This window comes from Salinimicrobium oceani, from assembly GCF_012037645.1.
Window position 1 is genome coordinate 288358 of sequence record NZ_JAAVJR010000002.1, and the last position, 57671, is coordinate 346028.

53 protein-coding genes (1 of these 53 running past the window's edge) are annotated in these 57671 nt (G+C 43.1%); 27 read left to right on the forward strand and 26 right to left on the reverse strand.

What is annotated here, in order from left to right; genetic code table 11:
* The 5 genes from HC175_RS04820 to pdeM form a co-directional block, all read left to right on the forward strand.
* A protein-coding gene (locus HC175_RS04820; protein ID WP_168137338.1) for a ligase-associated DNA damage response exonuclease crosses the window boundary here: on the forward strand, window positions 1-964 show its 3' portion. 89 nt of this gene lie to the left of the window's left edge; only the last 964 of its 1053 coding nucleotides appear in the window; its start codon lies off the left edge, out of view; the stop codon is at window positions 962-964.
* Window positions 965-1184: 220 nt separating this feature from the next.
* Window positions 1185-2774 carry an ATP-dependent DNA ligase gene (locus HC175_RS04825; RefSeq protein WP_168137339.1) on the forward strand — a complete coding sequence of 530 codons (1590 nt, stop codon included), beginning with the start codon at window positions 1185-1187 and terminating at the stop codon, window positions 2772-2774.
* Window positions 2775-3029: 255 nt separating this feature from the next.
* Window positions 3030-3431 carry an endonuclease domain-containing protein gene (locus tag HC175_RS04830; protein WP_168137340.1) on the forward strand — a complete coding sequence of 134 codons (402 nt, stop codon included), beginning with the start codon at window positions 3030-3032 and terminating at the stop codon, window positions 3429-3431.
* A gap of 291 nt (window positions 3432-3722) precedes the next feature.
* Window positions 3723-6239 carry a ligase-associated DNA damage response DEXH box helicase gene (locus HC175_RS04835; RefSeq protein ID WP_168137341.1) on the forward strand — a complete coding sequence of 839 codons (2517 nt, stop codon included), beginning with the start codon at window positions 3723-3725 and terminating at the stop codon, window positions 6237-6239.
* Window positions 6224-6886: a ligase-associated DNA damage response endonuclease PdeM gene (pdeM, locus tag HC175_RS04840; protein ID WP_438865916.1), complete on the forward strand. Its 663-nt coding sequence runs from the start codon at window positions 6224-6226 to the stop codon at window positions 6884-6886. Before HC175_RS04835 ends, pdeM begins: the two co-directional genes overlap by 16 nt.
* Before the next feature lie 901 nt (window positions 6887-7787).
* On the opposite strand, the gene tnpA is transcribed toward pdeM, so the two are convergent.
* The gene (gene tnpA, locus HC175_RS04845) at window positions 7788-8225 is read right to left on the reverse strand and encodes an IS200/IS605 family transposase (RefSeq protein ID WP_168137342.1); all 438 of its coding nucleotides are present in this window, start codon (window positions 8223-8225) and stop codon (window positions 7788-7790) included.
* Between the two features lie 726 nt (window positions 8226-8951).
* On the opposite strand from tnpA, the gene mfd reads away from it, so the two are divergent.
* Window positions 8952-12332, forward strand: a complete 3381-nt coding sequence (gene mfd / locus HC175_RS04850) for a transcription-repair coupling factor (RefSeq protein ID WP_168137343.1) — start codon at window positions 8952-8954, stop codon at window positions 12330-12332.
* A 107-nt stretch (window positions 12333-12439) separates the two neighbouring features.
* Here the strand turns inward: mfd and HC175_RS04855 are convergent, their stop codons facing one another.
* Both HC175_RS04855 and HC175_RS04860 read right to left on the reverse strand, forming a co-directional pair.
* Entirely contained in the window at window positions 12440-12844 is a 405-nt protein-coding gene (locus HC175_RS04855) for a hypothetical protein (RefSeq protein ID WP_168137344.1), read from the reverse strand.
* 102 nt (window positions 12845-12946) lie between these two features.
* Entirely contained in the window at window positions 12947-14194 is a 1248-nt protein-coding gene (locus HC175_RS04860) for a cation:proton antiporter (protein WP_209309926.1), read from the reverse strand.
* Window positions 14195-14423: 229 nt separating this feature from the next.
* On the opposite strand from HC175_RS04860, the gene HC175_RS04865 reads away from it, so the two are divergent.
* The gene (locus HC175_RS04865; RefSeq protein WP_168137346.1) at window positions 14424-15683 is read left to right on the forward strand and encodes a DUF389 domain-containing protein; all 1260 of its coding nucleotides are present in this window, start codon (window positions 14424-14426) and stop codon (window positions 15681-15683) included.
* An 18-nt stretch (window positions 15684-15701) separates the two neighbouring features.
* On the forward strand, window positions 15702-16235 hold the full coding sequence (locus HC175_RS04870) for a DUF421 domain-containing protein (RefSeq protein ID WP_168137347.1): 534 nt from the start codon (window positions 15702-15704) through the stop codon (window positions 16233-16235).
* Between the two features lie 6 nt (window positions 16236-16241).
* Here the strand turns inward: HC175_RS04870 and HC175_RS04875 are convergent, their stop codons facing one another.
* Window positions 16242-16601, reverse strand: coding sequence for a YraN family protein (locus HC175_RS04875; RefSeq protein WP_168137348.1), 360 nt, complete (start codon window positions 16599-16601; stop codon window positions 16242-16244).
* A 17-nt stretch (window positions 16602-16618) separates the two neighbouring features.
* Window positions 16619-17200, reverse strand: a complete 582-nt coding sequence (locus tag HC175_RS04880) for a hypothetical protein (RefSeq protein WP_168137349.1) — start codon at window positions 17198-17200, stop codon at window positions 16619-16621.
* A gap of 112 nt (window positions 17201-17312) precedes the next feature.
* Between HC175_RS04880 and metG the strand changes: the two genes are divergently transcribed.
* From metG to HC175_RS04895, 3 genes are all read left to right on the forward strand, one after another.
* On the forward strand, window positions 17313-19427 hold the full coding sequence (gene metG, locus HC175_RS04885) for a methionine--tRNA ligase (RefSeq protein ID WP_168137350.1): 2115 nt from the start codon (window positions 17313-17315) through the stop codon (window positions 19425-19427).
* Window positions 19428-19543: 116 nt separating this feature from the next.
* Window positions 19544-19864 (forward strand): GIY-YIG nuclease family protein, encoded by a 321-nt coding sequence (locus HC175_RS04890; protein WP_168137351.1) that lies wholly within the window; start codon window positions 19544-19546, stop codon window positions 19862-19864.
* Window positions 19865-20106: 242 nt separating this feature from the next.
* Window positions 20107-21009 carry a histone deacetylase family protein gene (locus HC175_RS04895; protein ID WP_168137352.1) on the forward strand — a complete coding sequence of 301 codons (903 nt, stop codon included), beginning with the start codon at window positions 20107-20109 and terminating at the stop codon, window positions 21007-21009.
* A gap of 58 nt (window positions 21010-21067) precedes the next feature.
* Here the strand turns inward: HC175_RS04895 and HC175_RS04900 are convergent, their stop codons facing one another.
* Complete coding sequence (locus HC175_RS04900; RefSeq protein WP_168137353.1) at window positions 21068-21400, reverse strand: single-stranded DNA-binding protein; 333 nt, start codon at window positions 21398-21400, stop codon at window positions 21068-21070.
* A 28-nt stretch (window positions 21401-21428) separates the two neighbouring features.
* Window positions 21429-21761, reverse strand: a complete 333-nt coding sequence (locus tag HC175_RS04905; protein ID WP_168137354.1) for a single-stranded DNA-binding protein — start codon at window positions 21759-21761, stop codon at window positions 21429-21431.
* A 206-nt stretch (window positions 21762-21967) separates the two neighbouring features.
* Here HC175_RS04905 and HC175_RS04910 point away from each other — a divergent pair, with 206 nt between their 5' ends.
* The 5 genes from HC175_RS04910 to HC175_RS04930 are packed head-to-tail and all read left to right on the forward strand — an operon-like array spanning window position 21968 to window position 24386.
* Window positions 21968-22249: a hypothetical protein gene (locus tag HC175_RS04910; protein ID WP_168137355.1), complete on the forward strand. Its 282-nt coding sequence runs from the start codon at window positions 21968-21970 to the stop codon at window positions 22247-22249.
* Window positions 22249-22920 carry an ATP-binding cassette domain-containing protein gene (locus HC175_RS04915; protein WP_168137356.1) on the forward strand — a complete coding sequence of 224 codons (672 nt, stop codon included), beginning with the start codon at window positions 22249-22251 and terminating at the stop codon, window positions 22918-22920. The genes HC175_RS04910 and HC175_RS04915 overlap by 1 nt, the downstream gene beginning before the upstream one ends.
* Window positions 22917-23396, forward strand: coding sequence for a hypothetical protein (locus HC175_RS04920; RefSeq protein WP_168137357.1), 480 nt, complete (start codon window positions 22917-22919; stop codon window positions 23394-23396). Before HC175_RS04915 ends, HC175_RS04920 begins: the two co-directional genes overlap by 4 nt.
* A gap of 51 nt (window positions 23397-23447) precedes the next feature.
* Window positions 23448-23990, forward strand: coding sequence for a GNAT family N-acetyltransferase (locus HC175_RS04925; RefSeq protein ID WP_317172093.1), 543 nt, complete (start codon window positions 23448-23450; stop codon window positions 23988-23990).
* 48 nt (window positions 23991-24038) lie between these two features.
* Complete coding sequence (locus tag HC175_RS04930; RefSeq protein ID WP_168137358.1) at window positions 24039-24386, forward strand: hypothetical protein; 348 nt, start codon at window positions 24039-24041, stop codon at window positions 24384-24386.
* Window positions 24387-24431: 45 nt separating this feature from the next.
* Here HC175_RS04930 and HC175_RS04935 read toward each other — a convergent pair whose 3' ends face one another.
* On the reverse strand, window positions 24432-24899 hold the full coding sequence (locus tag HC175_RS04935; RefSeq protein ID WP_168137359.1) for a CBS domain-containing protein: 468 nt from the start codon (window positions 24897-24899) through the stop codon (window positions 24432-24434).
* A gap of 138 nt (window positions 24900-25037) precedes the next feature.
* Between HC175_RS04935 and HC175_RS04940 the strand changes: the two genes are divergently transcribed.
* The 3 genes from HC175_RS04940 to HC175_RS04950 all read left to right on the forward strand — a co-directional run bounded on the left by HC175_RS04940 (window position 25038) and on the right by HC175_RS04950 (window position 28889).
* Window positions 25038-27353 (forward strand): M20/M25/M40 family metallo-hydrolase, encoded by a 2316-nt coding sequence (locus HC175_RS04940; protein WP_168137360.1) that lies wholly within the window; start codon window positions 25038-25040, stop codon window positions 27351-27353.
* Window positions 27354-27459: 106 nt separating this feature from the next.
* Window positions 27460-28233, forward strand: coding sequence for an NAD(P)H-binding protein (locus HC175_RS04945; protein WP_262887219.1), 774 nt, complete (start codon window positions 27460-27462; stop codon window positions 28231-28233).
* Between the two features lie 80 nt (window positions 28234-28313).
* Window positions 28314-28889, forward strand: a complete 576-nt coding sequence (locus HC175_RS04950) for a hypothetical protein (RefSeq protein ID WP_168137362.1) — start codon at window positions 28314-28316, stop codon at window positions 28887-28889.
* Window positions 28890-28945: 56 nt separating this feature from the next.
* Here HC175_RS04950 and HC175_RS04955 read toward each other — a convergent pair whose 3' ends face one another.
* The gene (locus HC175_RS04955) at window positions 28946-29104 is read right to left on the reverse strand and encodes a hypothetical protein (RefSeq protein WP_168137363.1); all 159 of its coding nucleotides are present in this window, start codon (window positions 29102-29104) and stop codon (window positions 28946-28948) included.
* A 47-nt stretch (window positions 29105-29151) separates the two neighbouring features.
* Here HC175_RS04955 and HC175_RS04960 point away from each other — a divergent pair, with 47 nt between their 5' ends.
* Window positions 29152-29514 carry a DUF1508 domain-containing protein gene (locus tag HC175_RS04960; RefSeq protein ID WP_168137364.1) on the forward strand — a complete coding sequence of 121 codons (363 nt, stop codon included), beginning with the start codon at window positions 29152-29154 and terminating at the stop codon, window positions 29512-29514.
* A gap of 217 nt (window positions 29515-29731) precedes the next feature.
* Here HC175_RS04960 and HC175_RS04965 read toward each other — a convergent pair whose 3' ends face one another.
* The 5 genes from HC175_RS04965 to HC175_RS04985 form a co-directional block, all read right to left on the reverse strand.
* Entirely contained in the window at window positions 29732-30295 is a 564-nt protein-coding gene (locus tag HC175_RS04965; protein ID WP_168137365.1) for a hypothetical protein, read from the reverse strand.
* Between the two features lie 199 nt (window positions 30296-30494).
* A complete protein-coding gene (locus tag HC175_RS04970) occupies window positions 30495-31076 on the reverse strand; it encodes a class I SAM-dependent methyltransferase (RefSeq protein WP_168137366.1) in 582 nt (193 codons plus the stop codon).
* A gap of 43 nt (window positions 31077-31119) precedes the next feature.
* The gene (locus HC175_RS04975) at window positions 31120-32367 is read right to left on the reverse strand and encodes an MFS transporter (protein WP_168137367.1); all 1248 of its coding nucleotides are present in this window, start codon (window positions 32365-32367) and stop codon (window positions 31120-31122) included.
* Window positions 32368-32496: 129 nt separating this feature from the next.
* Window positions 32497-34560, reverse strand: coding sequence for a M13 family metallopeptidase (locus HC175_RS04980; RefSeq protein WP_168137368.1), 2064 nt, complete (start codon window positions 34558-34560; stop codon window positions 32497-32499).
* A 71-nt stretch (window positions 34561-34631) separates the two neighbouring features.
* Window positions 34632-35123, reverse strand: a complete 492-nt coding sequence (locus tag HC175_RS04985; RefSeq protein ID WP_168137549.1) for a nuclear transport factor 2 family protein — start codon at window positions 35121-35123, stop codon at window positions 34632-34634.
* Window positions 35124-35306: 183 nt separating this feature from the next.
* On the opposite strand from HC175_RS04985, the gene HC175_RS04990 reads away from it, so the two are divergent.
* Window positions 35307-35537, forward strand: a complete 231-nt coding sequence (locus HC175_RS04990; RefSeq protein WP_168137369.1) for a hypothetical protein — start codon at window positions 35307-35309, stop codon at window positions 35535-35537.
* Here the strand turns inward: HC175_RS04990 and HC175_RS04995 are convergent.
* Window positions 35534-37045 (reverse strand): carboxypeptidase-like regulatory domain-containing protein, encoded by a 1512-nt coding sequence (locus HC175_RS04995; protein WP_168137370.1) that lies wholly within the window; start codon window positions 37043-37045, stop codon window positions 35534-35536. The genes HC175_RS04990 and HC175_RS04995 overlap by 4 nt on opposite strands.
* 142 nt (window positions 37046-37187) lie before the next feature.
* On the opposite strand from HC175_RS04995, the gene HC175_RS05000 reads away from it, so the two are divergent.
* The 5 genes from HC175_RS05000 to HC175_RS05020 are packed head-to-tail and all read left to right on the forward strand — an operon-like array spanning window position 37188 to window position 42208.
* Window positions 37188-38693, forward strand: a complete 1506-nt coding sequence (locus HC175_RS05000; protein ID WP_168137371.1) for an FAD-dependent oxidoreductase — start codon at window positions 37188-37190, stop codon at window positions 38691-38693.
* Between the two features lie 4 nt (window positions 38694-38697).
* Window positions 38698-39039, forward strand: coding sequence for a hypothetical protein (locus tag HC175_RS05005; protein ID WP_168137372.1), 342 nt, complete (start codon window positions 38698-38700; stop codon window positions 39037-39039).
* 10 nt (window positions 39040-39049) lie between these two features.
* Window positions 39050-40660, forward strand: a complete 1611-nt coding sequence (locus HC175_RS05010; protein WP_168137373.1) for a DUF4396 domain-containing protein — start codon at window positions 39050-39052, stop codon at window positions 40658-40660.
* Window positions 40647-41888, forward strand: coding sequence for a hypothetical protein (locus tag HC175_RS05015; protein ID WP_168137374.1), 1242 nt, complete (start codon window positions 40647-40649; stop codon window positions 41886-41888). The genes HC175_RS05010 and HC175_RS05015 overlap by 14 nt, the downstream gene beginning before the upstream one ends.
* Window positions 41885-42208 (forward strand): hypothetical protein, encoded by a 324-nt coding sequence (locus tag HC175_RS05020; protein WP_168137375.1) that lies wholly within the window; start codon window positions 41885-41887, stop codon window positions 42206-42208. The genes HC175_RS05015 and HC175_RS05020 overlap by 4 nt, the downstream gene beginning before the upstream one ends.
* Before the next feature lie 14 nt (window positions 42209-42222).
* Here the strand turns inward: HC175_RS05020 and HC175_RS05025 are convergent, their stop codons facing one another.
* Window positions 42223-42804, reverse strand: coding sequence for a hypothetical protein (locus HC175_RS05025; RefSeq protein WP_168137376.1), 582 nt, complete (start codon window positions 42802-42804; stop codon window positions 42223-42225).
* Window positions 42805-42942: 138 nt separating this feature from the next.
* Here HC175_RS05025 and HC175_RS05030 point away from each other — a divergent pair, with 138 nt between their 5' ends.
* Complete coding sequence (locus HC175_RS05030; RefSeq protein ID WP_168137377.1) at window positions 42943-43896, forward strand: NAD-dependent epimerase/dehydratase family protein; 954 nt, start codon at window positions 42943-42945, stop codon at window positions 43894-43896.
* Window positions 43897-43963: 67 nt separating this feature from the next.
* On the opposite strand, the gene HC175_RS05035 is transcribed toward HC175_RS05030, so the two are convergent.
* The 10 genes from HC175_RS05035 to HC175_RS05080 all read right to left on the reverse strand — a co-directional run bounded on the left by HC175_RS05035 (window position 43964) and on the right by HC175_RS05080 (window position 57566).
* Window positions 43964-44158: a cold-shock protein gene (locus HC175_RS05035; RefSeq protein WP_168137378.1), complete on the reverse strand. Its 195-nt coding sequence runs from the start codon at window positions 44156-44158 to the stop codon at window positions 43964-43966.
* 101 nt (window positions 44159-44259) lie between these two features.
* Complete coding sequence (locus HC175_RS05040) at window positions 44260-44505, reverse strand: hypothetical protein (RefSeq protein ID WP_168137379.1); 246 nt, start codon at window positions 44503-44505, stop codon at window positions 44260-44262.
* On the reverse strand, window positions 44502-46295 hold the full coding sequence (locus HC175_RS05045) for a chloride channel protein (RefSeq protein WP_168137380.1): 1794 nt from the start codon (window positions 46293-46295) through the stop codon (window positions 44502-44504). Before HC175_RS05045 ends, HC175_RS05040 begins: the two co-directional genes overlap by 4 nt.
* A gap of 32 nt (window positions 46296-46327) precedes the next feature.
* Entirely contained in the window at window positions 46328-48079 is a 1752-nt protein-coding gene (gene aspS, locus HC175_RS05050) for an aspartate--tRNA ligase (RefSeq protein ID WP_168137381.1), read from the reverse strand.
* 740 nt (window positions 48080-48819) lie between these two features.
* Window positions 48820-49641, reverse strand: a complete 822-nt coding sequence (proB, locus tag HC175_RS05055) for a glutamate 5-kinase (RefSeq protein ID WP_168137382.1) — start codon at window positions 49639-49641, stop codon at window positions 48820-48822.
* The gene (locus tag HC175_RS05060) at window positions 49625-50821 is read right to left on the reverse strand and encodes a glutamate-5-semialdehyde dehydrogenase (protein ID WP_168137383.1); all 1197 of its coding nucleotides are present in this window, start codon (window positions 50819-50821) and stop codon (window positions 49625-49627) included. The genes proB and HC175_RS05060 overlap by 17 nt, the downstream gene beginning before the upstream one ends.
* Window positions 50822-50952: 131 nt before the next feature.
* Window positions 50953-54405 carry an efflux RND transporter permease subunit gene (locus HC175_RS05065; RefSeq protein WP_168137384.1) on the reverse strand — a complete coding sequence of 1151 codons (3453 nt, stop codon included), beginning with the start codon at window positions 54403-54405 and terminating at the stop codon, window positions 50953-50955.
* A 1-nt stretch (window position 54406) separates the two neighbouring features.
* Window positions 54407-55579 carry an efflux RND transporter periplasmic adaptor subunit gene (locus HC175_RS05070; protein ID WP_168137385.1) on the reverse strand — a complete coding sequence of 391 codons (1173 nt, stop codon included), beginning with the start codon at window positions 55577-55579 and terminating at the stop codon, window positions 54407-54409.
* Between the two features lie 20 nt (window positions 55580-55599).
* A complete protein-coding gene (locus HC175_RS05075) occupies window positions 55600-56961 on the reverse strand; it encodes a TolC family protein (protein WP_168137386.1) in 1362 nt (453 codons plus the stop codon).
* Window positions 56958-57566, reverse strand: a complete 609-nt coding sequence (locus HC175_RS05080; RefSeq protein ID WP_168137387.1) for a TetR/AcrR family transcriptional regulator — start codon at window positions 57564-57566, stop codon at window positions 56958-56960. The genes HC175_RS05075 and HC175_RS05080 overlap by 4 nt, the downstream gene beginning before the upstream one ends.
* Window positions 57567-57671 lie beyond the last annotated feature (105 nt).

Consider the following 57671-nt stretch of genomic DNA (forward strand, 5'->3'; position numbering starts at 1 on the left):
GAAGCCTGTGGATAAAGCGATCATTACCCACGGCCATGCCGATCATTCCCGCTGGGGCCATAAGCAGTATATTACTCATCACACCAACGTACCTATCATAAAGCATCGTCTTGGGGAAATAGAAGTTTCCGGAAAGGAATACGGCGAAACCTTCAGTATTAACAATGTAAAATTTTCCTTTTTTCCGGCAGGGCATATCATTGGCTCTTCGCAGGTGCGGGTAGAGCACAAGGGGGAAGTTTGGGTTTTTAGCGGAGATTATAAAACTGAAGATGATGGGCTTGCTGTGCCTTTTGAGCCAGTAAAATGTGATGCTTTTATTACGGAATGCACTTTTGGTCTGCCTGCATTCAAGTGGCTGCCGCAGGAGCAGGTAATGAATGATATCAATAGCTGGTGGCAGCAGAATCAGTCGGAAGGTAAGACTTCTATTCTCTTCGGATATTCCCTCGGAAAAGCCCAGCGATTGCTGAAGTTTTTGGATCCGTCAATAGGAAAGATCTTCACCCATGGGGCTATCGAAAATATGACCGAAGTGGTGCGGCCTTTCGCTGAACTTCCTGAAACCACCAGGATCACCCGGGAGACGAAAAAAGAGGAGATCAAAGGCGGAATGGTGTTAGCGCCGCCCAGCGCCCATGGCAGTACCTGGATAAGGAAAATGGTGCCATTCGAAACCGGAATGGCCAGCGGCTGGATGGCATTTAGAGGCGCCCGCCGTCGCAGGGCCGTCGACCGAGGTTTTGTTCTCTCAGACCACTGCGACTGGCAGGGATTGTTGTCATCGATCAAAGCCACAGGTTGCGAAAGAGTGATCTGCACCCATGGATATTCGGAAATTTTCAGTCGCTTCCTCAACGAGCAGGGTTATGACGCCCGCACCGCCGATACGCAGTACGAAGGCGAACTGGCAGAGATGAATTCCAAATCAGAGGATAGAGATGATGAGAACGAACAAGATTAGTACAGACCTCACAGGTTTTCAAAACCTGTGAGGTCTTGTAGAGGAATAGCTCCCTCTCCTCAGGAGAGGGCGGGGGAGAGGATGAGAAGACCATGAACAATAAACAATAATCAATTAACAGTGTTTAATAAACAATATTCGATTTAAAACATTTCAATCCTATTAACCAATCACCAATTACCAATCACCAATTACCAATCACCAATAACTAATAACCAGCGTGAACGAATTCGCAGCACTCATAAGGGAACTTGACAGCACTAACAAAACTACGGTGAAGGTGGCGGCATTGACGCGCTATTTTCAGCGGGTACCAAACAAGGACAAGGTGTGGGCAATTGCCATTCTGTCGCACCGCCGTCCGCCGCGGCCGTTGAATACCACTTTGCTGCGCACATTTGCTGCCGAGCTGGCGAATATTCCGCTGTGGCTATTTGAAGAATCTTACCACATCGTAGGTGATCTGGCTGAAACCATTGCGCTGGTAATTCCGCCGGCAGAAGAATCCAGTGAAAAGAGCCTCACCCAATACCTGGAGGAGATCATCGACCTTAAATCGGCCACGGAAGCCGACAAAAAAGAATACCTGCACGACAACTGGGCGGCACTGAATTATTACGAGCGCTTCGTTTTCACCAAGCTTATTACCGGTAGTTTCAGGATCGGGGTGAGCCAAAAGCTAATGACCCGTGCCCTTTCAAAAGCTACAGATATTGATGAAGATGTACTGGCCTATAAACTGATGGGTGACTGGGATCCACAAAAAATTTCCTTTCAAAAGCTCATTTTAGAGGAGAATGAAGAAGATTTTCTTTCAAAACCTTATCCGTTTTATTTGGCATATGCCATTGAAGGAGAGCCGCAGGAGCTCGGTGATCCCGCCGACTGGTCTGCCGAACATAAATGGGATGGAATAAGATCCCAGGTGGTGGTTCGGAACAGAGAGATCTTCGTGTGGAGCAGGGGAGAGGAATTGGTGACAGATAAATATCCCGAGTTTTCGACGTTTTTGGAGATCATCCCCGACGGAACTGTGATAGATGGCGAGATCCTACCGTTTCCGGGAGGAGACATTGGAACTTTTAACGATCTGCAAACCCGCATTGGCCGGAAAACAATTTCCAAAGCCCTGCTAAATAAAGTACCGGTGATCCTGAAAGCATATGACCTGCTCGAGTGGGAGGGAAAAGACATCCGGATTTTGCCATTTTTGGAAAGAAGAAAGATCCTGGAGAAATTGCATGAGTCTGTTGCAACGGATGGATCTCCATTTCACATTTCAAAAACCATCTCCTTCAATAAATGGGAAGAGGCGACCGCAGAAAGGGAGCGGGCGCGGGAGGTGAAGAGTGAAGGTTTGATGCTAAAGCGCTGGGATTCTCCTTATCTCGTAGGAAGAAAAAAGGGAGACTGGTGGAAATGGAAAGTCGAGCCGCTGACAGTAGATGCAGTGCTCACCTACGCCATGCGCGGCCACGGTCGGCGCTCCAATCTTTTTACAGACTACACCTTTGCACTTTGGCAGGATGATGAGCTGGTGACCTTTGCAAAAGCCTATTCCGGACTCACAGATGCAGAATTCCGTCAGGTGGATGCATGGATCAAAAGGAATACTCTTGAGCGCTTTGGCCCGGTTCGCTCCGTTAAACCAGAACTCGTCTTCGAAATAGCTTTCGAAGGCATAGCCGAATCCACCCGACATAAAAGCGGAGTTGCAACAAGATTTCCGAGAATATTGAGATGGAGACAGGATAAGAAAATAGAGGAAGCAAATACAATAGAAGAATTGAAGCAGTTGATCCCTAAGTAAGATTCTGCTGCGACGGACCACCCCGTTTCCGCTCCCGCGGATCCACCCCTCCTTGAAAAAAGGAGGGGAGCTTTTGGAACAGCTTTGCTGTTCCCTGTGAAAGTTCTGGGAGTAGATAAATTTGAAAATGACTGAAGATTATTAATTGTAGTACGAACAGCTCCTTCCCTTGCTAAGGGAAGGTGGCTCCGCCAGAGGCGGAGACGGAAGGGTCCGATATGGAAACGGGAGCTTCTAAGAAGAGCAAAGCTTATTATGAAAAAGAAAATCCACAACCGAAAACCCCTGGAGCCCTACCGCAAAAAACTCCGCCACCACGGAACGACAGCCGAGGCCTACCTGTGGATGCATTTGCAGCAAAAGAAGCTCGAGGGAAGAAAATTCCGGAGGCAACACAGTATCTTGAATTTTATTGTGGATTTTTATTGTGCTGAAGAAAGACTGGTAATAGAATTGGATGGATTATATCATATAAATCCCACAACAGAAGAAAAAGATGCAGCCAGGACTAAAAAGCTGGAAGAATTAAATATGAAGGTGCTAAGGTTCGAGAATAAAACTGTATTTGATAATCTCGAGTGGGTGCTGGAGGAGATAAAGAGAAATTTCAAAAGCGGACCACCCCGTCTCCGCTCCCGCGGATCCACCCCTCCTTAAAAAGGAGGGGAGCTTTTAGGAACAGCTTTGCTACTCCAATTAACCCACTGGGTTTAAAAAATTATAATGTAAAGTAGAATTTTAAATAGTAGCAAAAACAGCTCCTTCCCTTGCTAAGGGAAGGTGGCTCCGCCGTAAGGCAGAGACCGAAGGGTCGCATGGGAACACGACTTTAAATTTATAACTATAGAAATATTCATAGGAGTACTAAACAAAAGCTCCTTCCCTTGCTAAGGGAAGGTGGATCCGGCGAATAGCCGGAGACGGAAGGGTCCAACCGGAGACGAAATCATGAATAAAACCCAACTTATAAAACTTGCCGACACCTGGTTCAAATCCCGGTCCTGGAAATCTTTTGCCTTCCAAAAGGAATCCTGGAAGGCATTTTTGGATGGTAAGCATGGACTGCTAAACGCACCCACCGGGAGTGGTAAAACCTACGCGCTCTGGATTCCTATTGTGCTCGATTACATCAGGCAAAACCCGGATTACAGAACCAAACACAAACCCGGACTCAAAGCGATCTGGATCACGCCGCTGCGGGCACTCTCGGTGGAGATCGAGCAGGCGGCAAATCGATTTTCGCAAGATATAGGCAGCGGACTCACCGTCGGAATTCGCACTGGAGATACCTCCCAAAAGTTACGTGCCGCCCAGAAAAAACAAATGCCCGATCTCCTTATCACCACACCCGAAAGTCTGCAGCTGTTGTTATCATCCAAAGGCTATGAGAAGACCTTTAAGGATCTCAATGCTATTGTCATTGATGAATGGCATGAGTTACTCGGAACTAAGCGTGGAGTGCAGATCGAACTCGCACTTTCCCGGCTCAAAACTGTGTCTCCAAAAATGAAGATATGGGGCATCTCAGCTACCATTGGAAACCTTCAGGAAGCACGGGAAGTTTTGCTGGGACCGGGATCGGAAGCCTTTGAAAATTCGGTTTTAATAAGGGCAGATATAAAGAAGAAGATCACTGTAAAATCCATAATTCCGGAGAAGATGGAGACTTTTCCGTGGCGGGGACATCTCGGATTACATCTAATTGATGAGGTGGTGCCGATAATTCGAAAATCGAGAACGACACTACTCTTTACAAACACCCGTTCCCAATGCGAGATCTGGTTTCAGCGGATCCTTCAAAAATATCCGGAATTTGCCGGGGAGCTGGCCATGCACCATGGCAGTATCAATAAGGAGACGCGGCTATGGGTGGAGCAGGCGATAAGGGATGAGCAGTTAAAAGCTGTGGTAGCGACTTCCAGTCTGGATCTGGGAGTGGATTTTGCTCCGGTAGAGACTATAATTCAAATAGGCGGACCAAAAGGTGTTGCCCGATTCCTTCAGCGGGCGGGACGAAGTGGTCACCAGCCGGGGAAGGAAAGTGTGATCTACTTTTTGCCAACACATGCAATGGAACTCATTGAAGCTTCAGCTTTACAAAAAGCAGTGAAGCATACGGTAGTTGAAGACCGTATTCCATACTTGAATTCTTTTGATGTCTTGGTTCAGTATTTAACGACTCTTGCAGTTTCCGACGGATTCTTTCCGAAGGAAATTTGGCCCGAGGTCAAATCCACTTTTTGTTACCAGGCACTTTCCGAAGAGCAATGGGAATGGCTGCTGAATTTCATCACGAAGGGGAGTCAGACGCTGCAGGCATATGACGAATATAAAAAGGTGGAGATTGAAGAAGACGGACTTTTCAAAGTGAACAATAGGGCAATTGCTATGCGGCACCGACTGCAGATAGGAACTATTGTGAGCGACGCGGTGCTGGCGGTAAAATTCCTGGGCGGCGGGTATATTGGTACTATTGAAGAATGGTTCATTTCTAAACTCAATCCAGGGGATGTTTTCACTTTCGCCGGAAAGAACCTCGAGCTGTACCAGATCAAGAATATGCAGGTGATCGTGAAGAAGTCGAAGGTGAAGAATTCCCGCTTCCCCAGCTGGGCCGGCGGTAGGATGAGCTTTTCGGCACAAATGAGTGAGCTGCTGCGGGAGGAAATGTTCACTGCGGCTCTTGTCAGTTCGAGCGGAGTCGAGAACCAAAGCACCTCGGCTGCGCTCGGTACAGGCTCCGTCGAGAAGTCAATCGAACTTCAGGCCATGACCAACATCTTCAAAAGACAAAAAAAAGAATCCATCATTCCTAAAAAAGATGAATTCCTTATTGAAACCTTCAAAACCCGCGAAGGCTATCACGCCATTTTTTACCCTTTCGAGGGCCGGTTTGTCCATGAAGCCATGGCAAGTCTCCTCGCCTATAGGATAAGTCTGCTGTCGCCCATAACTTTTTCTCTTGCTTTTAATGACTACGGATTTGAATTACTGTCAGACCAGGAGATCGATATGCAGCAGGTCTTCGATAATAACCTTTTTTCTGCGGAATATCTCATGGATGACCTTCAGAAAAGTTTGAATGCAACTGAAATGGCTAGAAGAAAATTTCGCGATATTGCAGTGATCGCCGGAATGGTCTTTACCGGTTTTCCTAATAAGATGATCAAAACAAAGCATTTGCAGTCGAATTCGCAGCTGCTTTTTAGTGTTTTCAGGGATTACGAGCCGGACAATTTATTGTTTCAGCAGGCGTTTAGGGAGACATTCGAGCATCAGCTGGAAGAAGGTCGATTAAGATTGGCCATGGAACGCATTTCGGAACAGAAATTGGTTTGGAAACAATGTGAAAAACCCACACCTTTCGCCTTCCCGATCATCACCGACAGGATGCGCGAAAAATTATCTTCAGAAAAACTGGAGGACCGAATTAAAAAAATGATGGCTCAATGGGGCGACCTGTAGCTTCAAAAATGACAAAAACGCTTAGCCTCTATAACAATACTTTTTTTCTTCATCCCACGGGCGCTATGTTTTGGGAGGAAGAAGACTTGCTGGTGATAAGTGATGTGCACCTTGGCAAGGTTTCACATTTCCGGAAGTTTGGCAGCGCGGTACCACAAAAAGCGATAGCAGGGAATTTTCAAAAAATGAATGAAGTTATTGCCTTTTTTGAACCCTCTAAAATTGCATTTTTGGGAGATCTTTTTCACAGCTCCCTTAATAAGGAATGGCTATTATTTGAAAATTGGCTGGAAAATATTTCTGCTGAAGTTATTCTGGTTGAGGGAAATCACGATATCATTTCTCCGCTAAAGTATGAAGCCTTAGGCGTTTTTCTTACTCCTGAAATCATCTTAAAAAATTTCCTCTTCACCCACCATCCAGAAGAAAGATATGGATATTTCAACTTTTCGGGACATATACATCCGGGAGTTAAGATCAACGGCCTCGGTCGTCAGCAACTCAAATTATCCTGTTTTTTCAAATCCAAAGATCAATTGATCCTGCCGGCATTCGGAGAATTCACCGGAAAACATATTCTCATTCCGCAGGGAGATGATGAGGTGTATGTGGTGACAAAGGAGGAAGTGATTTGTCTTAATCATTAAAAAGGAATCAAGAGACTAGAGACTAGAGCCAAGACCTTTTTCTGACCAATATTGGGCTAAAGCCCTTTCTAGATTCTGATTTAAAACCACTGGCTGAAGCCAGTGGCAATTCATGGGCTGCAAAACATAAATCATTTTTCAAATTCATGAATTGCCTCCGCCTTCAGGCGGAGGATAAGAGGAAATATAGAACAAGGGCTTTAGCCAATATTTCCAATAGATGATGAAATCATTTATTGTGAAGGGATATGAGATGAATTGCCTCCGCCTTCAGGCGGAGGATTAGGATATAGTATTAAAGAAGGGCTTTAGCCCAAATTATCTCCATAGTAATGATGGAATATTTCAAAAGGAAACAATAGAGATGTTTCATGAATTGCCTCCGCCTTTAGGCGGAGGATCAAAGAATGATGAAAGAAAGGGCTTTAGCCCAACATTATCATGTATGGAAATTAGAAGAATTTATATTAACAAGGTGGGGATTTTAAAAATGAATTGCCTCCGCCTTCAGGCTGAGGACTAGAGAATATATAGAACAAGGGCTTTAGCCAATATTTCCAATAGAAGATGAAATCATTTATTGTAAAGGGAATATCAGATGAATTGCCTCCGCCTTCAGGCGGAGGATTAGGATATAGTATTAAAGAAGGGCTTTAGCCCAAATTATCTCCATAGTAATGATGGAATATTTCAAAAGGAAACAATAGAGATGTTTCATGAATTGCCTCCGCCTTTAGGCGGGGGATTAGGATATAGTATAAAAGAAGGGCTTTAGCCCAAATTATCTCCATTGTAATGATGGAATATTTCAAAAGGAAACAATAAAGATGTTTCATGAATTGCCTCCGCCTTCAGGCGGGGGATTAAAAGGATATATATAAAAAAGGCTTTAGCCCAATTCTCAATCCTCAAATTTTTTGAAATTGTAATTCTTTACAAATTCTTCATATTCCTCCTGAAATGATTTCTTCCTATGATGCTCCTCCTGATTTTTGATATAATTTCTTACCCTTTCAAGATTAGATGCAGAAACAGAGACAGCAAAATAGTCATTCTGCCATTCAAATTTTTCTGTAGTTAAATTGTTCTTGTTGACCCAATGTGAAGATTCTCCTTTGATCAAATTGACCAGCTTTTGAATACTTTGGTCAACTCCTAAAGAAACAAGACAATGGCAATGATCTGCATATCCATTTACAAAGTCTACAAATATTCCTTTTGATCTTGCATTCTCGGCTATATGCTGCCACACTTTTTTTCTAAGTTCAGGAGAATTGAGGAAAGGAATTCTGTTTTTGGTGCTCCATACGAAATGGATGTAGACCTTTATGTGCGGCATGATGTCTTGCTAATTGGCTGATGATGAATTTAATAAATTATTCTAACACAATAATATTGGACTAAAGCCCTTGTACATTTTTTATTTTTAATCCCCTGGCTGAAGCCAGGGGCAATTTATAGGTTGGAGAAAATTGATCAGTTGCAAATGCAAGATTTGCCTCCGCCTTTAGGGGGAGGATTAGAGGAGGATATCTCAAGCTTTAATCGAATAATTAACATTATATGTCAGGAGTTTTTAACCTTCTACCTTTAAGGTTTGGGCTAAAGCCCTTGTGCATTTTTTATTTTTAATCCCCTGGCTGAAGCCAGGGCAATTCATGGTTTGGAAGAAATTTATGTCAATGAAGAGTTGCCTCCGCCTAAAGCCAGGGGCAATTCTAGGTTGGAGAAAAATTAATTAGGTGCAAATGCATGATTTACCTCCGCCTTTAGGCGGAGGATCATAGGAATTGTATCAAAAGGGCTTTAGCCCAAATGTTCGCTCTAAGATCTTGGCTCTGGAATCTAATAGCGCAGCGGTCCAGGTGCTTTTTAACTTTCTCTTGATTCCTCCTGCATTTATTTATAATTCGTCCCTATTCACAGTTATTAATCTTTTTTTCAAGTCATATTCCAAGTAACCAATCCCTGATTAACTAATCTCTAATTATTTAACTTCTGTTTAAAACTCACCTCCTTTAGGCATTGAACTTTAAACTTTATCTTTGCACCAAATTTTTAATTTTTGAGTAAATCTTCTATTGCCCAAAGCTTTGCACAGTCGGCTCAACAGCTTGAACTGGGGAAAGCCCTTGCCCTGCCTCGAACTCATGTTCAGTTGAAAGGCCTTGTTGGGTCGGCACTTTCTTTTGTGGTTGCCAATGCTTTTGAAGAGGCCGAAAAGCCTTTTCTGCTGATCTTCAATGATAAGGAGGAAGCTGCCTATTACCTGAATGACCTGGAGCAGTTACTGGGAGACAAGAATGTACTTTTTTACCCCGGAAGTTATCGCAGGCCATACCAGCTGGAAGAAACCGATAATGCAAACGTGCTGCTAAGGGCAGAAGTACTCAACCGTATCAACTCCCGAAAGAAACCTGCCTTAATAATTACTTACCCTGATGCCCTTTTTGAGAAGGTAGTAACCCGCAAGGAACTTGAGAAAAATACACTGAAGATCAAGGTTGGCGACGAACTTTCCATCGACTTTGTGAACGAGGTGATGTTCGAATACAAGTTCAAAAGAGTGGATTTCGTTACCGAACCTGGAGAGTTTTCCGTTCGGGGTGGGATTCTTGATGTATTCTCTTTCAGCAATGATGAACCTTACAGGATAGAGTTCTTTGGCGATGAGGTGGAAAGCATCAGGACCTTTGATGTGGAGACGCAGCTGTCGACAGATCAAGTGAAGAAGATAACAGTGATCCCGAATGTGGAGCACAAGCGGCTTCAGGAGGTGCGGGAGAGTTTCCTGAAGTATATTTCAGATAAGACCGTCATCTTCAGCCAGGATCCTGACTTACTGTATGACAGGATCGACAAACTCTTCAGCAAAGCTGTTGAAGCTTTTGAAAATCTTTCCGAAGAAATAAAGCACAACGAACCGGAAGAATTGTTCTGTAATTCGGCACTTTTGAAGGAGCAGATGCAGGAGTATTCGCTGGTGGTAACCAACTCCAACCAGACCCTGAAACAAGTTGAGGGTGACGCGGAGTTTCAGCAGATACAATTTAACACCAAGCCTCAGCCTTCTTTCAACAAGAATTTTGAACTGCTCATTCAGAATTTGCGGGAGAATACTGAAGACGGTTATACCAACTACATTTTCTGCGTTAGCGAGCAGCAGGCCAAGCGTTTTCATGACATTTTTGATGACATGGAAGGCGGCGTGGATTATAAGACCGTGGTGCTTTCCATGTACCAGGGTTTTGTTGCTGAAGATCAAAAAGTGGTTTGCTATACAGATCACCAGATCTTTGAACGCTACCACAAATTCCATCTAAAAAACGGTTATGCCAAGAAGCAGGCGATCACGCTGAAGGAGCTTACCAATCTTGAAGTTGGCGATTATGTTACGCATATTGACCACGGAATTGGAAAATTCGGGGGGCTTCAAAAGATCGATGTTGAAGGTAAAAAGCAGGAGGCGATCAAGCTCATCTACGGCGAACGGGATATCCTGTACCTGAGCATTCACTCGCTGCATAAGATCTCAAAGTACAACGGTAAAGACGGGAAACCGCCCAAGATCTATAAGCTGGGCAGCAACGCCTGGAAAAACCTGAAGCAAAAGACCAAGGCGCGAGTCAAGCACATTGCCTTCAATTTAATTGAATTATACGCCAAACGTAGACTGCAAAAAGGTTTTGCCTATGGTCCCGATTCCTATTTGCAACATGAGTTAGAGGCTTCCTTCCTCTACGAAGATACGCCCGACCAAAGCACCGCAACATCTGCCGTAAAAACAGATATGGAGAATGAACGCCCTATGGACCGCCTGGTGTGTGGGGATGTGGGCTTCGGAAAGACCGAGGTTGCGATAAGAGCCGCGTTTAAGGCTGTAGATAACGGAAAGCAAGTCGCGGTGCTGGTGCCGACGACCATTCTGGCTTTTCAACATTATAAAACTTTTACTGAACGGCTGAAGGATTTTCCGGTGACAGTCGATTACCTGAACCGTTTTAGAACTGCCAAAGAACGAAAGACTACTTTGGAAGAGCTGGAGAATGGAAAAGTGGATATTGTTATCGGGACCCATCAACTGGTGAATAAGGCTGTGAAATTCAAAGATCTCGGACTCCTCGTTGTGGATGAGGAGCAGAAATTCGGTGTAGCTGTTAAGGATAAACTGAAAACCATCAAGGAAAATGTGGATACATTGACGTTGACAGCGACCCCAATTCCGCGTACGCTGCAATTCAGTTTGATGGCTGCGCGGGATCTTTCTACTATAACTACTGCGCCGCCAAACCGGTATCCTATCGAGTCGCATGTGATAAGATTTTCAGAAGAGACCATAAGAGATGCGGTTTCATATGAAATTCAGCGGGGAGGCCAGGTGTTCTTTATTCACAACAGGGTAGAGAACATCAAAGAAGTCGCAGGAATGATTCAGCGGCTGGTGCCCGATGCGAAGATTGGTATCGGCCACGGACAAATGGAAGGAAAGAAGCTGGAGCAGCTCATGCTGAAGTTTATGAACGGAGAATTCGATGTGCTGGTGTCCACCACTATTGTGGAAAGCGGACTCGACGTGCCGAATGCGAACACAATTTTCATTAATAACGCCAATAATTTCGGACTCTCAGACCTGCACCAGATGCGTGGCCGAGTGGGCCGAAGCAACAAAAAAGCTTTTTGTTATTTTATAACACCGCCATACTCAGCCATGACTGATGATGCCCGCAAGCGGATCACTGCATTAGAACAATTCAGCGAATTGGGCAGCGGCTTCAATATTGCAATGAAGGATCTGGAAATTCGTGGTGCAGGAGACCTTTTAGGAGGGGAACAAAGCGGATTCATTAATGAGATCGGCTTTGATACTTACCAAAAGATCCTGAATGAAGCCATTGAGGAACTGAAGGAAAATGAATTCAGGGATTTATATCAGGAGCAGGAGACAGAAGATAAGGAATACGTGAAGGATACGCAGATCGATACGGACTTCGAATTGCTGTTCCCGGATGATTATATCAACAACATTTCAGAAAGGCTGAATCTTTACACCCAGCTCAACAACCTGAAAACCGAAGAAGAGCTTCAGAAATTTGAATCCGAACTGGTGGACAGGTTTGGAGAATTGCCTGCAGAGGCCGAAGATCTGCTGAACAGCGTCCGCATCAAATGGATCGCTTCGAAAATAGGATTGGAAAAGATTGTGATGAAGCAGGGCAAATTGATTGGCTATTTCATTGCCGACCAGCAGTCGCGTTTCTACCAGAGCAAAGCTTTCACAAGAGTGCTGCAATACGTGCAGACGCACCCTCAGAGCTGCACCATGAAAGAAAAGAAGACCCGCAGCGGGTTGAGGTTGTTGCTTACGTTCGAGAAAGTCACTTCCGTAGATAAGGCGCTAAAGGTGCTGCAGCCGTTGGATGTGAAGGCGGAGGTGGAAGCGCCCTAAGCCTTAAAGGGGGTAATTTATTAGAAGAAAATTAAAGCCTGTCAAAAAGGGATTTTTTGGATCTCTCTTTTTAGTGATGTCACAGTTGAACGGATTAGGGAGGTATCTTATTTCTTAAAAGTGGCTATTTTCGGGAGGTAATATAGATCCAGCGGGGCTTTTAAAATTTCGAAAAGCAGGGTTTGCGATTCAGGATCGTAGTACATTCTTACTTTGCCTTCAGAAGCACTGTAAGCGCTCCTTATTTTGCCTTCAAATACATTTTTAGTAGTTCTTTTAATATGAATAGAAGCAGGTTCATCTTCTTTCGCGCAATCTATTCTGTCACCATTCTGAAATACCGTACAATGATATCCAATGTATTCCTCTCCTTCAGCTTCCAGAATAATTTCCATCAGGGAGTTGCCATTTTCGGCATGCCAGGACCAGCTTCCGGAAATATCCTGAGAGCTTCCGAAGAAAGGAATGAGAAAGAGTAGAAGGAGGGGCCAAACATGAGGCAGATTTTTCATTATAGAAAGATAGGTAGTAAAATAATTAGTTTCAAAAATGACATTTTTGGGAAGGATATAAAATCAGACCTCACAGGATTTTAAAACTTGTGGGGTCTTTTCTTATCCTTTATCTAAATTCTCCCGCTCATTTGTTCCCTTTGTTTTGTGGTGATATAACTTTTCTAATGGGACACTGGTTAATCCGTGAACAACGGTAGAGGCAGCTACAATAAGACTCGGGATAATCCAGGCCTCCTCAAAATGAGCCTTGTCTTTTGAGATCATAGCATAGTAAAGAGCAGCAACTCCTATAGGACCAAACCAGCCCATGATCAATACGCTGTACAGCTTTTTCCGGAACTGGGGCATTACCGGCATAAGAAGTAGTAAGGCAGGTAATCTTCTAAATAAAAGAATTGAAATGATGATCCCGACAGCCGTCCATCCCAGTTCCTGCCACTCCTGCCAGGGAAGCATGAGACCAAGAATGAAAAAAACCGGAACAGTTGTCAGACGTTCCATGGTTTCCTGAATTCTTTCTTCTTTAAGATCCTCGTTTGCTGTAATGTCCTTGGCAAAGGCAAATCCACCCACAAAGACTGCTATAATAGGATTCATTTTTAATAGGTGAAAACCACCCAAAAGAAGGAGCGCCACGGCGACGGAAAAGGACAAAAGAGTTTTGGTGTTTAAAAATCCGGCTTTATGCGTTCTTTTCAAAAGGAAGCCGCAGCCGTATCCAATCCCATAGGCAAGTATGGCGCACAGAATATTTTCATAAAGCAGGACTTTTGTGAACCATTGCCCCAGGTCGCCACTACCTTCAGCACCTAATAAATAGAGCACTAAAAAAACTAAAGGGTAGGCAAAACCGTCGTTTACTCCTGCTTCGAAAGAAAGGGTGTTCCGGATCTTTCCCGGTAAATATTTTTCAGCTTTTTTGCCTGTGACCAGGGTGGAAGCGACTACAGGATCTGTAGGTGTAATAATAGCTCCTAAAAGCAGGCATTCAAAAAGAGAGAATTTTGGCAAAAGAACATGGAAGACTCCGCTGCCCAGCAGCCACATGAAGATCATTCCAAAGATGACCAGATTGGAAAGGGAAGTGGCATTTTTTCTGAAAATATGCTGTGGCAGTCTTAATGCTGTAGCCATAAGGGCCATGGCAATTGTGAACTGACAGGCAAGTTCCAGGATCTGGAATTCGGATTCAGGATCTGTTGATTTGATCAGGTTAAGGACATCTGGCCCCAGTATCACTCCAAACAGGAGGGCAAGCAATGGCTCCGTGATCGAAAGATCCTGGATTTTTTTAAAAAAGGCCCCCGCCAATATTACTAAAAGGCTTATGAAAAAAATGATCGGCATTAAATCCATCTCAAGAAGTTTAGAAGTCCTTTTTTAAAAATAGAAACTCAAATTTTATTGAGGTATTAAGACATAATTAAAATTTAAGTTTTATCCTCTTTTTCCTTCCCCAGGTATTATGTATGAACCTAAAAATTCCTTAACTGTCCTTCCTTTTTGCTCAATTTCATCTATCTTGAAAAGCAGCCACTTAATACTCCTTTAGCAATATCATGAGAAATGTTTTCAAATGAGACAACTTATCCTTAAGATCCCAAAAGGTAATAAAGAAGAAGTCTTTAAGGCCGTTGAAGAATTTGAAGGAAAGAATACCATTTTTCTTCCCAATGACGAGCAGGATGTATTCATTATTTTCCTTCCAAACAGGAAAGTAAATAACTTCCTGAAACGCATTGACGAATTTGAAGAACCAGAGATCAATTTAATTCCGAAGGGAGTGATCACTCTGTATCCCCCCGCTTCAGAATCTCCAGATCAGGTTGCCGATGTGCAGCCTAAGAGTCCGCTGGAAATTTATTTGGGTGGGATTCAAAGTGTCGGTTCTGTAAAGGGTTTGATCGGTTATTCCATTGCGGCGGGAATTATTGTATGGATTGGTCTTTACACCACAACTGTTTACCTGCTTGTAGCTGCAATGCTCGTAGCTCCTTTCGCCGGCCCCGCTATGAATGCTGCCCTGGCTACTGCAGCAGGAAAGATGCCATTGCTTAAGAGCAGTCTTATGAGATATGGTCTCGCTATTGGGATTGGAATCATTGCAAGTTTATTAATGACCTTGATCTTTCCTCTTAATACACTCACTCCCTTGATGGTTGAGATAAGTCATGTGTCAAAAGTGGCAATTTTTCTGCCTCTTATTTCGGGATTTGCGGGGGCAATAAATATTATTCAGTCGGAAAGGGACAGTCTGGTATCTGGAGCGGCAGTAGGGATCCTCGTTGCTGCTTCCCTTGCGCCTCCTGTTGGTTTGATTGGGGCAGGAATTTATTTAATGGACTGGGAAGTGGTGTGGAGCAGTGTTTTTAGAGTCGTACTTCAGCTTTTGGGCATCCATTTTGCTGCCACCCTGGTTTTCTATTTCTTCGGAAGAGTAACCCCCGGTGGGGTGAGATTTTTAAAGGGAAATAAGATCCTCACTTATGTTACCAGTGTCATTGTATTGCTGGGGATAGGGGGAATGATGTTTTGGCAGTTCAGTCAGCCACCATTTTTAAGAAAGGCGAGTATGAATACAGAGCTTACCGAGAGGTTGGATAAGGAACTAAATAAACTGAATGATATTGAAGTGATCAATAAAGATGTTGACTTTACCAATACCAAGATCAATGATCGTCCCACTGTGAATTATAAAGTGACGGTGCTTCCGAAGGATTCCACCGTTTCTGAAGTTGCTTTAAAAAAGCGAATAATAGCACATCTCAAGAACAATTTGACATATCGCGATGAAGTGCTGCATGAAGTATATGAGATTAGTATAGTAACCGAATAGAAAATCCAGAAGTTAATCATGGATGATACCACTTTCTTATGGAACGGCATGCAGCCAATCATAAGGATCGTTGTTGTTGGAATAAGTGCTTATCTTGCTATTGTCCTTATTTTAAGAGTATCTGGAAAAAGGACTTTGGCCAGTATGAGCGCCTTTGATTTTGTGATCGCGGTTGCAGTTGGTGCAGTTTTTGGCCGCACGCTTACTACAAAGGACCTCTCGATAAGTGAGGCTTTAACGGCATTTATACTTCTGGCCGTGTTGCAGTTTGTATTTGCATATCTCGAAGGAAAATCCAGGATCTTCAAAAGAATCTTTAATACTACTCCCACTTTGCTGTTTTACCATGGCGAATTTATCGAGAAAAACCTGCACAAGGAGCGATTGGATAAAAGCAAGATCATAGGAGCTGCCAGGAAAAAAGGTTTTGGGAGTATGGATGATGTAGCTGCAGTTGTTTTAGAAATTGATGCGACCCTTTCTGTAATTGGAAAAACCCGGGAAGGGGCATCTTCTACTTTAAAGGAACTCATAGAGAAAAATGATCTTTAATGAGCCTTAGAAATGTAAAAATGCATCTTCAAGATGTTCCATTCTCGTACCCGCTTTATTCTTAATGATTGCAATAATGTCAAATCTCACTTCTACATTGAGGTGGTGCTCATTTACAAAATGATCTATGGCTTTTACGAGCTGGTTGATCTGCTTTTTCTTTACAAAGTCCTGTGGATCGCCAAAATCTGGCGTGCTGCGGGTTTTAACCTCTACTACGGCCAGAATATCTCCCTTTCTGGCTATAATGTCTACTTCCGCTTTTTGATACATGAAATTACGCGCCACCACCTCGTAGCCATTCTTAAGAAGAAAAGCTACGGCCATATCTTCCCCTTTTTTACCTAATTCATTATGACTGGCCATAGATCGTTTTAAAAGGTTTAGTCTGGCTGATAAGTTATTGCTCTTACCTTCAGTTTAAGATTTTTTATTTCCTCTACAAGGCCGGGATCGATGATCTGGTCACCGTAAAAGCTTTGAGGTGGTGCATTTTCCGGAGCCAGGAATACCCTCACGTTAGATGCTTCCAGTTTTCCGTTCTTAAAATCAACGGCCCCGCTATAATCCCAGCCAAAACCGTAAACGTCTATGGGGCCGCCATTCAGGGCTACCAGATCTTCGAAAGTTGTGCCTATTGCTATGCCGGTATTTGATCGCCAACGCCCATCGCCTTCGTAGTGGATTTGATGAAGTTTTGTTTTTTCGGAACCTTCCCAAATAATAAGAAGTTCATCTTGGGTATCAGGATATAAAATGCTGTACTCCCTTTCTACTGTTCCTTCATCAAAGAGATCGGCTCCTTCGGCAATGTTTGCGTCTGGGTATATTTCCTTTAAATTCCCCTGTACGATCACCTTTTCAAGAGCCTCCAGGTTATATTTTTTTGGCGAATTGGCAGTAATTTTTCCACTCTTACAGCTGGCAGCGAGTAAAATTATCGAAAGGACCAGGATTTTCTTCATGTTTTGTTTTTTACTAAAGTGCATAAGATTTGCCGCACAGGCACCCCCTTTTACTAAAATTTAACGTGAATTCCCCTGCACTTGCTTAACTTTACAACCTTTAATTTTTCACATGAATTCACCTAAACGATATACGATCACAGCGGCCCTTCCATATACGAACGGGCCTATACATATTGGCCATTTGGCCGGGGTTTACGTGCCGGCAGATATCTACGCACGTCACCAGAGAATGCAGGGAAAAGACGTGGCTTTTGTGTGCGGGAGTGATGAACATGGAGTGCCAATTACTATAAAAGCTAAAAAGGAAGGAGTTTCTCCCCAGGATGTGGTAGACAAGTATCACAAGATCATCAAAAAGAGCTTTGAAGACTTCGGAATTTCTTTTGATAATTACTCACGTACTTCTGCCAAAATACATCACAAGACAGCATCAGGATTTTTTAAGGATCTCTATGACTCCGGAAAATTCACCGAAGAGACTACACAACAATTCTATGATGAAAAAGCAGAACAGTTTTTAGCCGACAGATTTGTTGTTGGTACCTGCCCTAAATGCGGTTTTGACGGAAGTTACGGAGATCAATGTGAAAAATGCGGTACCAGCCACAACGCCACAGATCTTATAAATCCGAAATCTGCCATTACTGGTGCTACTCCTACACTTAAGGAAACGAAACATTGGTTTCTTCCGCTTGATCAATATGAAGGCTGGCTTAGGGAATGGATCCTGGAAGGCCATAAGAAAGACTGGAAGTCGAATGTTTATGGGCAGGTGAAATCCTGGATCGATGACGGATTGCGCCCAAGAGCGGTGACAAGAGACCTCGATTGGGGAATTCCTGTTCCAGTGGAAGGTGCCGAAGGGAAGGTGCTGTATGTATGGTTTGATGCGCCAATAGGTTATATTTCGTCCACAAAGGAGTGGGCAGAAAAAACGGGAAGAGACTGGGAACCCTACTGGAAAGACGAAGACACCAAGCTCCTTCATTTCATTGGAAAAGATAATATTGTGTTTCACTGTATCATCTTTCCTGCAATGCTGAAAGCGGAAGGCAGCTATATTTTACCCGACAATGTTCCTGCCAATGAATTTCTTAATCTGGAAGGAAACAAATTATCCACCTCAAAGAACTGGGCGGTTTGGTTGCACGAATACCTTGAAGATTTTCCAGAGCAGCAGGATGTATTAAGATATGTATTGACAGCCAATGCTCCCGAAACGAAAGACAACGATTTTACATGGAAAGATTTCCAGGCCAGGAACAACAATGAACTGGTTGCCATCTTTGGGAATTTCATCAATCGGGTAGTGGTACTCACTAATAAATATTACGACGGAATAGTTCCGAAGCCGGGAGAATTTTCTGAAGTTGATGAGCAAACCTTAGCCGAACTTAAAGCTTATCCTGCGGTCATTGCCAGCTCCATTGACCGTTACAGGTTCAGAGAAGCACAGGCAGAACTCATGAATGTAGCTCGCCTGGGGAATAAGTATCTGGCAGATGAGGAGCCGTGGAAGCTTATCAAAACAGACGAAGAGAGGACAAAGACCATCATGTACGTGGCGCTCCAAATAGCTTCAGCTTTAGCAAGTCTTAGTGAGCCATTTCTGCCTTTTACCTCACAAAAATTAAAGAGCATGTTGGATTACGGCCGCTCAACTTCAGAAGCTGTTATGAATACCAGCGGTGTTATTTTTGGGGAGGAAGAGCAGGAAAATGAATGGGGACAGATAAGTGCCGGAAAAGAACTACTGGAGCCGGGGCATGCAATTGCAAAGGCAGAGCTGCTGTTCTCAAAAATAGAAGACGAACAAATTCAGAAGCAATTGGACAAACTTGAAGCCACCAAAGCCGCAAATATCGCCGAAAATAAAAAAGCTGAACCACAAAAGGAAATTGCCACTTTTGAAGACTTTTCAAAAATGGATCTGCGGGTGGGAACTATTGTAGAAGCTGAGAAAATGCCTAAGGCAAACAAACTTTTGGTGTTGAAGGTAGACACCGGTTTGGATGTTCGCACCATAGTTTCGGGAATTGCTGAAAGCTTTAAGCCCGAAGATATCATTGGAAAAAAAGTTACTGTGCTTGTAAATCTTGCACCCAGGAAATTGCGAGGGGTAGAAAGCGAGGGTATGATCCTCATGACCGAAAATGCTGAAGGAAAACTCGTCTTCCTCAATCCCGATGAAGATGGAGTGAAGAACGGGACGGTGATTTCTTAGGGAAAGGAGGTCTCGACTAAGTCTATCCTGAGCGATAGTAGAAGGGCTGACAACACGCTTGTCTCCCCGAGCGGAGTCGAGGGGTTTATTGTGAAGATGAAGTATAATTTGAAACGATGAAACTGTATTATGTCTACATCCTGGAGTGTTCAGATCAACTTCTTTACACGGGCATTACAAATAATATTTCCAGACGTTTGGATGAGCACAATGCAGGTGCCGACAAAAACAGCTTTACTTTCAAAAGAAGACCGGTAGAAGTTATATTCCACCAGGAGTTTAATGATGCTAATCAGGCAATCTGGTTTGAGAAAAAAATCAAAAAGTGGAGCGCTCAAAAAAAGCGAGCTTTAGCTAATGGTGATGAGATACTACTAAAGCTGCTCTCGGAATGCAGAAATGAGAGTCATTCTATGAATAATAACAATGACAATTAATTGAGGTCTCGACTCCGCTCGACCTGACAACACGCTTGTCTCCCCGAGCGGAGTCGAGGGGTTTTTTACAATGACGAAGTTAATTGGAAACGATGAAACTGTATTATGTCTACGTCCTGGAGTGTTCAGATCAACTTCTTTACACGGGCATTACAAATATATTTCCAGACAATTGGATGAACACAGTGCAGGTGCTGACAAAAACAAATTGAGGTCCCGACTCCGCTCGACCTGACAAAAAAATGCTCAAAATCGCTTTCCATCCCATTTACGTGTTGCCTTTACCAGAAGGCCACCGTTTCCCGATGGAGAAATATGAGCTGGTGCCCCAGCAATTGTTACATGAAGGAACCTGTACGCCACAGAATTTCTTTAAACCAGAATATCCCGATGAAGCCGATATTCTTGCAGTTCACGAGAAAGAATACGTCGACGCTCTTAAAAATCTGACCCTAACATACCGGCAGGCACGTAAAATAGGTCTGCCCCTTTCCAGCCGACTTGTGGAAAGGGAATTCATCATAACTTCTGGCACGATCAAAGCAGCCGAATTCGCCTTGCAATATGGCATTGCAATGAACATTGCGGGAGGAACACATCATGCTTATACGAATCAGGGGGAGGGTTTCTGCATGTTCAATGATCAGGCAGTTGCTGCGCGTTGGTTACAGCGCAATCAACTCGCGCAGAAGATCCTTATTGTCGATCTGGATGTACATCAGGGCAATGGCACTGCCGAAATATTTCATAATGACCCATCAGTTTTTACCTTTTCCATGCATGGAAAAAATAACTACCCCTTTAAAAAAGAGCAAAGTGACCTGGATATTGAGCTGGAAGACAATATAGGAGATGAAGAATACCTGGAGATCCTGAAAAAAAACCTGCCGCAGCTTATTGAAGCGGAACAACCTGACTTTATATTTTATTTGAGTGGCGTCGACATCCTTTCTACAGATAAACTTGGGAAGCTTGGCTGCACTGAAGCCGGGTGCAAGGAGCGGGACAGGTTTGTATTGCAGCTGTGCCACGACCATAAAATTCCCGTAGAAGTAAGTATGGGCGGAGGCTATTCCCCTCAAATTAAAAATATTATTGACGCCCACGCCAATACCTTTCGCCTGGCTCAGGAGATTTTCTTTTAAACTAACAAGCGCAGGAGATGCTCCTGCGCTTGTTAGTCAAAAATGGCATTTTTGGCACCTATTTTTCAGGAAGTATTAATTCCCTGCACACAATTTCTGTAATATATTTCTTAATGCCCTGTTTATCTTCGTAGCAGCGGCTACTCAATTTGCCTTCAATTTCTATTTCTTTACCCTTGGGCACCTGTTGCTCCACAACATCGGCCATTTTTCCCCATGCTACAATGTTGTGCCATTGCGTATCGGTAACTTTTTCGCCTTTATGGTTTGTATAGGTTTCTCGTGTGGCGATAGAAAATTTTGCCAGTTTCTTTCCAGTGCTCAGTATTTTGATTTCGGGAGCTTTACCTACGTTGCCCGAAAGCTGCACATTGTTCTTTAAAGTGTTCATAATTGAAAATATGATGTTAGACAATTCATTATTTTCCAAGAAGCAGTACCTCATTGCAAACTACTTCTGTGATGTATCTTTTTATTCCGTCCTTATCCTCATAGCTGCGGCTGGTTAGTTTTCCTTCCACCCCAATCTCTTTGCCTTTGGGAACATAGTTCTCAATTAGCTCGGCAGTTTTACCCCAGGCGATCACATTGTGCCATTGGGTGTCTGTGACTTTCTCTCCTTTGTTGTTCTTGTAGTTTTCATTAGTGGCGATAGAGAACTTGGCAAGTTTCTTTCCCGATTCCATGGTTACGATCTCTGGTGCACTACCTACGTGGCCAATCAACTGTACTTTGTTTCTTAATGTGTTCATGATGTAAAGAATTTAGTTTAGCTGAAAATCATTCGTTCATTTCAACAGGACAAACCTACCACCGGCCTCCACTCTTATTCGGTTGATACTGATTTGTTTTCGTTTACATCTGTTTGTAAGCATTTGTAAACGGCTACGGCTGCAGAGGATTTTTTTTGTATTATTACATAACCGCCCTGTTTTTGTGATATGAGACTATAAAGAGAATGATACAGCAAAGCCCTTTCTGGAAATATTATCGGGATTTCAATTTTTTCAATCTGAGTTTCTCGATACTTTCGTGGGTCTTCTTCGGACCGGTGAGCGGATTGCTTATATTTCTAAGTTTCGGAATGGGGATTGGATATCTGGGATTCAACTACTTCCGGAAGCAGGAATACCACCTGTATTACAACCTCGGCTACCGTAAAAGCTTCCTCATTAAGAAGGTCTGGGCACATAACCTGGTTTTCATGGGGCCGGTTCTTTTAATTCTTTTACTTCTTTGATGAATAAGTTGGAAGTAAATGGCCTCAGCAAGAGCTTCGGAAGCAGGCAAATTCTTAAGGAAGTTTCTTTAAGCCTGGAAACAGGAGATATGTTTGGCCTTTTTGGAAGGAATGGCTCCGGAAAATCCACTTTGCTTAAGTGTATGATGGGTACTTTGCGAGCAGATGCTCTAGAAATAAAATTTAATGGGAGAGAAATATCGGCTTCAGAAGTAATTTCAGCTAAACGAATAGGTTTTCTACCACAGGATCCTTTCCTTCCGAAGGAAATGAAAGTGCGGAATTTGATCCCTTTCATTTTTCCAAATGGGGAAGACCAGGACAAAATCTTTTACTCACCCGGGGTGGCAGCTTTTGATGGAAAGATTATTGGAACTCTTTCGGCCGGAGAACTCAAATATCTTGAGTTGATCATACTTGCAAATTTGTCTCATCCATTCCTGCTACTCGATGAGCCTTTCTCCATGGTCGAGCCAAAAATTATTGAACTTGTGAAAGATTTGCTGCTCTCTCTAAGAAAGACCAAAGGCCTTTTAATTACAGATCACTACTACAGCGACGTGCTTGAGGTGGCCAACCGAAGTTTGCTTCTAAAGAACTCGACTTTATTGGAAGTGGAAAGCGATGATGACCTGGCTGCTCATGAATATTTAAAGATTAGAAAAGAATGAAACCTGCATCGGCAAAAGAAATAAGGGATGAATTAAAACACCTGGAGCGAGAGGAGCTCCTGGAGATCGTGCAGCGGCTTGCAAGATTTAAGAAGGAGAATAAGGAATTATTGACCTATCTACTGTTTGATGCACAAGATGAAGAGGAATACAAGCTGAAGGTGAAAACCGAACTGGATGAGGAGTTTATTGAAATAAATCGAAGTAATTTTTATTACACGAAAAAAAGCATGCGCAAACTGCTGAAAAATGTCAAAAAATACAGCCGTTATTCCGGAAAAAAAGAAACGGAACTCGAATTACTCATCTATTTTCTTCAGAAAATGGACAACTTTAAACCTTCTGTACAGCGGAACAAGATCCTCAAGAACATGTATGACAGGCAACTTGATTTTGTGAAACGCAACATGGAGAAGCTGCACGAAGATCTGCAATATGACCTGAAGATGGAACTAGAGAAGTTAAGTGGTACTTAATACTTAGTATTGATAATTGTTTATTGATCATTGTTAATTGTAAACAAGAACGTGGCCTTTCCTAATTTAAAAACATCCCGACTCCATCTGCGGCAAATCACAGAGAACGACCTGGAAAATATTTTTGCCGGCCTTTCTCATCCTGAAGTCATTCGGTACTATGGCGTCAGCTACTCTAGTCTCGATGCTACCTGGGAACAACTGGAATGGTATGCTGAGCTCGAAAGGACCCACACCGGGATATGGTGGGCAATAACACTAAAAGGTGCGAACGATTTCTGCGGGGCGATTGGCTTCAATAATTTAAGTCGTGAACATCAAAAAGCTGAACTTGGTTTCTGGTTGTTACCCAACTTCTGGGGAAAGGGATTTGTGCAGGAATCAATGCAGGTGATCATGGAATATGCCTTCAATGACCTGCGACTTCACAGAGTTGAAGCTTTTGTGGAAACAGAAAATAAAAGCAGCCAGAAGGCACTTCTGAAGCAGGGTTTTCAGCAAGAGGGAATTTTAAGGGATTCAGAAATTAAGGATGGAAGGTTTATTAGTGTCGCTGTATTTTCTAAACTTTCAGATAAAAACGAAGATGGCTAAAAGCTACTGAACAAGAAATATATTTTCAAAATTTCATAACTTAAGAAAATGGAAAAAGCCTGCCTGGAATGTGGGGAAAAGATCGTTGGAAGAACAGATAAGAAGTTCTGTAGTGATTACTGCCGTAATTCCTATAATAACAATCTCAATAAGGACAGCAAGAATATGGTGCGCAACGTGAACAACCTACTGCGCAAGAACTACCGCATTCTCCAGGAACTCAATCCAGACGGTAAGATCAAATTACCCAAATCCCGACTGGCGGCAAAGGGTTTTAATTTTGATTATGTTACGAGTACCTATACTACAAAGGCGGGAAAAACTTACTACTTCGTGTACGACCAGGGTTATTTGCCTTTAGAGGGAGAATTCTTTGCCTTGGTAAAGAGAATATAAAAGCCTCTTCGGGGGAAAAGAGAAGAGGCTGTTTTGAAGATTCTATTAAAACTGCCAGCTCTGACCTTTTAGATCAAGGGCGGCTCGCAGCACATCGCTTTGGCTTAATTGCCCCACCAGCTTTCCTTCTTTTACAATAGGAAACCTTCGGAACCTGTGTTCAATGAATTTTTTAGCTGCATCTAGCACATTCATATCAGCGTCGATGGTGACGGCATTGCAGGTCATGCGTTTCTCTACCAGATTATCATCCATGGGCATGTTGTAATACCTGCTATCGGAAATATGCTTCATGCAGTCTCCTTCAGAAATTACTCCTAACAGGTTTTGATCATCGTCTACTACGCATCCGCCAGAGATATTATGTTTGAGCAATCCTTCCATGACCTCAAAAACGGTCTGGTCCTTTTTAAACGTCACCAGGTCTGTCGACATAAAATCTGAAACACAGATAGGAGCACTTGCAACTTTCTCTGGTTCGGCTCTTCTTCCTTGAAAACTTTTTATTCCCATAACACAAGTGTTTGATAATGAAGATATAAAATAGCAATTTTTTCGGCTTTCTCGGTTTATAAATAAGATAATTAGCAATAGTTTAAGATTCCTGAGGGTTCTTTGAGTATTTGAAGCCTATTTAAATATATTTGAAGTATGTCAAAAAATATTCAGGCAATAGCATCAGTTTTGATTCTCCTTGCCGCCGTAATCTGGAGTCTGACCGCGACGCGACCTGCAGCCGATTTATCTGCTGAAGTCCCGCTGGAGGATTTTTCTACTGCCCGTGCTTTTCAGCACGTCGAAGCAATGGCTCAGGAACCGCATTATGTGGGGAGCAGTAACCATCGCCTGGTTCGCAATTATATCGTTTCCCAGCTGGAGGAAATGGGGCTGCTGGTTGAGACACATGAAGGATTTTCAATGAACAGCACCGGAATCCTCACCCGGCCGCAAAATATCATGGCCCGGGTAAAAGGCAAGTCAGATGGAAAGGCACTCCTGCTTATGTCCCATTATGACAGTGCCATGCATTCTTCCCCGGGAGCAAGTGATGCTGCCAGCGGGGTAGCAACAATACTCGAAGGAGTGAGAGCCTTTCTCGCTTCCGGAAAAACTCCCGAAAATGATATCATCCTGCTTTTTACAGATGCCGAAGAACTTGGCCTCAATGGGGCAGATCTTTTTGTGGAAGAACATCCATGGGCAGAGGAGGTAGGACTTGCGCTCAATTTTGAGTCCCGGGGAAGCGGAGGCAATTCCTTTATGCTTCTGGAAACAAATGCTGGCAATAAAGCTTTACTGGATCTTTTCTCCAATGCCGGGGTGCAGTATCCGGTCACCAACTCCCTGGCTTACAGTGTGTACAAGATGCTTCCAAATGATACAGATCTCACTGTGTTGAGAGAACAGGGAAACATCAACGGACTTAATTTTGCATTTATTGACGATCATTTCGACTATCATACAGCGACAGATGTGCCCGCGAATCTCGATCCCTCCACCCTGGCGCATCAGGGAAGTTATCTCATGCCGTTGCTGCATTATTCCGCGGGGGCTTCTTTGGAAGATCTGTCCTCTCAGGTCAATGTGTTGTTCTTCAATGTTCCTGGGCTTGGCCTTTTTACGTATCCATACAGTTGGATCTATCCATTGTTGTTTATGGCCATTATTTTGCTCCTGGTAATTATTGGATTTGGCAAGATGCGGCAGCGCTTTCAGCTTATGCAGGCAGTAAAAGGGTTCGTACCTTTGCTATTAGCTTTGGTCCTTTCTGGCCTTCTAAGCTACTTCTTCTGGTATGGGATCCAATTTCTTTACCCTCATTACCAGGAAATGGAGCATGGCTTTACCTATAATGGTTACTGGTATATTGGAGCAGTAGCTTTTTTATCACTTGCCGTTTGTTTTTATGTGTATCACAGGTTTAGGAAGCCAGAGAACGCTCATCACCTCCTTGTGGCACCGCTCCTTTTGTGGCTAATTATATGTACACTGGCAGCAGTTTATTTAGAAGGTGCAGCATATTTTATTATCCTGGTATATTTTGGGCTACTTCAGCTTTTATTTCTAATTCTTGATGTAAAATGGAAATTCCTCGCGGTGGGTATTCTTTCTCTGCCTGCGATCTTTATTTTGATGCCTTTTATAGTGTCCTTTCCAGTGGCTTTGGGATTAGGAATGGTCTTTTTGACGGCAATTTTGATCGCCCTGCTATTTCCGTTGCTGTGGCCTCTTTTCAGTGCCTTCAGAAATAATCAATTGGCAGGATTTTTATCGTTTTTAGTGTTTATGGTCTTCTTTGTTATAGCTCATTTCAAATCAGATTTTTCTGAAGATCGGCCGCGTCCCAACAGCTTAGTGTATCTCATGGATGAAGATAGAAATGTTGCCACCTGGAATACTTATGACCACAGTTTGGATACCTATACGCGTCCTTATTTTGCTGAAGCGGCTGTCGAAGCACCTGCAATGCATTGGTTTGGAAGTAAAAACGGAAGCCAGTTTACCTGGACTGCAGTAGCACCCGAAATTTTGCTTCCGGCACCTTATATTTCAGTAGAAAAGATGCTTGATTCTACCGCCGAAGTAGATACCTACCAGGTCAAGATCGCGCCAAACAGGGAGATCAACAGGATCGAATTGTTTGCAGATAGAACAGTGAACTTTAAATATTTAAAAGCCAACAATAAGGAAGCGAAAAATCTGCAAACGGGAGAAGACGGTCTGCATATACACAAGAACCGGTGGCGCGACAAGTTCCTTACCTACTATGCCGTAAGCCAGGATACGCTTAGACTCGAGCTAAGCCTGGAAAAAGGAATGCATCCCGAAATTACCCTTTTAGAGGCCGCATACACTTTGCACGATAATCCGCAATTAAAGGTCACTCAAAGGCCTGTAGATATGATCCCCCGGCCATTTGTGCTAAACGATGCCATTGTGGTGAAGAAAACTTTTAAATTGGAGTGACAGCATTTTTGAGGTTGATAGGATTAAAAAAACAACAAGCAGTAGGAACATCAAATAATTTATTTCTCTGAACTTTACAAGCATCTCCATATTAGGAACCGGCTGGCTGGGCTTACCACTCGCAAAAATGCTAATTGCTGAAGGTATTTTGGTGAGAGGCTCCACAACTTCTCAAGAGAAAGTTCCAATGCTCGAAAGTTCAGGAATTGAAGCCTTTGTAATTAAAGTTGCTGCGGAAGGAATTTCGGGCGAGATTGAGCGCTTTCTTGAAGCTTCCGAAGTTCTAATAGTCGATTTTCCGCCGGGACTTCGGAAGGATCCAAAACTGGATTATGAAGGAGCAATAGCGAGATTAGCCGAAGCCGTTGAAACATCAGGTGTCAAAAAGGTCATTTTTGTGTCCTCAATTGCTGTTTATGAGGAGACAGAAAATTTCAGCATTTATACTGAGGATGCTGAGCCTAATGCAACTTCAGCTTCAGGCAAACAGATCATTTCTGCAGAAAAAATCCTGCTCCAAAATCCCTTTTTTGACACCACAGTGATCCGCTTTGGCGGACTCATTGGCGCCGGAAGGCATCCTGTCAAATACCTGGCGGGGAGAAGTGGTTTGCCAAATCCTCTTGGTCCTGTTAATCTTATTCATCTTGATGATTGCCTGGGCATTTTAAAAAAGGTACTCAAAAATGACATTTTTGGAACAGTATATAATGCCGTCTATCCCTTGCATCCTCCACGCGCAAAATATTATACTGAGAAGGCAAAGGAAGCTGGATTGGAGATACCGCAGTTTGATGAAACGAGTGCTTCAGCAGGGAAAATTATTTCCGCCTCTAAAGTTGTAAGGGAGCTGGGCGTGAGATTTCAGTCAGAGATCTAAACCGTCCAAAATTCCTGTTTGTACTTCGATTGTAAGAAACGGTACAGTAGTTGTCTTTATAGCAGGAAAAAACAATAAAGATGAAAAAGCTAAGCATAATATTTGCCGGAATATTCTTTGTGATTTCAGGATTTTCAGCAGCTGCACAGGGAAAAGGAAAAGGCAACAAAGCGGAATTCAAGGAACGAAAGGAATATATCAAAGAGGGAAGAAAAGAACAAAAAGCACGGGAGAAATTCTACCGGGAGCGAGCTAAGGAGGAAGCCGAGTGGCACAGAGAAAGGGCTAAGAGATTAGCTGAACTGCAACGGGAGGAAAGAAAAGATGCGGCCGAACTTTACCGGGAAATGGCGAAAAAAGATGCCGAATACTACAAGGAAAGAGCCAGGGAGGCTGCAGCACGAGAGAGAGATTTGCGCAGGAACAAAAGAGAAATTCACAGGGAATTAGCTCTCGAAGAAGCCGAATGGTATCGGGAAAGAGCCAAAGAAGCCGCGGCACGAGAAAGGGACATCCTAAAGGATAAAAGAGCCTGGAGCAGAGAGCAGGCTAAAGAAGCTGCAAAATGGCACCGGGAGAGAGAAAAAGCAGCAGCAAAGCGGGAAAGAGACCTGTATAAAAAGGAGCGAGCCATGAGGAGGGATCGCCGAAATTAAGATCATCCAATTCAGCTATGGAGGCTGTTTGTAAAGCACGTATCTGGGAGCTAAACCTAGTTCAGCTTGACGAAAATCGACTTACAAACAGCCTCTTCTATGAACAGCTGAACATTAAACAGGACATTGTTGCTCACAAGGAAGCTGGCTGCAAATACAATTTCCTTTAGCGACTCCTCTTTTGATAACTTTTGAAGTTTTATGAACGCCAGCATCTTTCAGTTTTTATAGATTTGAGATTCTGTAAAATTGAGGAGAACCTATGAGTGCGTTTGTGATAAGTAAAAGAGAGAATGGGAATTACAAGTTCACCTTTGCTTCCCGAAAGGGAAAAACCATTTTCACCAGCATAGCCTGCAGAGAAAAATCAGATTGCGAAAAGATCATCGAGACCATTCAGAAGGATCTGGAATCCTTCACTTTTAGAAAAGCACGAACGGGCTCTGGAAAATATTTCTTCCGAATTACCCGCGGCGGACTCGTACTTGCTACCAGCCGCAAATTCTCTACAGAACTTATGCTCCAAAAAGGGATCGATCAATTCCTGAAATACGTTCCCGAAGCCGAAACTCTTGATTTTTCAAGGAGCGAGGATGTTTTCGAGTCTGTGTTTACCGAGGATTAGCAATAAACAGTTGGCAATTAACAATAAGCAATTAACAGGTACAGGGAACTTGCCTTTAAGACCTGAAGGCTTTGGAGATAATGCTTTTCAAAAATGTCATTTTTAAAGGCTGTTCCGTGTATGTTGTTGATAATTTATCAGAGTCCCAGATCTCCATTCGATTTTCTGTACTTAAATCACAAATCATACTGCTGAAAATTCGTGATCTCAAACTACCCTAGAACCTGTAGCCTATCCTGAGATGCAGGTTGAATGCTGCATCACTTTTGTTTTCCCTGTAGCCAGCCTGTTTTGCAAAAATATACTGATAACCTAATCCTGCCCCGGCCTCGTAGGTAAAATGTTTGCCAAGCTGGCGTCTTATCCCCCAGGTTGGGATAATGGAAATATCACTTATTACATGCACATTTTCATAATTGCTAATAACGAACCAATCGGGGTGATAGCTGGTTTTAAGCGCGACAAAATTTCCGCTGTTACCGCGGGTTCTTCTGGATTTGCGCACTCTTTTTCCGAGGTTATAATACCACCTGGGTTCGAGAGTGAGGACCGGAGTCATCAAAAATCCTGTTTTATCGTAAAAGCTTCCTCCCCAAATCCCACTATCAAAGCCCAGCTCACTTCTTAGAGCGATCTTGTTGGATAGTGCCGTTTCGTTATGCATCCAAATTCCCAGAAAGCCGGTCTGGAGGCCATAAATTGATTTTTCAACATTTGCATCCTGGGCATTTGCAGGAGAGAAGAGTCCGCAACAAGCGAGGAACAGTAATAATTTTTTCATTGTATAAATTAAAAGGTGCAGTTTTACTCTTCGGTCTTTTTTAGAAAAAATATCGAAAAGTTAAAGAGACCTTCTTGAAGTAGGGGGGAGAAGGTTCTGCTGCAAGATAAAATTATATTTGGGAAGCTAAAAACAGGCCGGCAAAAATGTCATTTTTGAAAGGTATTGTAGTGGAGGATTTTCGGCTTTGAAAAAATATTCAGATTTTCTCTGCGCAGAAGTAGTGATTTCCTGCCTTATCGTCGAATTCCCGCATCAGGCTCAAGCCATTTTCAGAAATAAGCTTTCTGTATTTCCTTCCTCCAAGTGATCTCGAGGTGTGTTTGGACATAACATCTGTCCATTCCACCTTCTGATGCGGTGCGGTAAAGAGAAATTTCCCATGAGGTTTTAAAGCACCTGCTACTTTTTTAATTAAGCTTTCCTGGGAATTCTCAGGGAGAAGAAAAAGCAAGCCCCAGGCAATAATGGCGTCAAACGAACGGTCAAAAAAGGAAGACTGCTCAATAGATTCGCAGGCTGCATTACTTCCCGGAAAGTTGCTCCTAAACCTCCCGATCATTGTGGGAGAGGCATCTATTCCATATACCTTCATCCCTGCCTCCATGAACACCTGTGAAATAGGAATTCCCGAGCCACAACCCAGGTCAAGGACAGCAGCAGCAGGGGCTAAGGTCTTTGCCCAACCGCTTACAGCTGAGGCTCCTGTTCTCTCCACATCATGCTCGCGATGCTCGAGAAACTGCTCCGCTATTTTCTCATAACCGTTAGAAGGATCCATTTTTTTGGTTGTTGAAAGTTATAGAATATCTATTATTTAACTGTTATGAAGGGATCTGGCTTTCCTCAGCTCGCAAAACAGAGGCATCTGTTTCTTTTTTGACCAGAAACAAAACATAGATAAGGAGTACGCAGGTGATTATGGAGAGCAGGATCATTACGTTCCAGGTAAGACTGTAACCAAATTTATCGATTAATTGCATCCCGGAATTATGTCCAAAAATATGCCCTGTGGAAAAAGCTATGCTGTACATTGCCATATAAGCTCCCTGTTTTCCGCCTTCGGCTCTTTTGAGGGCAAAACTGTTTGAAAATGGAAAGGCGATCATTTCTCCCAGGGTCAAAAAGATCATTCCCACGATCACGATGCCTATCCATCCTGTAAGATTAATAAGCAGAAAACTTATGGCCACAAGAACAGTTCCTGTGATAACATGAAATAAAGTGGATCTCACTTTTGATTCCAGGTACTTGATAAGCGGCATTTCAAATAGGAATATTAAGAAGCCGTTCAGGCCAAGAAGCAATCCTATTTCGAATTCCGATAATAAATGCACTTTCGAGTAATACAGCGGCATGGTTGAGAAATACTGAAGAAATACAAATCCGAAGAGGATCATCGCCAGGATGAACACCAGGTAAGGCTTGTCTTTCATCATGGACTTGGGAATGCTGATAATATCTTTCGGATTCTCGACGGCCTTTTTGGGGTGGAGGAGGTTAAGCAGAAGCAGGCCGGCCATGATACAGGTGATCCCGTCAACCCAGAAGAGTCCGCTGTACCCGGCACCTGCGATGATCAATCCGCCAACGGCTGGCCCCGCCGAGAAGCCGAGATTTATTGCCAGCCTTATTAAAGTTACAGAACGCGTTCTGTTCTGAGGTTTACTGTAGGCATTAATGGCAACAAAAACTGCCGGCCTAAAAGCATCGGCAACCAGCATTACAATAAAGATCCCTGCACAGATGCCCCAGAACGAAACCGGGAACTGTAAAAATATGAACAGCACACCCGAAAGCAGCAGACTAAGCGCCATAGTCTTATAATGACCAATCCTGTCTACAAGTTTCCCACCCACCCAGGCGCCGGCAACAGATCCCAGTCCAAAAAAGGTGAGGATCCAGCCGACTTCATCAAGGGAGAAGCCCCTGTTCTTGGTTAGATAAAGGGAAAGGAAAGGGATCACCATGGTACCCGCCCTGTTGATGAAGGTGATGAACGCCAGGAGCCATACCTCCCGTCTCAGGTCACTGAAAGAACCCACATAAGCCCGAAATATCCGCTGTAACATTGATTAAAATGAGAGGCTGAAATTAATTTAAAATTAGCTTTTACAGATAGATGGAATTAATTATTTCTTGAGCCATGAAAAAAGCCCCTTCGTAAGAAGAGGCTTTAAAAATGTCATTTTTGACGGGTATTACCATATTTTCACCCTGTTCTCGGGCTTGACGTACATTTTATCTCCGGGTTGAATATTAAAGGCTTCATAGAAAGCATCAATATTTTGAAGCGGTACGTACGCACGATACTCTCCCGGAGAGTGTGGGTCTGTTTTGATCCTGTTTCTAAGCGCTTCTTCTCTCATTTTGGTTCTCCACACAGTTGCCCAGCTCATAAAGAAGCGTTGCTCTGGCGTGAAACCATCGATCTTTCCGGGGTTGCCATGCTCCTTCAGGTGAATTTGCAGGCCGTCGTAAGCGGCGTTAACTCCTCCCAGATCTCCAATGTTTTCACCAAGTGTGAATTTTCCGTTGATATAAACCGAGTCCAGTACTTCGATAGCGCTGTATTGGCTGGCCAGTTTTCCTCCTAAGGTTTCAAACTGCTCAAGATCTTTTTGGGACCACCAGTTGTTCAGGTTTCCATCTGCATCAAAGCGAGAACCGCTGTCGTCAAAACCGTGGGAGATCTCATGGCCTATTACAGCACCAATTCCGCCGTAATTCACTGCCGCATCTGCCTTGTAATCGTAGAAGGGTGGCTGAAGTATGGCTGCTGGAAAAACGATCTCGTTATAGCTAGGGTTATAATAAGCATTTACAATTTGAGGCGCCATGAACCATTCACTCTTATCTACAGGCTCACCAAGTTCTGATATATCCTCTTGTACACGCCATTTGGCTGCATTGAGCATATTCTGAAAATAAGATCCGCCAGAGGCAGGTTCCTTGATCTCTACGCTGCTGTAGTCTTTCCATTCATCTGGATATCCTACCTTGATCTGGGTAGTATTGAGTTTTTGCTTGGCTTTTACTTTTGTGCTGTCGCTCATCCAGGCAAGGTTATCGATCCTGTTTTCGAAGGCTTTGATCACATTCTGGATCATCTCTTCGGCTTTCTGCTTAGCTTCTGCCGGGAAATGTTGCTCTACATATAACTTTCCGAGTGCTTCCCCAAGGGTACCGTTTATGGTTGCCAGCGCACGTTCATTGCGGGGCAGCGGTTTCTGTGCGCCACGTAATGTCTTTTCATAAAAATCCCAGTTGGCATCCTCGATCTCGGTAGTGAGCATCCCAGCCGCGTCATTAAAAAGGGTCCAGCGTAAATATTCTTTCCAGTTTTCTACATTCTGTGATGCCAGAGTTTTTTGAACTGCTTCCATGTATCTGGGCTGGCGAACTATAACGGTATCCACATTTGCAGCTCCAAGAGCTTCAAAATAGCGGTTCCAGTTGATGGCGGGAACTGTCTTTTGAAGCTGGGCAGTAGTCATGGGATTATAGGTCTTTCGGGCATCGCGACGCTCTACTTTGTCTAATCGAGGTTGCGCCAGTGCGGTTTCAAAGTCGAGGATGGTTTTTGCCTTTTTTGCCGCCTCTTCTTCTGAATCTCCCAGGAACTGGAGCATTCTGGTGATATGGGCAACGTATTTTTCACGTTTGTCCTTTGAATCGGCATCTGTTGCGATGTAGTAATCTCTATCTGGTAACCCGAGGCTTCCGGCAGCAAGATAGGCTGCATTCATGTTAGAGTTCTTCGCATCGGCTCCCACGCCAAAGCTGAAAAATCCGCCGCCGCCATACAACTGCATTTCCTGAAGGTAGTTCTGAACATCTTCTTTAGTTTTTATAGCTGCGATCTTGTCAAGGTACGGCCGGAGCGGCTCAATTCCCTGCTTGTTTCTCGCGACAGTGTCCATAATTGTCTTGTATAGATATACAGCCTTTGCCTGGTCACTACCGGCATCCAATTCTCCATTGTTTGCAGCGGCCTCAAGCAAGGCGAGGGCATCTGCATCTGTCTTTTCCCGAAGTTCGTTAAAACTTCCCCATACAGTCTTGTCTTCTGGTATTTCATTGGTATCCAGCCAGCGGCCATTCACATATCTAAAGAAATTTTCCTGCGGTGCCACGGTTGTATCCATGTAAGATAAATTGATCCCGCGTGGTTCTTCAGCTTCTACTTCCTTGTCATTTTTACAACCTGTAGCAACAGCTGTGGCCAAAAGAGAAAGAAGGAAACCTTTACTTAATTTATTCATGTTTTAGTCAATTTTAATAGGTGCGAAAAATAATAAAAAGTAATGAAATGAGAATTTGCTCCTGAGTTTTATTACTGGCGCAACTTAGAGATTAGCTTTTTGTCAAATTCGGCTTTTAGACCGGTAACAGCATCTACATTTTCGTTTGGAATGGCTATGGACAGCACATAGTGTTTAATTTTCCACCTGCCGTTTTCCTTTACGGCAACGCCACTTCCACGGCAAATGCCCATTTGTGTATCAAGCAGCTCATCAAACCATGCAAGCTCTCCATCTTCAGCAAAAAAGATGTTTCGTTCAAGCGTGGAGAAGCTCCAGGCCTTTCCGCGGTCAAAATAAGGTTTGGACCAGACCATGAACTCCTGTTTGTTCCAATTTTCGGTAGCGTCTGTACCTATAAAAACTGAGTTTTCAGCCATAAGGTCGAAATAGTTAACATAGTTCGCAGCGGCGGCAGCAGCATGCCAGTCTTCCAGGAGTTTATCTACTTTGGCTTGCTGTGTCTGTCCATAGGTGATACTTCCGAAGAAAAGAAAAATGACGATGAAAATACGTTTTTGCATGATAAGAAAAATTTTGTTCAAGATAAGCTTTTTTGAGAGGTGTGAAGCGTAAAGCAGCAAAGCTGGGAGGGAGTTGAGGTGTCTTATATCTGATTCACCCTCAGCTTTTTGTAGGAAAATTTTTCAAACAATGTATACAATCTTACATAATTAGATTTATATTCGTGCTCTAACATCCTGATTATGAAAAGAATTTTACAAATTTCAGGTGGAATTTTCCTTGTTTACAGTGTAGCTGGTATGGTCCTACACGCCCTTGCCAACCTTGAGGAATTCGGCCATCATTGTGAGATGCTGCTGTTTTCCTTTGAGGAGGATCACCTGGTTGTTTTTACTTTGACGGCCGCAATTAGCGCCACCTTATTTCTAACGGTCAAAACCATGACCGGAAGAGCGGCGAAGGAAAGGGTTTAGAGGCTTTCTTCATCATTCTCGAATGCCACAAAACTTTTAATAGCAGCATTGGGTTCGATTATATTATAGCCATTCCAGAAATCTGGATTGTAAGCTTTAAAAGTTTCATATTCAAAATCGCTGGTTTCGTTGATCTGCGCCAGGCCGGTTGTAAGACTTTCATTTTCATAAACCACAAGCTGCAGCTTATTTACCGAACTCACATTTAGCCTTAGGTCCAGATCGAGTTCATTCTGTTTTCGTCTCCCCGGTACGTGTTTGTTCTTTTCAATAATAGTTAGAGGTCGATCTATTCCTACAGATTCTCCTGTCTCCCTTTCCAGGTAGCTAAGATTATATTTTCCTGCTTCATCTTTTATAAAGATCATTTTTCCGCGGTAAACATCATCTGCTGTACTTATTCCAAAAAGCCGGAATTTCTTCAGCGGTTTTACATTCTCATATTCCAGTCTGTGCACCCCGTAATCTATCGTGTTTACGTACATTCTGCCCTTGAAATCTGCCCCGCGTTTGGGTTCAAAATCGATTACATATACTGTCGCATTGTCGATCCAGGCATACCCATTGATCTTAAATCTGTATTTATTAGACTTGTCAAAAAGGTTAAAAACGATGTCTTCTTTCCAGAACATACCGTTCAAGAGCTTCTTCACGCGGGAATTGGAACCTTTCTGAAGATTCTCCCGACTCTTTATTCGATCCTGTTCAATTTCTTCGGAAGTTTTTTCCTTCTTCTGTTCCTTTACAATGAATTCCTCCTGAAGTTCATCCTCATCGATCTTGACCCCCACAATTCCTGAACGCACTTTTAAATAAGACCGTTCCTTAAGCGTGTTCATAAAAAGCTGACTCAAGTGATCTGTTAGCTGCTCCAAAGATTTAGTGTTCTGCGGATTGTAGAGATTGGCGGCCTTGATAATATTTACTTTCTGCTGGTCATAGTTTCCATACATATCGGCCAGGATCTCCTTGTAAGAATCGGAGACCTTTGGAATTTTACTGGAGATCTCGTTCATGAGCTTCTGGTCAATTCCCGCAATCGTGCTTTTGTCGACCTCCAGGTCAAACCTGCGGATATAATTAAAGTCCGATTCTCTTAAAAAGATCCTTTTCCTGCTGTTGTCGAAATTATAGTTATTCTTGACTTCCTCTTTAACCTTCTCTATCACCTCTTTAGCCGAAAGATTTTTGTTGGAAAGAAATACCTCACGCAGTTCAATGGAGGCGGGTTTTAAATAGACGATCCCCGCAGAAATGTCATTTGGCGCTATTTCAAGAAGTTCATATCCCAGGGAAGAGATCTTAATGCGCTTGGGAGAATTTTCCTTTTCGGGAATATATCCAAAGAAGCCTTCCTCGTTAGTCACTATTCCGCGATTTTCGGCAAAGATCACATTGGCGTAAGGAATGGGCTTCTTGGTTGAGGCATCAAGTACCTGAGCTTTGATTTCCTGGGCTTGTAAAAAGTCGGCCTGTAGAAAAAGAAAAATAAAGAGAAAGGATCGCATAGTAAAGCTTTAGGTTTTAGACGATTGTTTTGCAGGAATGTTACAGTACAGACCAATTTGTAGCAGGATTAACAAAATACTAACTTAAATGGCTTTGTTGCTGCAGTTTACAATGTTTAACTTTAGAAATAAACGCTGAATTATGACCAGTTCAATTTGGAATTCGACGGCTCCTCTTACAAATTTTCCGACTTTAAAGGAGTCAATCGTTGTAGATGTTGCGATAGTTGGAGGAGGAATTACAGGAGTTACCAGTGCCTATTTACTCGCAAAATCTGGTAAAAAAGTAGCTCTTCTGGAAGCCGAAAAAATAAGCGGAGGCACCTCTGGATATTCTACAGGGAATCTTTATGCTATGGTAGATAAGCGGCTGCACCACATTCAAAGTAAATGGAGCGAGGAAACGGCCGGTAAGGTTGCCAGATCACGTATGACTGCAGTAAACTTTATAGAGAATCTTGTAAAGGAACACCAAATAGATTGCGATTTCCGTAGAGTGCCCTGGTATCTTTTTAGCGAAACAGATAAGAAAGATAAAACCATTGAGAAAGAAATTGCTGCTGCAGCACATTATAATCTTGAGGTGCACGAGCTGGATGATTTGCCGCTGCCGGTACCGGTAAGTAAAGCGATTAAGGTAGACCAGCAGGCACAATTCAATCCTTCGGCCTTTGTACGCAAACTGGCGCAAAAGATTGACAGTGAAAACTGCCGCATCTTCGAAAACTCTCCTGTTTATCATATTGAAAAGGAAGAGGAGCTCATACTTTCAACAGCTTCAGGAACAGTCACTGCTCAAAAGGTCATTTTAGCCACCCATACACCTAAGGGAATTTATGCGCTGCAAACCGCACTTTATCCTTATAGAGAATATGCTATTGCGGCAAAATTGAAATCTGGAGATATTCCTGAGGGAATCTATTGGGATACAGAAGCAGACTTTCATACCTCCATGAGAACCTATAGTAAAGGGGAGGACAATTACGTGCTGGTGCTGGGAGGACATCACAAGGTAGGTCAGGAAGATGACTACAGTCGCTTTTATGAAAAGCTGGAACAAAATGCCAGAAGATTTTTTGATGTAGAGGAAATCGAATATAAGTGGAGTGCCCAGCATTACAAACCTGCCGATGGACTGCCTTACATAGGCGAAAGTCCTGACGACAATATTTTCCTGGCTACAGGATTTTCGACAGATGGGCTCACCTACGGAGTTTTATCGGCCATGATCCTCAATGACCAGCTTAACGACAGGCATAATGAGTGGAGTGATCTCTACAAAGCTTCCAGGTTCACTCCGGTAAAATCGGCAAAGAATTTTATAAAGGAAAACCTGAATGTGGCTAAACAATATCTGAAAGATCTCCCCAGAAAAGCGGAAGCAGATTCCTTCAGCGAAATTATGCCGGGCCAGGGGAAGGTAGTTGAAGTTGATGATGAAAAATGGGCCGTTTTTAAGGACGACGCAGGCCAGCTGCATTGCCAGTCGGCAGTTTGTACTCATATGGATTGCATAGTAGATTGGAATGATGCCGAAAAATCATGGGACTGCCCCTGTCATGGAAGCAGGTTCAAAGCAACAGGAGAGGTTATTGAAGGTCCTGCTTTCTCCCCTCTGGACAAAAGAAGTATGAATCCAAAAAAATAAATTTATGGTTATTACTGCGGTGATCTTACTTGCGATTGCAGTTTTTCTTGGGGGTTATCTTTTAAGTTATGTCCTGGATCAAAAGATTCCTCCAAAAGCAATTGTCTTTGCACATGGTACTGCAGCAGTTCTGGGAATCCTGGTGTTGCTCACTTTTGCGCTTACTACAGAAAAACATCATAAGCACTGGGATAGTTTCGTGATCTTCTCCCTGGCTGCACTTGTAGGCTTCTATTTGTTCTCAAGGGATATAAGGCATAAAAATGTTCCGAAGTGGCTGGCTATAGTTCATGGCAGTGTCGGGTTAGGCGGACTTGCCTGGATATTAATACACATTTTGCATTAAACTTTAATTCATGATACGTTGGACCTACCCTGTACTGGCAGTTTTTATTTTGATCGTTTTAAGCTTCGGAATATTACTCACTATAAAAGAAGGTGTGGAGGTGGCCGGATTAGTTGGTCCTGACCACGATCCAGAAAAAGGGAGACTGACCCTGCACATGAAGAACACTACCCGCTTAACAGGTGATGCTTCAAATATCTATAGCCAGTTACAGGAAAGCATTCCTTATGAGGAAGCGAAGGTAGCTTCTTTTGAACCTTCAGAAGACAACTGGAAAGAATATGTGAAACAAAGTATCACTCCAGATCCTGAAGCTAAACATGTTATTATTATCTCGGGGGAGGAGCAGGATGCTTTACAGTGGTCTCTCCCGGCAGTATTCTTTGCCGCATATCATCGGTCTCCAGTGCTCTTTACTGAAGACCTGAATGCAAATCGCAACCTGCTGAAAGGGCGAAAGATCTTTGCTGTAGGGGCAGGGAATTTTAAGGGGCTTGAGGGTATTGGAGAAGTGGTGGAGATCTCGGCTGCAAGTCCTGCGGCCCTGGCTGTAAAGCTTGCTGAATATCACGATGAAGAATCAGAATTTGGATGGGGAAGAAAACATGAGCGACGCACCGGATATTTTCAATACGTCCTCACAACCCCTGAAGATGCACTAAACGGCCTTGCAGCGCTTCCACTAGCAAAATCAAATGCTGCAGCTTTATTATATGCCGGTGACAAGGGGGGCATTCCGGCAGTTACAGATTCGTATATCTGGTCCCAGAGAGCCGATTGGTTCGTGACACCTTCCGAAGGTCCATTCCGGCATTTTTGGGTGGTAAGCGACAGGTTGAGCTATAAAGGACAATCCCGCCTCGATTTTTCCGTAGAGAAATCACCATATGCCGACATGGGAGCAGTAGCCCTGGGGCCAATGGAAGCCATTGCCATTATTTTTATTGCTTTGGGTATCGCAGGGGCTATTTTCATACTTATTCATTCATCTTACGCGCTGCCAGAGGTGATGGTGCCTATTAAAATCGCCTGGACTTTAGGCGCAGCTCTTTTGCCGGTTCTGGGTGTCATTCTTTACATCAATGCTTATAGAAGACCGGTTTATTTTGAAGGTATGATGACGCGCTGGCTACGGCCCCCTGGAATTCAGGCAGCATCGGCTACTATGATGGGATTTGGATATGGTGCCCCGGCGATGATCGCAGTGGCTTATATATTCGCATATTTTGGCTTTCCAATTTTTTTCTCTGAAGGCTGGAACGATGCTGTTTTTTGGGCCGGGGCAGGAATGCCGCTCATGATGATTGGCATGTACCTGGGAGCCTTGCTGCTGGTAATTTTCCTGGTACAGGTTCCAATGAAAAATTCCATGATGGAAATGAAAGACGGAATGGTTTTACTAAAGGGCCTAAAAGTAGCTTTTTTGAGCATGACTGCAGTGAGCCTGGGGATGATGAGCATGAGCTGGTGGATGATGATGAACCATATTCCTATGATGCCCAAAGAAGATGACATTTTGTGGTTTGGTACCATGTGGATCGCTTCATTCATCGGATTCCTTGTTGCATGGCCGCTAAATTCTATCATGATAAGAAAAAACATAAAACATGGTAATCGCTAGAATTAAAATAATTTCCATATTAATTAGCTTTTTCCTGGTTTCCTGCGGAAAATCTGAAGGTCCGCCTGTGAGAACCTCCCTTGACCTTCAAAATGAAGCAACAGTTACACCTTTTACGGTGAGACTGCCGGGAGGGGATCCCGAAACCCAGGCCATTCTTTTAACGCAGACTGTCTACGCTGCAACCCGTGAAGATAATGCCGTGGGTGCGATCATTCTGGTGCCACAGGACGAGGAGATAGCTTTTACTACCATGCACCGGGTGACGCATATGCCGGTAAATGCGCCTATGTTATTTTTAGATAAGAAGGGAGCTATTTCTGAAGCCACTTTTGCCGAAATGAAACGATTAAAGCCCGACGGAGTAATGCCCGATGGACGGAAGCAGGTTTATGCTGTTAACGTACCTGCGGCTGAAGTAAAACGAATTCAGGAAGAGTTGAATTACGAGGTAAGGACCTTTTACGAAGATGATCCCATACTTTTGGCTGAGGTACTTGACCGCTGGCAGGCCGCCTTAAAATCTGATCATCCAGATGAGGTGGTGATCTCTGCGATTGACCATCCCGACGGGATAAAACATGGAATGGGTGCAATGGGCTGGAATGCGCATATGGGTCGCGGTTTTGCGTGGGTATATCAGGATAGTGTTCCCGAAGCTACAAAAGAGATCCTGCGAAGACGCTTTGGTGATCACGGTGCCTACATGTATGTTACCGGAAATGCGGAAGTGATTTCCGATAAGGTTGTGAAAGAGCTAGGAGAATTTGGGTTAGTGCGTCGTATTGCTGGCCCAAATTTCTATGCCTCAAATACGGTCAATGCAGGCTACAAGGACTACGGAAGAAACTTTGGATGGGGCTGGGGCTGGTCGCCAAGAAATTTTGGATGGGGAATTGCACAGGCAGGCCACAACTTTATTTTCTCCAATGCCGAAAATGTACTGGGCACAATTCCTGCCGCTGTTTTAGGACATATGGGTAAACACGGTCCTATCTTACTTGTAGATCAGGATGAGTTGCCAAATGCTGTTGAAGAGTACCTCAAAATGGTCAAACCTTTTCCGGCAAATCCACAGGAAACCATTCTTAATTTTGGATGGATCATTGGGAATGAAGATCTTATTTCAAGAGACCTTCAGTTTAAAATTGATCAACAGCTCTCTCCATTCGACAACAGAACTGTAAAAAGTGAAAGCGACACGTTAACTGCAAATTCTGAATTATGAAAGAGACCAGGAAGAGAGAAGCAGACTTGAAAGCCGGATATGCAGATGAAGGCCCTCACGGAATAATTTATCGACCTCTTATGCTTTATGCAGCCATAACAGGGGCTATCATAGTGGGGCTTATTTTTGGAGTGTCAGGTTATTTGATCGCAGTAGGGACCTGGCCAATAGTGGATCTTGGGCAGCTGTCTGCTCCATTTCCGGGAACAACGGCAGTAACTTTCGCAGGGGTGGGAGTTGCACTGGGTGCCTTGATAGGGTGGCTATTGGTCTTCAAAAAAGTATTAAAACACGGCGGCTCCAATAAAAGCAGGCTCTAAAAAAGCAATATGGCCTAGGTTCTTCTATTTTCCCTGAACAGGGGAATTGTTCCCGTACTGTCAGGCTCCAGGGATTGTTCATATTCCTCATCCAGTTCCAGCTCAAAATTTTCAGGAGTCTTTAAAAAAAGTTCGTTCAGCTGAAGCTTGAAGTTGTCAAATTCCACCACCAGTTCCTCTGCAACTTCAAAAATGTCGTCAGGATTTTTTTGTTTTTTTCTGGAAAGCTGGTGCAGTACATTGGCTTTGGTTAGCAAAACATTGGTACGAGCAATGACAGCCGGGCTGCGTAAAGTGTCTGGAAGCGTGGTATGCAAGGATTCCATAATCTGAAGCAAATTGTTGGAAGTCTCCATGATCTCTGTGCCCGACTTATTTTCTAACTGCTGCACTTCATCATGGGCAGTGATATAAGCAAGCCAGGTGCTTACCACCTGTCGTGCTTCGGGTTGCAGGGTTACGCTGCGATTATTCCTTACCTCAAGTTCATCTGTAAAAGAAGTGTTATATTTTTCCTGAGCCCTTTGAGGAGCTTCAGCTTGATTCTCACAAGCCACTAGGAATACAGATAAAAAAAGTAACAGGATTTTTCTCATTTTTTAAAGGTATGTTTTTCAGATGAAGTTTTAATGATTTCTGGTTAATCCTGAGATTTCAGCACATCATTTAAGACTATGAATTTCTCTCATTTCTTTAAATGGATATCTTTGTGTATTCTAAAACAGGAAAATTTTATGGCTTCAAAGATATTGATAATTGGTGCTTGCGGACAAATAGGAACCGAGCTAACTATGGCACTTCGAAAAAAGAACGGAAATGCTAACGTCATCGCTTGTGATATTAGAGAAGGTAACGAAGAACTAATGTCCTCGGGGCCCTTTGAAATTGCCGATGCCACTAATTATAATCAAATTGAAGATCTGGTAATTCAGTATGAAATTGATGAGGTCTATCTCATGGCTGCAATGCTCAGTGCAACAGCCGAAAAGTTTCCCATGAAAGGCTGGAGTCTCAACATGGAATCTTTGTTCCATGTGTTGAACCTTGCGAAGGATAAAAAGATATATAAGGTGTTCTGGCCCTCAAGTATCGCTGTTTTTGGTCCTACCACGCCAAAACATAATACTCCCCAAACTACTGTTATGGAGCCTACCACTGTTTATGGAATAAGCAAGCAGGCCGGAGAACGCTGGTGTGAGTACTATCACAAGAAGTTTGGAGTAGATGTGAGAAGTATTCGTTATCCAGGGCTTATAAGTTACAAGACGCTGCCGGGCGGAGGAACCACAGATTATGCGGTGGAAATATACCACGAGGCACTAAAAACTGGTACTTACACTTCATTCTTAAAAGAAGATACCGAATTGCCCATGATGTTCATGGATGATGCTATTAGGGCTACTATCTCCTTAATGGAAGCACCTGCAAAAAAAGTGAAGGTGAGGTCTTCTTATAACCTCTCTGCTCTTAATTTTACTCCGGAAACACTTGCAGCTTCCATTAGAAATCATATTCCGGAATTCACGATCTCCTATCATCCCGATTTTCGACAGGCTATAGCCGATTCATGGCCATCCAGCATCGACGATTCGAGTGCGAGGGAAGACTGGGACTGGAAACATGAATTTGACCTTGACAGGATGACTGCAGAAATGCTCTCGGGAATAAAAGAGGTACATCAGGTATAGACAGGTATAAAATAAAAAAGTCCTGCACATCGTGCAGGACTTTTTGAATAGAATAAAACTAATATGATTAGTTGATAACACGCACCTTAGCTGCGGTCAATCCTTTTCTTCCTTCTTCTTCAACGTACTCAACTTTGTCACCTTCGTTAAGTGTTTCACCATTTAACCCTGTAACGTGAACGAAGATGTCTCTTCCTGTTTCGTCGTTGGTGATGAATCCATAACCTTTAGATTCATTGAAAAATTTAACTGTACCTTCCATTGTAAAAAAATAATAATTAATAAAGTACAAACATAATCTAATAAATGAAACAGGGGATAATGAAATTGTTATTTATTTCTAAAAATTTTAAACCCTGATAGTTAGTCCTTTTTTTTCTCTCTCATTTTTTTCAAATTTTCATCGGAAAGGGTGTAATCTTTTAATTTTTTTCCTCTCCATCGCAGCACCAGGAACATAGGTAATAAAATAAATACACTGGCAAGAACAGAGAGTCCAACGATCCTGTCTCCAAACGCCTGATCTTCCTGCATGATGTAAAATCCTGTAAGAATAGCAATACCTATCAGGATTGCGACAATTTTTGTGAGGAGTCCTAAGATTTTCATACAGTTACTTCTATTAATTTTCTTCTGTAAGCGGTGAGTAATTTTGATTTTGAAACAAACCCAAGATACTTATTCTTACGCACTACAGGAAGATTCCAGGCATCTGTTTCCTGGAATTTTTTCATGATCGTTCTGGGGCTGTCCTTTTCTTCATCTATAATATCGGGTGCAGTTTGCATGAGTTCTTCTATGGTTACTGTGTCATAGAGCTTCTTGTCAAACATTATCGGCCTAATATCGTCCAGCAGCAGGATGCCCATAAAGTTATTATCGGCATCAACTACTGGAAAGATATTTCTGGAAGATTTTACTACTCCCTCTTTTACTATATCTCCCAGAGTCATTCCGGTTTTAAGGGGAATGAAATTTTTCTCAATGACCTGATGAATGTTCATAAGAGTAAGTACAGCCTGATCTTTATTATGAGTGATCAATTCCCCCCGTCGCGCCAGTTCCATGGTATATACGGAATGTGGAAGAAATCTGGTGGTGATGAGATAGGAGATCGCTGCCGTGATCATTAACGGTACAAATAGTTCGTACCCGTGTGTGAGTTCTGCAATAAGAAAGATTGCCGTAAGCGGGGCATGTAAAACACCTGCCATTAATCCTGCCATTCCCACGAGTGTAAAATTACTCACAGAAAGTGGAGATTTCAGAAAGTTCAAATGATTCATGAATAAGGCAAAACAATGTCCCATGGTGCTGCCCATAAATAATACAGGAGCAAAAATTCCTCCCACTCCACCTGCATTAAAGGTAAGAGAGGTGGCAACGATCTTAAAGATAACAAGCCCCAGCAGGAGAGCTATGATGACCCAAAAATTATCCAGGTATTCATTGAAAAGGCTGCTGCCCAAGGCCTCGAGATAATCTTCCTGGAGCAGGTTGTTGATCACATTATACCCCTCCCCATAAAGTGGAGGAATAAGAAACAGTAATACACCCAATGCTGAACCTCCAATAAGCAGCCGATGAAAGGGAGAGGCTATTTTCTTAAAGAGCTGGTTGATCCAGAAATAAACCCTGGTAAAATAAATGGAACATAATCCTGCCAGCACTCCCAGCAGAACGTAATAAGGGACATCGGCAATTTCAAAATTGTCCCGCAGGCTGAATGGAAGAATGATATCTGAACCAAAAAAGAAATAGGAGGTGAGGATTGCTGAAACCGATGCCATTAATAGAGGCAGGAGCGAAGCGAGGGTGAGGTCCAGACTAAAAACTTCTATTGCAAAAATGATTGCTGCAATAGGAGCCTTAAAGATGCTGGACATTGCACCTGCTGCTGCGCAGCCTATTAATAGGGTACGCGTGGCCTGGTTCATGTTGAACAATCGGGAAATGTTGGAACCCAGAGATGCTCCCGTTGCAACTGTAGGCCCTTCCAATCCTACCGAACCTCCAAAGCCCACTGTTATTGGTGCGGTGATGAGCGAAGCATACATCTGCAGGGGTTTCATGATCCCCTTCTTTTTGGAAATTGCGTATAAAGTAGATGGAATCCCATGGCCTATGGGGCGCCTTAAACCATAGCGTACAATGAGCATGGTAATCGCCAATCCCATAAGCGGGAAAATAAAATAAAAGGCGTGATGATAATTGACAATCACCTCACCTTCGAGTAAACGCTGAATAAAATGGGTAAGGTTCTTAATTAAGACCGCCGCCAGTCCCGATGTAAAGCCAATTACAGCTGCCAGGATCATTACAAACTGCTGCAAAGAAAGATGCTTGGTTCTCCAAATCAAAAATCTTTTGAATAAAGGATTCCTCTTTTTTTCCGGCATAGGTAATAATTAAAATTGCAGTCACAATTTTGCTATTGTAGCGTCACTCTCAAATTTAGCTCTTTAAGTTGATCCTCGCTAATGTTTGCCGGGGCATCGATCATTACATCCCTTCCAGAGTTGTTTTTTGGAAATGCAATGTAATCTCTAATAGTTTCCTGGCCACCCAGTATGGCTACCAGCCTGTCAAAACCAAACGCAATTCCGCCGTGGGGAGGAGCTCCGTACTGAAAAGCATCCATCAGGAATCCGAATTGTGCTTTTGCTTCTTCGGGAGTAAAACCAAGGTGATCGAACATCATCGCCTGTGTTTTCTTATCGTGGATCCTTATTGATCCGCCGCCAATCTCATTTCCGTTCAATACAAGATCATAGGCATTAGCACGGACTTTCCCTGGCTCGGTGTCGAGTAATTTAATGTCTTCAGGTTTTGGAGAGGTAAACGGGTGGTGCATTGCGTGGTAACGATTCGTTTCTTCATCCCACTCCAAAAGAGGAAAATCAACCACCCATAGCGGCGCAAATTCGTCGGCTTTACGCAGTCCTAGCGCATTACCTAGATGCATGCGCAGGGCGCTTAACTGGGTTCTGGTTTTATGTGCATCTCCCGCCATGACCAGAATAAGATCACCTGCTTTAGCTCCGGTTCTTTCTGCCCAGGCCTTGAGATCTTCTTCAGAGTAAAATTTATCAACAGAAGATTTTAAAGTTCCGTCGTCATTATATTTCGCCCACACGAGCCCGGTGGCGCCAATTTGCGGCCGCTTCACCCACTCGATAAGCTTGTCAATTTCTTTTCTTGTATAGGAAGCAGCACCCGGAACGGCAATTCCCACTACCAGTTCCTGCTGGTCGAATACATTGAATCCTTTGTTCTTTGCAAGATCATTCAGCTCGCCAAACTCCATTCCGAAGCGAATATCTGGCTTATCATTTCCGTATTTCTTCATGGCCTCATCATAGGTCATTCGAGGAAATTCGGTCACATCCACGCCTTTTACAGCTTTGATCAGATGACGTGTAAAATCTTCAAAAGTGTTTAAAATATCCTCCTGTTCCACAAAAGCCATTTCGCAGTCGATCTGGGTGAATTCCGGCTGCCGGTCGGCCCGCAAGTCTTCATCCCTGAAACATTTTACGATCTGGAAATACTTGTCCATTCCGCCCACCATAAGCAGCTGCTTGAAGGTTTGCGGAGATTGTGGTAAAGCATAGAATTGTCCTTCGTTCATGCGGCTTGGCACCACAAAATCGCGGGCACCTTCAGGAGTCGACTTGATCAATACCGGAGTTTCCACCTCAATAAAGCCTTTTTCAGCAAGAAATTTCCTCACTTCCATCGCCACTTTGCTGCGGAAGATCAGTTTATTTTTGACGGGATTTCGACGAATGTCCAGATACCTGTACTTCATGCGCAGATCTTCGCCACCATCGGTCTCATCTTCTATGGTAAACGGCGGAAGTTGAGCCGAGTTTAATACCTTTAGTTCGGAAACCAGGATCTCCACATCTCCCGTAGGCATGTTTGGATTCTTCGATTCTCTTTCTATAACTTCTCCTGAAACCTGGATCACGAATTCACGACCCAGCTGAGAAGCCTTTTCCATCATCTCTTTTGAAGTACGCTCCTCGTCAAAAATAAGTTGCGTAATTCCGTAGCGGTCCCTGAGATCAACCCATACCATGAAGCCTTTATCCCTGGTCTTTTGCACCCATCCGGAAAGTTTTACTTGCTTTCCTTTGTCTTCTAATCTTAATTCCCCGCAGGTATGGCTTCTGTACATAATGTTCTTGATCTTTTAAGAGGAGCAAAAATAAGAAGTTATCGCGGGATTGCGTGAAGATTAGAAAAGTTATTGGGTAAAAGTTAATTTGAAAATACAAGGGGCGTCAAAAATGGCATTTTTTGAACCTCTTCCAAAATGTTTGCGCCACGGATGCACGGATGATCTCTTTGTTGAGCCTTTGGCTATTAGCTGTTGGCCATTGGCGCCTCAATTTATATTGCAGATGATGAAAATTTTTTCCCGCAGATTTCGCTGATTTCCGCAGATCCGTTTGAGCGAAAATGCTGGAGCGGATTTGTAATCCGCGCCGAGCTGAAACATTTGTGTCTCTACTAATATGTTGTCCCTCCGGGACAATTAACACGAGGGTAAATCTTGTTCTACTGATATGTTGTCCCTACGGGACTGTTCTTTAATATCTGCGCTCTTTGCGAATTTCTTTTGCTTCCTTTGCGCGAAACATCAAAGAAGAGAGAAAAGGATGTGTTGTTCTTCGTTATCTGAAGAAAATATTTTTTTCAACACGGATGCACGACTATGATTTCTACTCCTTCTAAAGAGGCATTTTTTTGTGCCCTTCTTGTAACCTTATTGGGCTTTGTGTGAAATGAGAGTAGGATCTGTTGTCCCTACGGGACAGGAGGGAAATTGGAATTTGGAGCTAAGAATTGACAGTTATTAAAAAAGGCTGCACATTTCTGCACAGCCTTTCATTCCTATTTTATTTCAATCAGGTTCTAATGATGGATCTTGGTAAAATGCACTTTGTCATTAATAGCATTCAGGATAAAATTATCATCCAGTCCGTTCACGATCCAGGTTTCGATCTTTGCTTTCTGCGTAATTGCAGCAGCTGAAACTTTTGAGCTCATTCCGCCGGTACCGTGAGTGGACTTGGTCTCACTCATCACCTCTTTCTTCAGCTCTTCCAGGTCATTCACTTTGCGAATTGTTTCCGGAGTTTTAGCTTCAATAGATCCTTTTTTATAAACTCCGTGAGTATTGGTTGCAATAATAAAAAGATCTACATCAAGTAAAGCTGCCGTTTGTGCGGCGAGATTGTCATTGTCTCCAAACTTGATGGCATCTGTTGATGAAGTATCATTCTCATTGATGATAGGGATGTAATCATTCTCCACCAGCACATTAACCGTATTGACAATATTCTGCCTTGAATCTTCATTGCTGAAGTCATTTGGAGACAGCAAACACTGCCCAATCAATAAACCAAGTTCCCTGAAGCTTTCCTGAAAAATACGCATAAGGTGCGGCTGACCAATAGAGGCCAATGCCTGTTTTACGTCGATATTTTCCCCGCTTCGCTCCAGGTTTACAAACTGTTTGGCAACGGCCACAGCTCCCGAACTAATGATCACAAACTCATATTCATCCTTAAGTTCGGCAATTTGTCTGCCTATGTCTTCTATCTTCCCTCTGGAAATATGATCGGTTTCTTTGGTTAGTGTATTAGAACCTAACTTTAAAAGTATCCTCTTTTTCTTTTTTGGAGTTTCCATTTCTATGTTATTCTGTTCTAAAATTTTATCTAGTTTGTCCATTTCCGTGTATGTACCATTTATTGGTTACTAAATGCTGAAGTCCAATAGGACCTCGTTGGTGTAATTTATCTGTGCTTATCGCCAGTTCTCCACCAAGTCCCAGCTGGCCTCCATCGGTAAATCTTGTAGAGGCGTTATGATATACAGCTGCATTATCCACATTTTGCATAAAATTCTGCGCAGCATTTTCGTCTTTTGAAATTATTGAGGCCGAATGTCCTCCTGAATATTTGTTGATCTTCGCAATAGCTTCAGTTACCGAATCTACTTCTCCAATCAAAGCTTTGTAGTCAAGAAATTCCTCGTACCACTCATCTTCGCTCTTTAAAGGTCTGGTGCCTTCAAGATCTTCAAGAGAACGATCTGCAATGATCTCAACATCATGCTCTTTTAGGGTCTCTAAAAGGTCATTTATAAACTCTTTTTTATTTGGAAGGTTTTTGTCGACCAACACTTTGTCTACTGCATTACAGGCTGAGATCTTTCCTGTCTTTCCATTCAGGATCACATCCATTGCGATATCTGTATCGGCATTTTCATGAATGTAGACGAAGTTATTACCGCGACCACTCACGATCACCTGTGCCGAAGAATTCTCCTTCACAAATTTGATCAAGCGCTCTCCACCTCTTGGTACTACCAGGTCGACTCTTTGATCTGGATTTGCAAGAAATTCCTGCGTCTGTTTTCTGTCAAACTGAAGGTATTCAACCCAGTTCGTAGCAATGTTGTTTTCTTCCAGGGCTCTATGCCAAAGCTTTACTATTTCAAGATTTGAATTTAGAGACTCCTTTCCTCCTTTCAGAAGAATTTTATTCCCCGACTTAAAGGCTATTCCTGCAGCTTCTACAGTCACATCGGGCCGGGATTCGTAAATGATCATTACCGTCCCAAAGGAGGCAGTCCTGTTGTAGACCTGCATCCCGTTTTCATGTTTGAAGCTGAAACGCTCCACTCCCACAGGATCTTCCTGGGAAGCTAAATGTTTTAAGGAGTGCACCATTCCTTCGATCTTGGAACCATCCACTTTTAGCCTGTCTTCCATGGCCAGATCATCTCCCGAATAGCTATCGAGATCGATCTTATTTGCTTTTAAAATGTTGTCTCTTTCCTTTTCCACAAGATTTGCCATTGAGACCAAAACTGAATTTCGTTGTTCAATGGTTAACTGAGTGTTCATTCGTTGAATTTTAATTAATATTAATTTTCCTGCCTGTAAGTGTCCAAACACTTTGCCATAGTCCGGATTAAATAAAAAACCTCCGGAATCATTCCGGAGGTTTCTCAAACTAAGGTGTCAAAAATGCCTTTTTAGGCAGGTCTTTTTTCTCTTTTGTTCCTCACTTTTACCCTGGCTCTGTTTACCAGATACAGCATAGCCGGCACTACCACTAAGGTTAGGAAGGTTGCGAAGATCAAGCCGAAGATCACTGTCCATGCCAGGGGTCCCCAGAAGATCACGTTATCTCCTCCAACATAGATCTGAGGATCATAATCTATGAACAGCGAGAAGAAATCGATGTTAAGTCCTATGGCTAAAGGTATTAGCCCTAAAACTGTCGTTATGGCAGTTAAAAGTACCGGTCTTAGTCTGGATTTTCCACCTTCCACGATCATTTCGAAATACTGGCCTTTTGTCAGGAGGTCATTAGGTTCAATGCCCAAACTTTCCTTTTTTCGGTCAATAAGGATCTGTGTATAATCAACCAGCACTATGGCATTGTTTACCACAATTCCCGCCAGAGAAATAATGCCCATCATGGTCATGATGATCACAAAATCCATTTGGAATACTACCAGGCCAAAAAATACTCCGGCCAGGGACAGGAAAACCGCCATTAAGATGATCAATGGCTTCGGAATGGAGTTAAACTGCGCTACCAGGATCAGGAGAATTCCGCCGAGGCCGATCAAAAGAGCTTTCAGAAGGAAAGACATGTTCTCCTGTTGTTTTTCCTGTTCTCCGGTAAATTCAAGGGTAACATCCTGAGGAAGCTCATAAGATGCAAGCTCTGTTTGCAGTTGCTCTACAATGGCATTACCGTTATAACCTTCCAGGACATTCGAATAGATCGTGATCACTCTTTTAAGGTCCTTTCTTTTTATGGAACTAAACGAAGAGGTAAGCTCAGATTTGGTTACCGAAGAAATTGGAACCTGCACAATATTTCCGGTATTCTGATCCTTAAAAGTTATTGGCTGATTGAACAGGGCGTTTTCATTATACCTGAAATCCTGATTGAATCTTACATTAATAGGATAATCTTCATCTCCTTCCTTATAGGTGGAGATCTCTTCTCCATAGATCGCTCTACGCAGAGTTTGTCCCACCGCAGCGGTAGAGACCCCAAGTTGTCCCGCCTTTACCCGATCTACGCTTACGTTAAGCTCGGGCTTGGATTTGTTCACGTCAATTTGCAATTCCTCAATTCCGGGGATGTTCATTTCCTGAATATGATCCCTCAGGTTTTCGGCTGCAATAAGCATCTGTTCATAATCATCTCCTTTGAGTTCCATATTAATTGGATAACCAACAGGGGGTCCGGCTGCATCTTTTTCCACGATGATCGAAGCTCCGGGGAAATCCTGTACTGCCTCCCTTACTTCAGAAAGGACATGACTACTTCTCACCCCGCGTCGATCTTTGAATTCGCGCATGGAAAGGGTTACTTTCCCTTTATGAGGCATTTCATTTTGCTGGCCTCCGTCTGTTTGTGGATTCCCTGCTCCCTGGCCAACCTGTGAAATGGCCGATTCAACCATATAATTATAACCGTCTTCATCTTCATACTTTTTTATGACCTCATAAACCTGTTTTTCAACCTGTTTTGTAAGCTCATTAGTTTTCCTGATATCTGTACCTTCAGGAAGCTCGATGTAGGTGATGATCTGGTTTGGTTCATTTTCAGGAAAGAAAAGAACTTTTGGCTGTACAAGACCAACCAGCATGAACGATATTATAAGCATGGCGACCGTTCCGAAGAAAACAACATATGAATTCTTACCTCGCAGAGAAAATCTAAGCGTGTTTTCGTACTTCTTCTCAAGTTTTTTCAAAGCCCTGTATTGGAAAAAATCCACCCATTTGCTCAGAAAATATTTATAGGCCCACAGCAGGATCGCTGCCAATAAGGCAAGATTTCCAAAAGCGCGCAGCCCGCCAATATCCATCACGAAACCTGCAATAAGCAAAATAATACCTACTCCTGCCAGTACCGCACTTATACGGATCAATTTCTTTTTTGTGAATTCTTTCTCTTCAGTTTTCATGAATTCAGAAGTCAGCATAGAGTTGATGATCAATGCCACAAAGAGCGAGGAACCCAGCACTACCGAGAGCGTTATTGGAAAATAGATCATGAATTTTCCAATGGTACCTGGCCAGAGTCCAAGCGGAAAGAAAGCTGCCAGGGTAGTGGCTGTTGAGGCTATAATAGGCCAGGCGATCTCGCCAACACCTTGTTTAGCGGCCTTTAGCCTCGGTACACCCTGGTCCATAAGGCTGTAAACATTTTCTACAACCACAATTCCATTATCTACCAACATTCCCAGTCCCATTACCAGGGCGAAAAGTACCATAGTGTTCAGCGTAAAGCCAATACTGGAGAGGATGATAAACGAAAGGAACATGGAAAGCGGAATTGCAAATCCCACAAAAAGGGCATTTCTGAAACCTAAAAAGAACATCAAGACAACTACCACCAGGATCACACCAAAAATGATGTTGTTCACCAGGTCATCTACCATGTTCTCTGTTGTAGTAGATTGATCATTGGAATAGGTAATATGAAGATCCTGCGGAAGATAGTTCTCCTGTTCGCTCTTAATGATCTCCTTGATATCGTTGATCGCTTCGATCATGTTCTTACCCCCACGTTTTTTAATGTCAAGCATTACTACGGGCTGGCCATATTCGCGTGCAAAAGTGGTGGGTTCCTGTTCTTTGAACCTTATTTCGGCTATGTCTCTTAAAAAGACATTTCCATCTTCCCTTTTTACGATCACGTTTTTTAACTGGTCGGGATCTGTGATCTCTCCCAGGATCCGAATGTTTTTCTGAATTCCACCTGTGATCACGTTTCCACCAGAGATGGTCTGGTTTTCCATGCTCACGGCACTAATAACATCCTGAAAGCTCACTTTTGAAGCTGTCATTTTATAGATGTCTACCGCGATCTCTACTTCCTTTTCTTCAGCTCCCCGTACAGAAGCTTCCTTAATTTGCGGCAGCAGTTCGATCCTGTCCTGCAGGTATTCTGCATACTCCTTTAGCTTCTGAACCGGATAATCACCAGTAAGGTTCACGTTGAGAATAGGCATTTCCTCAGAAATGTTGAGATCAAAAACATTTGGTTCTACTTTCGCGCCGTTGTCAAGCGTTGGCCAGGTGGTGGCAGCTTTTTGCTGGTCCACCTTGTCCTTTACTTTTTGCTTTGCGGCGTCGACAGAGATGTCTTCATCAAATTCAACAATTACAAGAGAATAATCCTGTAAAGTAGTAGAAGAGATGTCCTGCACTCCTGCAATATTGTTGAATTCCTCTTCAAGGGGCTCGGTGATGAATTTTTCAACATCTTCAGCCGAGTTCCCCGGGTTCACAGAACTTACATAGATTTTGGTCTCAATGACCTCGGGAAAAGATTCCCGGGGCATGCTGTAATAGGACATCAAACCACCAACAAAGATGATAGCGATGATCACATAGACAGTCATGCGATTGTCTATAGCCCACGAAGAAAGTTTAAAATCTTTATCTAATTTCATCTTAGTTCAATGGGTTGCGGTTATCAATCTTTACCTGTTCACCTTCCTGGATGCTCCTCGCACCACTGGTAATTAACAGATCCCCAGGTTGCAGTCCCGAAAGAACTTCAACAGAATTCTCATAGGAAAGTCCGGTTTCCAGGGTTCTTCTTTCGGCAATACCTGTGGTGTCTGAATTCTTCTTTAGTACATAAGCCACACTTTCTCCTGCGGAATTCTTCTGAATTACATTCTCCGGAATGATGATAGCACCTTCTGAAGTATAATCGTTGATCCTCACGGTTGCTATAAGATTCGGTTTTACCTGTTCCTTGTTTGAAGGGACGGCCACCTGAATTTCGAAAGTTCTGTTATTGGGATTGACAAAGTTGCCTACCTGCCTTACCGTACTCGTGAAAGAGGTGCCGGTAGCAGCTATTTCTACCATTACTTTTGTTCCTTTCTCTATCTTTCCGAGATAAGATTCCGGAACAGCAGCAGTAATATACATATCAGAAAGGTTGATTAACCTGAAGAGTCTGCTTTGACCCGGAGCTACAACCTCTCCCTGTTCTGTGAAGATTTCGTCTATTACTCCGCTAAAAGGAGCGCGAACCACAGTCTTGGCTAATTGCGATCTCAGTTGATTTACAGAATTCTGAACGGCTTCATAATTAGTCCTGGCTTCAAGAAACTGGATCTCACTTCCAATATTCTGATCCCAAAGTCTTTGCTGTCGCTCAAAAGTAGTCTTTGCCAGTGCAGCCTGAGCTTCCAACTGTGCCAGCTGGCTGCCTAAACCTCCTTCATCTATGCGGGCAAGAATTTGACCTTTTTGAACCCTGTCGCCTTCCTTCACATTTACCTGCTCAAGCAATCCTGAAAATTCGGGATAAATGATGATATTCTGCTTTGTTTCCACATCTCCGGGTAATTCTACATAATGTCTAAAAAGCGAATCTGATACAGTTGCGACTGTTACCAGAGAAAACTGAGTGCTGGAATCGAGCTTTTGGATGGCGGCATCCAGTTGTGCAATTTGCGATGATAATTCACTCTGCCGGGTACTGAGTTCAGCTTTCTTTGCTCTAATTTCACTCAGGTCTCCGGTTTCTATGATCTGCTCTACAGAATCCTGTTTTCCACAAGATACGAGTAGGAGAATGCTCATGAATAGGATGATCGATTTCTTCATTTTTTGGTGATTCATGTTAATTAATCTTCTTCAGAATATGTTTTTGTGCTAAGCACGTTTTCAAGTTCCACTTTTGCGGTTATCACTTCCAGCATGGCCTGCAAAACATTTTGCTGGGCGGTGTACAACTGCCTTTGAGCCTCACTAAGCTCAAAGCTGCTTGAAAGGCCTTCAAAAAATTTGATCTGATTCTTTTTTTCGATTCTTTCGGCAAGAACAAGACCCTCCTGCTGAGCTTCGAAATTTTCCAGGCTAAAGCGATAATCGGCTTTTGCAGCGTCAATTTCAAGCGAGATCCTGTTCCGGGTTTCCTCTAGATCAAGCATAGCCTGATCATACTCCAGCTTCATCTGGCGGGTTCTGGAATTTCTCATACCACTGCTAAAGATGGGTATGTCAAGGCTCAATCCCAGGATAGACTGGTTATAGTACACCTGGTCCTTATTAAGAAAAGTGAATGCGTCACTGTTTCCTGTGGTTCCATAATTTAAGAACCCTGTGAGGCGTGGCAGGGCTTTTGCCTTCTCCAGTCGCACAAAGATGCGCGCCGCTTCGGCCGAATTCTCTGCAATTCTTACATCTATATTTTCCTCAAGAGGGATCGTCTCCTGGAGGAGTTCAAAATCATAGAACTGAAGGGCAAGGCTGTTGAGGTCATCTGTAGGAATGACCTTTTTATCTACCGGCAAGCCCATTGCCATATTGAGCAATTGATAGGAGATATCGAGCATTCTACGGCTGCGATTAAGGTTGTTCTCCAGGTTGAGATGGGTGATCTTCAATTGCTCTACATCTTCTTCTTCTGCAAGTCCGTTTTCGAAAATCTTCTGCGTATCGCTCAAATTTTTGGAAATATTGTTTAGGTTGTTCTCGAGGATTTCCACACTTTCCAAAGCCATTAAAACATTACCATAAGCATTGATGACCGCCTTTTTTACTTCTAGATCTGTTTTTGTCTTTGCATTTCTTGAGATCTGAAGCAAGGTGCGTGCAGATTGTACTCCTACTATATAGGACCCGTCAAATATTAGCTGTGACCAGGTTGCAGTGGCGCTCAGGTTTTGCTGAGTGCCAAAACGCACAGGCAAAAAGGTGCCTGGCTCGCCGCCGCCAATTTCTCCCGGAATAAGTGTGACGGGTTGTTTGAGAAAGTTCTGGTAATCCACATTCGCATTGATCTGTGGTAAACCTTGTGATATGATCTCCCATTTTTGAGAAAGGGCTTTTTCTACTTCTTTTTCAGATTTTAGGGCAGAATAATTGTTTTCAAGCCCCAGGATAACTGCTTCTTCCAGTGAGAGGTGAAGGGACGCGGGTTCGTCTGTCTGGGCTGCCGCATTGAAACAGAATAATCCGGTAACGATCAGGATCAGTTTTTTCATATTTTGTCTTGAGATTTTAAAAGAGTTTCCAGTTTTTCAAGGCCCTTTGGGGTTACAATGGCTCTAAGATGATATTCGAGGTGCATGTTGGTAAGTTCCTTGGTAGTAAATTCTTCCTCTCCAAAAATTTCCCTGTCCTTTATTCCAAGGATTCCTATGAAATAGATTCGGGTAAGAAATCTTACCGGGAGATCTTTCCTGTAGATTCCCTTGGCTATACCTTTTTCCAGATTCTCTGTAGTAAGCTCTTCCAGCACATGCTTTTGCTTATCCTTTATTGTAGCATAGATTTTTGGGTAGTATTTCTGTAATTGATACTGCGGAGAGGATTTTTCATCCTTAAGGTTTTGACAGGCGAATTCCTTTATTTGAAAAAGTTCCTCTATTGCATCATTGTCTTCATTCCTTATTTCCTGGATACCTGCCGAAATGGTTTCAAAAAAACTAAGAGCAGTGGCTTCAATTAACTTGGTCTTGGTGGGAAAATGAGCATAAATGGTTTTCTTGGAAATACCCATCTCGGCTGCGATCTCATCCATCGTCACGCTTTTCACTCCCAGAGTGAGAAACATTTCCGCAGCTTTTGATAAAAGTTGTTCTTTCACTTTCGTTCTTTTTTAAAAAAGTGCAAAGATACAATTGGAAACGATAAAAACAATTAAAGTTTCCGAAGTTTTTTATGGGTAAAATTATCCGGGTTCAGAAAAGGG

What these genes read in the sequence shown, in the direction of transcription:
- HC175_RS04830 (WP_168137340.1), top strand. Translation starts at nt 3,030, where the DNA reads ATGAAAAAGAAAATCCACAACCGAAAACCCCTGGAGCCCTACCGCAAA.
- HC175_RS04835 (WP_168137341.1), top strand. Translation starts at nt 3,723, where the DNA reads ATGAATAAAACCCAACTTATAAAACTTGCCGACACCTGGTTCAAATCC.
- pdeM (WP_438865916.1), top strand. Translation starts at nt 6,224, where the DNA reads ATGGGGCGACCTGTAGCTTCAAAAATGACAAAAACGCTTAGCCTCTAT.
- tnpA (WP_168137342.1), bottom strand. Translation starts at nt 8,225, where the DNA reads ATGCCGCACATAAAGGTCTACATCCATTTCGTATGGAGCACCAAAAAC.
- HC175_RS04855 (WP_168137344.1), bottom strand. Translation starts at nt 12,844, where the DNA reads ATGAAAAATCTGCCTCATGTTTGGCCCCTCCTTCTACTCTTTCTCATT.
- HC175_RS04860 (WP_209309926.1), bottom strand. Translation starts at nt 14,194, where the DNA reads ATGCCGATCATTTTTTTCATAAGCCTTTTAGTAATATTGGCGGGGGCC.
- HC175_RS04865 (WP_168137346.1), top strand. Translation starts at nt 14,424, where the DNA reads ATGAGACAACTTATCCTTAAGATCCCAAAAGGTAATAAAGAAGAAGTC.
- HC175_RS04870 (WP_168137347.1), top strand. Translation starts at nt 15,702, where the DNA reads ATGGATGATACCACTTTCTTATGGAACGGCATGCAGCCAATCATAAGG.
- HC175_RS04875 (WP_168137348.1), bottom strand. Translation starts at nt 16,601, where the DNA reads ATGGCCAGTCATAATGAATTAGGTAAAAAAGGGGAAGATATGGCCGTA.
- HC175_RS04880 (WP_168137349.1), bottom strand. Translation starts at nt 17,200, where the DNA reads ATGAAGAAAATCCTGGTCCTTTCGATAATTTTACTCGCTGCCAGCTGT.
- metG (WP_168137350.1), top strand. Translation starts at nt 17,313, where the DNA reads ATGAATTCACCTAAACGATATACGATCACAGCGGCCCTTCCATATACG.
- HC175_RS04890 (WP_168137351.1), top strand. Translation starts at nt 19,544, where the DNA reads ATGAAACTGTATTATGTCTACATCCTGGAGTGTTCAGATCAACTTCTT.
- HC175_RS04895 (WP_168137352.1), top strand. Translation starts at nt 20,107, where the DNA reads ATGCTCAAAATCGCTTTCCATCCCATTTACGTGTTGCCTTTACCAGAA.
- HC175_RS04900 (WP_168137353.1), bottom strand. Translation starts at nt 21,400, where the DNA reads ATGAACACTTTAAAGAACAATGTGCAGCTTTCGGGCAACGTAGGTAAA.
- HC175_RS04905 (WP_168137354.1), bottom strand. Translation starts at nt 21,761, where the DNA reads ATGAACACATTAAGAAACAAAGTACAGTTGATTGGCCACGTAGGTAGT.
- HC175_RS04910 (WP_168137355.1), top strand. Translation starts at nt 21,968, where the DNA reads ATGATACAGCAAAGCCCTTTCTGGAAATATTATCGGGATTTCAATTTT.
- HC175_RS04915 (WP_168137356.1), top strand. Translation starts at nt 22,249, where the DNA reads ATGAATAAGTTGGAAGTAAATGGCCTCAGCAAGAGCTTCGGAAGCAGG.
- HC175_RS04920 (WP_168137357.1), top strand. Translation starts at nt 22,917, where the DNA reads ATGAAACCTGCATCGGCAAAAGAAATAAGGGATGAATTAAAACACCTG.
- HC175_RS04930 (WP_168137358.1), top strand. Translation starts at nt 24,039, where the DNA reads ATGGAAAAAGCCTGCCTGGAATGTGGGGAAAAGATCGTTGGAAGAACA.
- HC175_RS04935 (WP_168137359.1), bottom strand. Translation starts at nt 24,899, where the DNA reads ATGGGAATAAAAAGTTTTCAAGGAAGAAGAGCCGAACCAGAGAAAGTT.
- HC175_RS04940 (WP_168137360.1), top strand. Translation starts at nt 25,038, where the DNA reads ATGTCAAAAAATATTCAGGCAATAGCATCAGTTTTGATTCTCCTTGCC.
- HC175_RS04950 (WP_168137362.1), top strand. Translation starts at nt 28,314, where the DNA reads ATGAAAAAGCTAAGCATAATATTTGCCGGAATATTCTTTGTGATTTCA.
- HC175_RS04955 (WP_168137363.1), bottom strand. Translation starts at nt 29,104, where the DNA reads ATGCTGGCGTTCATAAAACTTCAAAAGTTATCAAAAGAGGAGTCGCTA.
- HC175_RS04960 (WP_168137364.1), top strand. Translation starts at nt 29,152, where the DNA reads ATGAGTGCGTTTGTGATAAGTAAAAGAGAGAATGGGAATTACAAGTTC.
- HC175_RS04965 (WP_168137365.1), bottom strand. Translation starts at nt 30,295, where the DNA reads ATGAAAAAATTATTACTGTTCCTCGCTTGTTGCGGACTCTTCTCTCCT.
- HC175_RS04970 (WP_168137366.1), bottom strand. Translation starts at nt 31,076, where the DNA reads ATGGATCCTTCTAACGGTTATGAGAAAATAGCGGAGCAGTTTCTCGAG.
- HC175_RS04975 (WP_168137367.1), bottom strand. Translation starts at nt 32,367, where the DNA reads ATGTTACAGCGGATATTTCGGGCTTATGTGGGTTCTTTCAGTGACCTG.
- HC175_RS04980 (WP_168137368.1), bottom strand. Translation starts at nt 34,560, where the DNA reads ATGAATAAATTAAGTAAAGGTTTCCTTCTTTCTCTTTTGGCCACAGCT.
- HC175_RS04985 (WP_168137549.1), bottom strand. Translation starts at nt 35,123, where the DNA reads ATGCAAAAACGTATTTTCATCGTCATTTTTCTTTTCTTCGGAAGTATC.
- HC175_RS04990 (WP_168137369.1), top strand. Translation starts at nt 35,307, where the DNA reads ATGAAAAGAATTTTACAAATTTCAGGTGGAATTTTCCTTGTTTACAGT.
- HC175_RS04995 (WP_168137370.1), bottom strand. Translation starts at nt 37,045, where the DNA reads ATGCGATCCTTTCTCTTTATTTTTCTTTTTCTACAGGCCGACTTTTTA.
- HC175_RS05000 (WP_168137371.1), top strand. Translation starts at nt 37,188, where the DNA reads ATGACCAGTTCAATTTGGAATTCGACGGCTCCTCTTACAAATTTTCCG.
- HC175_RS05005 (WP_168137372.1), top strand. Translation starts at nt 38,698, where the DNA reads ATGGTTATTACTGCGGTGATCTTACTTGCGATTGCAGTTTTTCTTGGG.
- HC175_RS05010 (WP_168137373.1), top strand. Translation starts at nt 39,050, where the DNA reads ATGATACGTTGGACCTACCCTGTACTGGCAGTTTTTATTTTGATCGTT.
- HC175_RS05015 (WP_168137374.1), top strand. Translation starts at nt 40,647, where the DNA reads ATGGTAATCGCTAGAATTAAAATAATTTCCATATTAATTAGCTTTTTC.
- HC175_RS05020 (WP_168137375.1), top strand. Translation starts at nt 41,885, where the DNA reads ATGAAAGAGACCAGGAAGAGAGAAGCAGACTTGAAAGCCGGATATGCA.
- HC175_RS05025 (WP_168137376.1), bottom strand. Translation starts at nt 42,804, where the DNA reads ATGAGAAAAATCCTGTTACTTTTTTTATCTGTATTCCTAGTGGCTTGT.
- HC175_RS05030 (WP_168137377.1), top strand. Translation starts at nt 42,943, where the DNA reads ATGGCTTCAAAGATATTGATAATTGGTGCTTGCGGACAAATAGGAACC.
- HC175_RS05035 (WP_168137378.1), bottom strand. Translation starts at nt 44,158, where the DNA reads ATGGAAGGTACAGTTAAATTTTTCAATGAATCTAAAGGTTATGGATTC.
- HC175_RS05040 (WP_168137379.1), bottom strand. Translation starts at nt 44,505, where the DNA reads ATGAAAATCTTAGGACTCCTCACAAAAATTGTCGCAATCCTGATAGGT.
- HC175_RS05045 (WP_168137380.1), bottom strand. Translation starts at nt 46,295, where the DNA reads ATGCCGGAAAAAAAGAGGAATCCTTTATTCAAAAGATTTTTGATTTGG.
- aspS (WP_168137381.1), bottom strand. Translation starts at nt 48,079, where the DNA reads ATGTACAGAAGCCATACCTGCGGGGAATTAAGATTAGAAGACAAAGGA.
- proB (WP_168137382.1), bottom strand. Translation starts at nt 49,641, where the DNA reads ATGGACAAACTAGATAAAATTTTAGAACAGAATAACATAGAAATGGAA.
- HC175_RS05060 (WP_168137383.1), bottom strand. Translation starts at nt 50,821, where the DNA reads ATGAACACTCAGTTAACCATTGAACAACGAAATTCAGTTTTGGTCTCA.
- HC175_RS05065 (WP_168137384.1), bottom strand. Translation starts at nt 54,405, where the DNA reads ATGAAATTAGATAAAGATTTTAAACTTTCTTCGTGGGCTATAGACAAT.
- HC175_RS05070 (WP_168137385.1), bottom strand. Translation starts at nt 55,579, where the DNA reads ATGAAGAAATCGATCATCCTATTCATGAGCATTCTCCTACTCGTATCT.
- HC175_RS05075 (WP_168137386.1), bottom strand. Translation starts at nt 56,961, where the DNA reads ATGAAAAAACTGATCCTGATCGTTACCGGATTATTCTGTTTCAATGCG.